56 protein-coding genes, 1 tRNA gene, 1 other RNA gene and 1 other annotated feature (2 of these 59 cut by a window edge) are annotated in these 56768 nt (G+C 53.6%); of the genes, 33 read left to right on the top strand and 25 right to left on the bottom strand.

Annotation, left to right across the window (positions count from 1 at the left end; genetic code table 11):
• Together CTZ24_RS05215 and CTZ24_RS05210 are read left to right on the top strand one after the other, a co-directional pair.
• Positions 1–2557, top strand: the 3' portion of a protein-coding gene (locus CTZ24_RS05215) for an ATP-binding protein (RefSeq protein ID WP_208724987.1). 413 nt of this gene lie to the left of the window's left edge; only the last 2557 of its 2970 coding nucleotides appear in the window; its start codon lies beyond the left edge, outside the window; it ends in the stop codon at positions 2555–2557.
• Positions 2550–4448 carry a response regulator receiver domain gene (locus CTZ24_RS05210; RefSeq protein WP_208724986.1) on the top strand — a complete coding sequence of 633 codons (1899 nt, stop codon included), beginning with the start codon at positions 2550–2552 and terminating at the stop codon, positions 4446–4448. The genes CTZ24_RS05215 and CTZ24_RS05210 overlap by 8 nt, the downstream gene beginning before the upstream one ends.
• 387 nt (positions 4449–4835) lie before the next feature.
• Here the strand turns inward: CTZ24_RS05210 and CTZ24_RS05205 are convergent, their stop codons facing one another.
• The 3 genes from CTZ24_RS05205 to CTZ24_RS05195 form a co-directional block, all read right to left on the bottom strand.
• The gene (locus tag CTZ24_RS05205) at positions 4836–6020 is read right to left on the bottom strand and encodes a tyrosine-type recombinase/integrase (RefSeq protein ID WP_208724985.1); all 1185 of its coding nucleotides are present in this window, start codon (positions 6018–6020) and stop codon (positions 4836–4838) included.
• Between the two features lie 165 nt (positions 6021–6185).
• Positions 6186–6262: transfer RNA gene (locus CTZ24_RS05200), tRNA-Arg, on the bottom strand.
• Positions 6263–6357: 95 nt separating this feature from the next.
• On the bottom strand, positions 6358–6858 hold the full coding sequence (locus tag CTZ24_RS05195; RefSeq protein WP_208724984.1) for a DUF1198 family protein: 501 nt from the start codon (positions 6856–6858) through the stop codon (positions 6358–6360).
• Positions 6859–7023: 165 nt separating this feature from the next.
• Here CTZ24_RS05195 and folD point away from each other — a divergent pair, with 165 nt between their 5' ends.
• Together folD and ybcJ are read left to right on the top strand one after the other, a co-directional pair.
• Positions 7024–7890, top strand: coding sequence for a bifunctional methylenetetrahydrofolate dehydrogenase/methenyltetrahydrofolate cyclohydrolase FolD (gene folD / locus CTZ24_RS05190; RefSeq protein WP_021182321.1), 867 nt, complete (start codon positions 7024–7026; stop codon positions 7888–7890).
• Positions 7890–8102 carry a ribosome-associated protein YbcJ gene (ybcJ, locus tag CTZ24_RS05185; protein ID WP_013508198.1) on the top strand — a complete coding sequence of 71 codons (213 nt, stop codon included), beginning with the start codon at positions 7890–7892 and terminating at the stop codon, positions 8100–8102. Before folD ends, ybcJ begins: the two co-directional genes overlap by 1 nt.
• Before the next feature lie 111 nt (positions 8103–8213).
• Here the strand turns inward: ybcJ and cysS are convergent, their stop codons facing one another.
• The gene (gene cysS / locus CTZ24_RS05180) at positions 8214–9599 is read right to left on the bottom strand and encodes a cysteine--tRNA ligase (protein WP_208724983.1); all 1386 of its coding nucleotides are present in this window, start codon (positions 9597–9599) and stop codon (positions 8214–8216) included.
• A gap of 220 nt (positions 9600–9819) precedes the next feature.
• Here cysS and ppiB point away from each other — a divergent pair, with 220 nt between their 5' ends.
• The 4 genes from ppiB (at position 9820) to purK (ending at position 12732) form a co-directional block, all read left to right on the top strand.
• A complete protein-coding gene (ppiB, locus tag CTZ24_RS05175) occupies positions 9820–10314 on the top strand; it encodes a peptidylprolyl isomerase B (RefSeq protein WP_021182319.1) in 495 nt (164 codons plus the stop codon).
• Entirely contained in the window at positions 10314–11030 is a 717-nt protein-coding gene (lpxH, locus tag CTZ24_RS05170) for a UDP-2,3-diacylglucosamine diphosphatase (protein ID WP_208724982.1), read from the top strand. Before ppiB ends, lpxH begins: the two co-directional genes overlap by 1 nt.
• A gap of 131 nt (positions 11031–11161) precedes the next feature.
• On the top strand, positions 11162–11671 hold the full coding sequence (gene purE, locus CTZ24_RS05165; RefSeq protein WP_013508194.1) for a 5-(carboxyamino)imidazole ribonucleotide mutase: 510 nt from the start codon (positions 11162–11164) through the stop codon (positions 11669–11671).
• Entirely contained in the window at positions 11668–12732 is a 1065-nt protein-coding gene (purK, locus tag CTZ24_RS05160) for a 5-(carboxyamino)imidazole ribonucleotide synthase (RefSeq protein ID WP_021182317.1), read from the top strand. The genes purE and purK overlap by 4 nt, the downstream gene beginning before the upstream one ends.
• 136 nt (positions 12733–12868) lie before the next feature.
• Here the strand turns inward: purK and ybbP are convergent, their stop codons facing one another.
• Positions 12869–15286, bottom strand: a complete 2418-nt coding sequence (gene ybbP / locus CTZ24_RS05155; protein WP_208724981.1) for a putative ABC transporter permease subunit YbbP — start codon at positions 15284–15286, stop codon at positions 12869–12871.
• Positions 15283–15969: a putative ABC transporter ATP-binding protein YbbA gene (gene ybbA, locus CTZ24_RS05150; protein ID WP_036624740.1), complete on the bottom strand. Its 687-nt coding sequence runs from the start codon at positions 15967–15969 to the stop codon at positions 15283–15285. The genes ybbP and ybbA overlap by 4 nt, the downstream gene beginning before the upstream one ends.
• Between ybbA and tesA the strand changes: the two genes are divergently transcribed.
• The 5 genes from tesA (at position 15937) to CTZ24_RS05125 (ending at position 19740) form a co-directional block, all read left to right on the top strand.
• A complete protein-coding gene (tesA, locus tag CTZ24_RS05145) occupies positions 15937–16563 on the top strand; it encodes a multifunctional acyl-CoA thioesterase I/protease I/lysophospholipase L1 (RefSeq protein ID WP_200864645.1) in 627 nt (208 codons plus the stop codon). The genes ybbA and tesA overlap by 33 nt on opposite strands.
• A 31-nt stretch (positions 16564–16594) precedes the next feature.
• Positions 16595–17368, top strand: coding sequence for an SDR family oxidoreductase (locus CTZ24_RS05140; protein ID WP_021182310.1), 774 nt, complete (start codon positions 16595–16597; stop codon positions 17366–17368).
• A 79-nt stretch (positions 17369–17447) separates the two neighbouring features.
• On the top strand, positions 17448–18302 hold the full coding sequence (locus tag CTZ24_RS05135; RefSeq protein WP_021182309.1) for a thioredoxin family protein: 855 nt from the start codon (positions 17448–17450) through the stop codon (positions 18300–18302).
• Between the two features lie 65 nt (positions 18303–18367).
• Positions 18368–19282, top strand: a complete 915-nt coding sequence (locus CTZ24_RS05130) for an SPFH domain-containing protein (protein ID WP_208724980.1) — start codon at positions 18368–18370, stop codon at positions 19280–19282.
• Positions 19282–19740: an NfeD family protein gene (locus tag CTZ24_RS05125; RefSeq protein ID WP_208725496.1), complete on the top strand. Its 459-nt coding sequence runs from the start codon at positions 19282–19284 to the stop codon at positions 19738–19740. The genes CTZ24_RS05130 and CTZ24_RS05125 overlap by 1 nt, the downstream gene beginning before the upstream one ends.
• On the opposite strand, the gene cueR is transcribed toward CTZ24_RS05125, so the two are convergent.
• Positions 19716–20132, bottom strand: coding sequence for a Cu(I)-responsive transcriptional regulator (gene cueR / locus CTZ24_RS05120; RefSeq protein WP_021182307.1), 417 nt, complete (start codon positions 20130–20132; stop codon positions 19716–19718). The two genes, CTZ24_RS05125 and cueR, sit on opposite strands and share 25 nt — an antisense overlap.
• Positions 20133–20228: 96 nt before the next feature.
• On the opposite strand from cueR, the gene copA reads away from it, so the two are divergent.
• The 3 genes from copA (at position 20229) to ybaK (ending at position 24259) form a co-directional block, all read left to right on the top strand.
• Positions 20229–22736: a copper-exporting P-type ATPase CopA gene (copA, locus tag CTZ24_RS05115; protein WP_208724979.1), complete on the top strand. Its 2508-nt coding sequence runs from the start codon at positions 20229–20231 to the stop codon at positions 22734–22736.
• A 68-nt stretch (positions 22737–22804) separates the two neighbouring features.
• Positions 22805–23608, top strand: coding sequence for a TraB/GumN family protein (locus CTZ24_RS05110; protein WP_208724978.1), 804 nt, complete (start codon positions 22805–22807; stop codon positions 23606–23608).
• A 171-nt stretch (positions 23609–23779) separates the two neighbouring features.
• Complete coding sequence (ybaK, locus tag CTZ24_RS05105; RefSeq protein ID WP_013508182.1) at positions 23780–24259, top strand: Cys-tRNA(Pro)/Cys-tRNA(Cys) deacylase YbaK; 480 nt, start codon at positions 23780–23782, stop codon at positions 24257–24259.
• Here ybaK and CTZ24_RS05100 read toward each other — a convergent pair.
• Positions 24256–25125 carry a LysR family transcriptional regulator gene (locus CTZ24_RS05100; RefSeq protein WP_021182303.1) on the bottom strand — a complete coding sequence of 290 codons (870 nt, stop codon included), beginning with the start codon at positions 25123–25125 and terminating at the stop codon, positions 24256–24258. The two genes, ybaK and CTZ24_RS05100, sit on opposite strands and share 4 nt — an antisense overlap.
• 90 nt (positions 25126–25215) lie before the next feature.
• On the opposite strand from CTZ24_RS05100, the gene CTZ24_RS05095 reads away from it, so the two are divergent.
• Positions 25216–25650: a multidrug/biocide efflux PACE transporter gene (locus tag CTZ24_RS05095; RefSeq protein WP_208724977.1), complete on the top strand. Its 435-nt coding sequence runs from the start codon at positions 25216–25218 to the stop codon at positions 25648–25650.
• A gap of 77 nt (positions 25651–25727) precedes the next feature.
• Here the strand turns inward: CTZ24_RS05095 and ushA are convergent, their stop codons facing one another.
• Positions 25728–27482 (bottom strand): bifunctional UDP-sugar hydrolase/5'-nucleotidase UshA, encoded by a 1755-nt coding sequence (gene ushA, locus CTZ24_RS05090; RefSeq protein ID WP_208724976.1) that lies wholly within the window; start codon positions 27480–27482, stop codon positions 25728–25730.
• Positions 27483–27644: 162 nt separating this feature from the next.
• Between ushA and CTZ24_RS05085 the strand changes: the two genes are divergently transcribed.
• Positions 27645–28847, top strand: coding sequence for an MFS transporter (locus CTZ24_RS05085; protein ID WP_208724975.1), 1203 nt, complete (start codon positions 27645–27647; stop codon positions 28845–28847).
• A gap of 220 nt (positions 28848–29067) precedes the next feature.
• Positions 29068–30756 carry a YbaL family putative K(+) efflux transporter gene (ybaL, locus tag CTZ24_RS05080; RefSeq protein ID WP_021182299.1) on the top strand — a complete coding sequence of 563 codons (1689 nt, stop codon included), beginning with the start codon at positions 29068–29070 and terminating at the stop codon, positions 30754–30756.
• 78 nt (positions 30757–30834) lie between these two features.
• On the opposite strand, the gene CTZ24_RS05075 is transcribed toward ybaL, so the two are convergent.
• From CTZ24_RS05075 to CTZ24_RS05060, 4 genes are all read right to left on the bottom strand, one after another.
• Positions 30835–32136, bottom strand: coding sequence for an inosine/guanosine kinase (locus tag CTZ24_RS05075; protein WP_208724974.1), 1302 nt, complete (start codon positions 32134–32136; stop codon positions 30835–30837).
• A 57-nt stretch (positions 32137–32193) separates the two neighbouring features.
• The gene (gene hemH, locus CTZ24_RS05070) at positions 32194–33153 is read right to left on the bottom strand and encodes a ferrochelatase (RefSeq protein WP_021182297.1); all 960 of its coding nucleotides are present in this window, start codon (positions 33151–33153) and stop codon (positions 32194–32196) included.
• 114 nt (positions 33154–33267) lie between these two features.
• Positions 33268–33912: an adenylate kinase gene (gene adk / locus CTZ24_RS05065; protein ID WP_021182296.1), complete on the bottom strand. Its 645-nt coding sequence runs from the start codon at positions 33910–33912 to the stop codon at positions 33268–33270.
• A 97-nt stretch (positions 33913–34009) separates the two neighbouring features.
• Positions 34010–34900: a DUF6024 family protein gene (locus CTZ24_RS05060; protein WP_021182295.1), complete on the bottom strand. Its 891-nt coding sequence runs from the start codon at positions 34898–34900 to the stop codon at positions 34010–34012.
• Between the two features lie 196 nt (positions 34901–35096).
• Here CTZ24_RS05060 and CTZ24_RS05055 point away from each other — a divergent pair, with 196 nt between their 5' ends.
• A complete protein-coding gene (locus tag CTZ24_RS05055) occupies positions 35097–35966 on the top strand; it encodes a LysR substrate-binding domain-containing protein (RefSeq protein WP_021182294.1) in 870 nt (289 codons plus the stop codon).
• Positions 35967–36029: 63 nt separating this feature from the next.
• On the top strand, positions 36030–37898 hold the full coding sequence (locus tag CTZ24_RS05050; protein WP_208724973.1) for an NACHT domain-containing protein: 1869 nt from the start codon (positions 36030–36032) through the stop codon (positions 37896–37898).
• Between the two features lie 79 nt (positions 37899–37977).
• Here CTZ24_RS05050 and htpG read toward each other — a convergent pair whose 3' ends face one another.
• The 6 genes from htpG to CTZ24_RS05020 all read right to left on the bottom strand — a co-directional run bounded on the left by htpG (position 37978) and on the right by CTZ24_RS05020 (position 44170).
• The gene (htpG, locus tag CTZ24_RS05045) at positions 37978–39852 is read right to left on the bottom strand and encodes a molecular chaperone HtpG (protein WP_208724972.1); all 1875 of its coding nucleotides are present in this window, start codon (positions 39850–39852) and stop codon (positions 37978–37980) included.
• Between the two features lie 98 nt (positions 39853–39950).
• On the bottom strand, positions 39951–40556 hold the full coding sequence (gene recR / locus CTZ24_RS05040) for a recombination mediator RecR (protein ID WP_208724971.1): 606 nt from the start codon (positions 40554–40556) through the stop codon (positions 39951–39953).
• The gene (locus CTZ24_RS05035) at positions 40556–40885 is read right to left on the bottom strand and encodes a YbaB/EbfC family nucleoid-associated protein (RefSeq protein ID WP_021182290.1); all 330 of its coding nucleotides are present in this window, start codon (positions 40883–40885) and stop codon (positions 40556–40558) included. Before CTZ24_RS05035 ends, recR begins: the two co-directional genes overlap by 1 nt.
• Positions 40886–40938: 53 nt before the next feature.
• On the bottom strand, positions 40939–42891 hold the full coding sequence (gene dnaX, locus CTZ24_RS05030) for a DNA polymerase III subunit gamma/tau (RefSeq protein WP_208724970.1): 1953 nt from the start codon (positions 42889–42891) through the stop codon (positions 40939–40941).
• Positions 41536–41597: a sequence feature (DnaX frameshifting element), on the bottom strand. Its footprint overlaps the gene before it by 62 nt.
• 193 nt (positions 42892–43084) lie before the next feature.
• Positions 43085–43636 (bottom strand): adenine phosphoribosyltransferase, encoded by a 552-nt coding sequence (gene apt, locus CTZ24_RS05025; protein ID WP_013508166.1) that lies wholly within the window; start codon positions 43634–43636, stop codon positions 43085–43087.
• 150 nt (positions 43637–43786) lie between these two features.
• Positions 43787–44170, bottom strand: coding sequence for a DUF454 family protein (locus tag CTZ24_RS05020; protein ID WP_021182287.1), 384 nt, complete (start codon positions 44168–44170; stop codon positions 43787–43789).
• Positions 44171–44227: 57 nt separating this feature from the next.
• Here CTZ24_RS05020 and priC point away from each other — a divergent pair, with 57 nt between their 5' ends.
• The 3 genes from priC to rsmS are packed head-to-tail and all read left to right on the top strand — an operon-like array spanning position 44228 to position 45201.
• Positions 44228–44740, top strand: coding sequence for a primosomal replication protein PriC (gene priC / locus CTZ24_RS05015; protein ID WP_208724969.1), 513 nt, complete (start codon positions 44228–44230; stop codon positions 44738–44740).
• Between the two features lie 51 nt (positions 44741–44791).
• The gene (locus CTZ24_RS05010; RefSeq protein WP_021182285.1) at positions 44792–45037 is read left to right on the top strand and encodes a GlsB/YeaQ/YmgE family stress response membrane protein; all 246 of its coding nucleotides are present in this window, start codon (positions 44792–44794) and stop codon (positions 45035–45037) included.
• An 8-nt stretch (positions 45038–45045) separates the two neighbouring features.
• Positions 45046–45201 (top strand): pleiotropic regulatory protein RsmS, encoded by a 156-nt coding sequence (gene rsmS / locus CTZ24_RS05005; RefSeq protein ID WP_021182284.1) that lies wholly within the window; start codon positions 45046–45048, stop codon positions 45199–45201.
• A gap of 24 nt (positions 45202–45225) precedes the next feature.
• On the opposite strand, the gene acrR is transcribed toward rsmS, so the two are convergent.
• On the bottom strand, positions 45226–45870 hold the full coding sequence (gene acrR / locus CTZ24_RS05000) for a multidrug efflux transporter transcriptional repressor AcrR (protein ID WP_208724968.1): 645 nt from the start codon (positions 45868–45870) through the stop codon (positions 45226–45228).
• A 142-nt stretch (positions 45871–46012) separates the two neighbouring features.
• Between acrR and CTZ24_RS04995 the strand changes: the two genes are divergently transcribed.
• From CTZ24_RS04995 to ykgO, 4 genes are all read left to right on the top strand, one after another.
• On the top strand, positions 46013–47209 hold the full coding sequence (locus CTZ24_RS04995) for an efflux RND transporter periplasmic adaptor subunit (protein WP_021182282.1): 1197 nt from the start codon (positions 46013–46015) through the stop codon (positions 47207–47209).
• Between the two features lie 17 nt (positions 47210–47226).
• A complete protein-coding gene (locus tag CTZ24_RS04990; RefSeq protein ID WP_208724967.1) occupies positions 47227–50376 on the top strand; it encodes an efflux RND transporter permease subunit in 3150 nt (1049 codons plus the stop codon).
• Between the two features lie 194 nt (positions 50377–50570).
• Complete coding sequence (locus tag CTZ24_RS04985) at positions 50571–50831, top strand: type B 50S ribosomal protein L31 (protein ID WP_208724966.1); 261 nt, start codon at positions 50571–50573, stop codon at positions 50829–50831.
• Positions 50832–50842: 11 nt separating this feature from the next.
• Positions 50843–50986, top strand: coding sequence for a type B 50S ribosomal protein L36 (gene ykgO, locus CTZ24_RS04980; protein WP_013508157.1), 144 nt, complete (start codon positions 50843–50845; stop codon positions 50984–50986).
• Between the two features lie 45 nt (positions 50987–51031).
• Here the strand turns inward: ykgO and CTZ24_RS04975 are convergent, their stop codons facing one another.
• From CTZ24_RS04975 to CTZ24_RS04965, 3 genes are read right to left on the bottom strand one after another with little or no spacing between them, the layout of a single operon-like run.
• Positions 51032–51910 carry a metal ABC transporter substrate-binding protein gene (locus CTZ24_RS04975; RefSeq protein WP_021185822.1) on the bottom strand — a complete coding sequence of 293 codons (879 nt, stop codon included), beginning with the start codon at positions 51908–51910 and terminating at the stop codon, positions 51032–51034.
• Between the two features lie 22 nt (positions 51911–51932).
• Positions 51933–52772 carry a metal ABC transporter permease gene (locus tag CTZ24_RS04970; RefSeq protein WP_021185823.1) on the bottom strand — a complete coding sequence of 280 codons (840 nt, stop codon included), beginning with the start codon at positions 52770–52772 and terminating at the stop codon, positions 51933–51935.
• A complete protein-coding gene (locus CTZ24_RS04965; RefSeq protein WP_021185824.1) occupies positions 52769–53425 on the bottom strand; it encodes a metal ABC transporter ATP-binding protein in 657 nt (218 codons plus the stop codon). The genes CTZ24_RS04970 and CTZ24_RS04965 overlap by 4 nt, the downstream gene beginning before the upstream one ends.
• Positions 53426–53776: 351 nt before the next feature.
• On the opposite strand from CTZ24_RS04965, the gene CTZ24_RS04960 reads away from it, so the two are divergent.
• From CTZ24_RS04960 to hha, 3 genes are all read left to right on the top strand, one after another.
• A complete protein-coding gene (locus CTZ24_RS04960) occupies positions 53777–54130 on the top strand; it encodes a hypothetical protein (protein ID WP_208725495.1) in 354 nt (117 codons plus the stop codon).
• Between the two features lie 146 nt (positions 54131–54276).
• Positions 54277–54654 (top strand): Hha toxicity modulator TomB, encoded by a 378-nt coding sequence (tomB, locus tag CTZ24_RS04955; RefSeq protein ID WP_021185827.1) that lies wholly within the window; start codon positions 54277–54279, stop codon positions 54652–54654.
• Between the two features lie 24 nt (positions 54655–54678).
• Positions 54679–54897 (top strand): hemolysin expression-modulating protein Hha, encoded by a 219-nt coding sequence (gene hha / locus CTZ24_RS04950; protein WP_013508151.1) that lies wholly within the window; start codon positions 54679–54681, stop codon positions 54895–54897.
• A 133-nt stretch (positions 54898–55030) separates the two neighbouring features.
• Here hha and ffs read toward each other — a convergent pair.
• Positions 55031–55127, bottom strand: an RNA gene (ffs, locus tag CTZ24_RS04945) — signal recognition particle sRNA small type.
• 168 nt (positions 55128–55295) lie between these two features.
• On the opposite strand from ffs, the gene CTZ24_RS04940 reads away from it, so the two are divergent.
• Positions 55296–55610: an MGMT family protein gene (locus tag CTZ24_RS04940; protein ID WP_013508150.1), complete on the top strand. Its 315-nt coding sequence runs from the start codon at positions 55296–55298 to the stop codon at positions 55608–55610.
• 53 nt (positions 55611–55663) lie between these two features.
• On the opposite strand, the gene CTZ24_RS04935 is transcribed toward CTZ24_RS04940, so the two are convergent.
• The gene (locus CTZ24_RS04935) at positions 55664–56221 is read right to left on the bottom strand and encodes a YbaY family lipoprotein (RefSeq protein WP_208724965.1); all 558 of its coding nucleotides are present in this window, start codon (positions 56219–56221) and stop codon (positions 55664–55666) included.
• Between the two features lie 205 nt (positions 56222–56426).
• On the opposite strand from CTZ24_RS04935, the gene tesB reads away from it, so the two are divergent.
• On the top strand, positions 56427–56768 hold the 5' portion of the coding sequence (gene tesB, locus CTZ24_RS04930) for an acyl-CoA thioesterase II (protein ID WP_021185829.1). Its footprint extends 522 nt past the window's final position; the window shows 342 of its 864 coding nt (coding positions 1–342); its start codon is at positions 56427–56429; its stop codon lies beyond the right edge, outside the window.

Here is a 56768-nt window from a genome sequence, read left to right as displayed (position 1 = left end):
CATTTTTGAAAATCCCTATTTGGTCTTATCTGATATTGAAATACCTGTAACCCAATTCGCTGAAAGGACTGATCTCTTTCAGTTGCTACCAGATTTATTCGAACGTTTGAAAGATAATATTTCTGGTAACATTTCAGACGAAAAACGCGCCAATCGGCTCAAGCTTGCTTGGGAAACTTATGATCGGGTTATATTGGAGGATGATCCAGAAGCAAAAAAGCCATCCGAACTAATAACTAACACAATCATCAATGCACGATTCGAAAAACGCCATTTTGAACCTTGGTTGGTTTGGAATGAAAAAAGACAGCATGGTACTGCATTAATTGTTTCTGACATCAACTATGATCTCAAAGCGCAATTACCTTCTATCGAATTAGATTCAAATATTAAAAATATTCGAGATTCTTTTTTCAGTACCCTTTCTGCATTTACTGATCCCTATGTTGCAGCTGATGCCAGTGAGTTCAATGCGTTTGACCCTAGATTTTCATATGAAGTGAAGACATGGTCGGAGACGTTCTCATCAACCATCATTGAAAATGACAGAGAAGCTATTAACCGCGAAGTTACAGAAGAAATGGAGCACGTTTTATCTGGAAACATTGATGAATATGGTGTTTTTAGAGGCCAAGTAAAAGCCTTTGGAGAATGGAGAAAGCTTGGAACAGATTATGTAATTTATCCTCCTAAAGATTTAACTATCCCTAAAGGGCCTACCACATTTATTGGGCCATTCAGTCTTCATATAGCAACATTCGAACTAATGAGAGATAGTTCAACCCTTTCTAATGAGAACTTCACTCGCTTTTTGGGACTTGCTAAGCAACATAGTGGTTTCCTGATCTTTCGTAACGGATTGCGCGTTCTGCCTTATGGGCGTGAAACTAACGACTTCTTTGAGATTGAAAGGCAACGTAGCGTTAATGCTGGTCGAGAATATTGGAATGCTAGACGTATGTTTGGACGGATCGCAATTTCAAGAGAGTTGAACCCAAACTTACGTGACAAAGCTGGGCGAGAAGGTTTTATTGATAACCGTGCTACTAAAGTGCTTCGAGAGGTTGTAAAAAACATACTCAAGCGTGCTGCTTACGAATATTTCGGCAGTAATTCCGACCTTCGAAAAGAACTACTCCCTGATATTAGAGCTCAAAATGAAAAGGATAGAGCTGAAAAAGAACGCAAAGAACTTGCGAAACTGAACGCACAAAAATTTCGCTCACGACTAAATACAAACTTGCCGATTTTATTTTCAATGGTTAATGAGACAGAGAAAATAAATGCTAACATCCATATTAACAATGAACTGGATTTGGATAATACCCAGACGTTGATTAGTGAGTTGAGTATGCGTTTAGCCGATTTACGAGTAGTCGGCGCGCCCGCAAAGCTTGGCTCTGCGGAAGATGATTATAGAACATTCAGAACTATGTACACTGAAATGTTGGAGCGTATTCACGTTCTAGAACAGAAGCGAGCAGACGCAATTCAGAGCATCAATCCTGCAAAACCAGAAGATATTGCTCAAAAACAGCTCAGTAGTCATGCCAGCAAGTTACAAGCGCGTTTAAGATCTTGGCGTAAATCTATTGATACTCTACAAGGAGCAGAACGAGACCGAGTATCAACCCTCTTTGATGAACGTAATAAGGCTTTTCATCTCGAAGCTATGCCATTAGTTGATCAGGTCCGGATAGGACTTCTTGGTCTCGATCAAGCTTTAGAACAGATGAAGGCAATATACACGAAGCTTGATATGGAGAACGAGGATACTTTCCAATCATATTTAGATGCACTTGAGTTAATGAGCGAAAATATCAATATTGAACTGATAGCCCGGCAAGGTACGGCAGACAATATTACTTTGCGTGATGATTTAAACCGTCTCAATCAAGTTGCCCAACTTGGTATTACAGTAGAAATCTTAGGCCATGAACTGACCAATAATGAGCGTATGGTTAGGGAAGGTATCAGGAAAATCCGTACAATCGGAGATATTCCTGGTACTAATCTGGTTGTTGAAGGATTTGAGGCACTAAGTCAACAACTTGAGTTTTTATCACCACTGAAGGTGTCAGGAAACAAAACGCGCCGGCAAATTTTCGGTAAAGATATTGAAGACTATATCATCAGTTTTTTTGAGTCAGTTTTACATAACCGAGCAATAAAAATACACGCCTCGAAAGAATTCCGAGCATTCTCAATATTTGATCAACCATCTCGGATATATCCTGTTTTTGTGAACCTAGTGAACAATAGTGTCTATTGGTTAGTGACATCTAGCACTCCAAATGCTGAGGTTTATCTTTCAATTTTAGACGACAAAGTAATTATTTCTGATAATGGACCCGGTATAAATCCGGTTGATCAGGAAAATCTTTTTAAAATGTTTTTCACTCGAAAATCCAGTGGAGGCAGAGGTATTGGGCTATATCTCTGCCGGGTAAATTTAATGGCCAGTGGCCATTCTATTGAGTACGCCACAGATCGTAAATTTAGGCTATTGGCAGGCGCTAATTTCGTGATTAATTTCAAGGGGGCCAATTTTGGCTGAGGCAAATACTTTTAACAATTTGGTTCGCGAAGCATTTATATCTCCGCTGCGCTCTGTATTAATCATTGACGATCAATACCCAACGTGGGAAGAAATATTTAATTCAAAAATTGCTGGCGAAGATAACTCTCGACAAATAGAAGCTCGGTCAAAAAGCAAGAAATGGCAAGAATCTGTGATTGCAAGTGAAGTCATGAAGTTGATAAAAGAATTTCGCAGTCAAAATCCGGGCTTTATTATTGATATTCATGATGGCGTTTCTTCGAGCTCTACAGAAAAAACAGCAGGCAGTGAGACTCCAGGACAACTTGCTGATCACCTTCATCAATCCGATTTATTGATTTTAGATTACAATTTAGAGGGTGCAGAAACAGGTACAGGAGGCGATATAGCCAGAAAAATCCTTTCTTCTGTATTGGATAATCAGCACTTCAATTTAGTAGTAGTCCATACTAGCGAAGAGCTAGATAAAGCCATGTATGAATCCCTTCGTGCTTTAATGAGAAGTCGTACATCACTTTACGATGCAGAATGTATTGCTCAAATAAATATCCTCGATGATATAATTACTGAGAAAGAAAATGCAGATGAATTTGATCGTGGTCTCATCGAAGAAAAACTCGACATGGCTTCATATATTCAAGCACGTCACCCAGATGGAGGTCAAGAAAAGGCTATAAGTGATTTCATGCAAGGAAGAGGGGCTTATGCGAGTCTAGCTGAATGGTCAAATGAGCTAAGTTTAATTGGTTCGCAAAAAAAATGCTTCTTTCACTGGGCAATGCGAACCTTTGAAAAAAAATATCTAGCTGACTTTACGGAAAACCCACCAAAAGATTTATCGTGGAATGTTTCTGATGCTTGTAAATGGTTGCGAACTTCGCGCGGGTTTGCGTGTTTTGTAAAAAAAGGCCCTGAAAACCTTTTAGCCGAACTTGAACATGCTCTTGTCGATTGGAAGCCTACACCATCTCGCCTTTTATCAGCGAAGTATCGAGATGAAATAAGTAGAATAGGTGCAGAAGTAGAGGATGCATCTTTAAAAAACAAATATGCACTTGCAAAATTCTACGAAACCATACTTAAACCAGGAAAGGAAGGGCTTCCCCATGAACAATTACAACTCCTTCGTCATTACAATTTAAAAGACCATGTTTCACGTCAATCTGAAATGTTGTCATTCTTAGTAGAAGAAAATGTTGCTGATTTCGGAAAAAAGATTTTCTCTGTAGATGAAGAAACAGGATTCACTTTCAAAGATCATTACCGTGTCAACTTAGATAACGATGCCGACAATAAAAAAGCCATTAGCCAATATAATCGTTACGTTTGCTGCCTTCCATCAAGAATGGATGTTTTGGGAAAAGTAAATACAGAGCAATTAGATAGCGGACATGTATTTAAATTGGATGATACTTGGTGGGTCTGTGCAACACCAGCTTGCGACTTACAACCAGGTCAAAGCACAATCGCATTCAAGAAAGGTAATGATGTTAGTTTACGACCTTTCACTGCAATACGATTACAAAAAGTTACAAACCCAAATGAACTAACAGCACATCATATTAATAGTGGTTCTTACTGCTATGTTGAATATGATGGAAACATATTAGGACTTGGTATCAAGTCGCCAAAAGAAGATTCCTCAACTCCAGCGATTCAGAAAGTTGAGTGGCGTACATTCGTAGCACAACAAGGAGCGGTAATTCAGGATGGAAAACTTTCTCTGCTAGAGTTACAACTTGAGCTTGATGGATTAAAGATAAAGAGTGAAAAAAAAGAAGTAGAAGTAATTGCAAAATTGCGATATGAATATGCGCTAAATTATATTCAACGCGTTGGTGTTAGTGTCAGTCGAATCGGCCTTGGGTACGTATCGCCATCATTGTAAATAATTTACAATTATAAGTCGGCAGCACTTAAAAAGCATGTATTACTGGCGGTGATAATTTCCTAATCACCCCAGAAATACATGCTAAAACTATTATTTCAAAATTAACTATTTATGATACATAAGCATACATACAATTTTTTCTAAGTTTAGAATATTCACTACTAGCATGCAATTGACGGTAAACTTAGTTTAACGAGTCCGCACTAAAGAGGATCATCAGCCCTTCTCCGGACATCTGCCAGTTATCTCTCGGCTTAGGTGTCCCCCGCGACAGAATAGGAGAGTTCTCCAGCGGAATCAGCAACCACTCTTTCCCCTCAGCCTTCACATGCATAAAATCATCAGAAAAATAAGTATTTTACCCCAGCCATAACCCGATTCATTTTAGTTGCCCCCATCCCTCAACCCATCCAAATAATCCGCATACCACTGCAACATCTCCCTCCTTCCATCCATGTACTGCGCATGGTTGTACGTCCCGCGAATTGAATTCCTGTCCACATGCGCGAGCTGCACTTCAATCCACGCCGAGTTATACCCCTGCTCATGCAAAACCGTGCTCATGGTATGCCTAAACCCATGCCCAGTAGCCTTCCCATCGTACCCAACCCGTTTGATCACCTGATTAATCGTGGCTTCACTCATCGGCTTTCCGGCGTTGCTCCTGCCCGGAAACACATACTTCCCACGCCCGGTGAGCTGCTGTATCTCCTCCAGCAACTCAACAGCCTGCCGAGACAGCGGCACCGAATGCTTACGGCGCTTCTTCATACGTACTTCGGGGATCTCCCAGAGTCCTTTACTTAAATCAAACTCACGCCACTCCGCAGCGCGTAATTCAATCGTTCGCGTCCCTGTCAGCATCAGCAAGCGTGTAGCGTACTGAGTCATCTTACTGCCGCTATAACCACACAACGCGCGCATAAACGCGCCTAACTCGTTATTCAGCAGATAAGGGAAATGCTTTTGCTTCGGGGGTTTCAGCACCGCCGCCAGATCAGTCACGGGGTTAATCTGCGCCCTGCCCGTTACGATGGCGTGGGTGAAAATCTGCCGACACGCCTGGCGGGTTTTCTTCAGCTTATCCAGCACGCCGCGTTGTTCCATTTTGCGCAGCACCGCCAGCATCAACATGGGTGTGATTTCAGTGACCGGCATTTTGCCGATATGGGGAAAAATATCTTTGCGCAGGTATTCCAGAATGTCGTCAGCATAGCCTTGCGACCAGTTAGCCCGCTTTGTTTCATGCCAATCGCGCGCCATCGCTTCAAAGTTGTTGTTCACCGCGAGGATTTTGGCCTGCTTCGCCTCCTGCTTGGCTGCGCCGGGATCACCACCGGCAGCCAGTATCCTTTTCGCGTCTTCACGCTTGCCCCTCGCCTGCGCAAGCGTCACAGCAGGATACAGGCCAAACACCACGCGCTTTTCTTTTCCTGCAAAGCGGTATTTCAGCCGCCAGCTTTTACCACCAGTGGGGAAGATTTCGAGGTACAGACCGCCGCCGTCAGCCAGTTTATAGGCTTTGTCTTTCGGCTTGGCAGTCTCGATTTGACGGACGTTGAGCTTCATTTGGGGGCATCTCACTCCATTGAACAGGCCAGTGCCCCCAATGATGCCCCCATAAAAGTAAAGTTTTTAGCGGAACTGAATAGAAATCAAAAGACCCGGAATGCAGCATTGGCAAGGAGTTAGAGGGAATTCGCAGACTAAAAAGGATATCGGAAGAAGAGGAGATGGCACGCCCTACAGGATTCGAACCTGTGACCTACGGCTTAGAAGGCCGGTGCTCTATCCAGCTGAGCTAAGGGCGCATATGCGGTTGCGTCGAATTATACGTTGGCACGCAGTCGCGTCAACGTTTTTGCACCTGCCAAGTGCAGAGTGCTGATGTTCTAACCAATCCCTGTCAATGACGCTTACGATAATCGCTCAGCGACACCAGATTACTCTCCTCATCCGCCTTGCCTTCCAGCTCCACGCCCGGTAAAAACGCCCCGTTAAACCGCTCACGCATCAGGTTCATCTCTTCACGGTCCGGCTCCAGTTCGCGCAGAAAACCCATCGCCAGCAACAGCTGTTGTTGGGTGATCACCGGTGAAAAATGCGCGCGGCTGAGAATCTGATGCCAGCGCCGCATGTTCTCTTCCTCACCATCAACAATGCACACCTGCCAAATCAGCAGCACTGCCGCCGCGTTCTGCAAATGGTTTTCATTGTCGCCGGTGATGTAGTCAGTGAACTCCTTTGCCGCCTCTTTCCCCATCAACGATAGCATCGATTCCACATGGACCGGTGGCAGTTGCAGTCGTTTGCTCAGGGACTGAGCCGCATGGCGAGAACCGGCCGTCAGCAGGCGGAAGCCCACCACAAAAACCACCACTAAAGTCGCAAGGATTAGCCAGATCATAAACATTCCACTAAATTCATTGCCGGGCATCATACGGGTTAACGCGGGCAATCTGAAGTGACAAAAGCGCGCCTCAGGATCAATCTGTGCCTGACAGCGCGACGCGCTTCTGACAGAATAGGCGCCTTTCCCCGATTCAACATTACACAGTGGATTTCCTCTCTGATGGCAGCAAAAATTATTGACGGTAAAACGATTGCGCAGCAGGTGCGCCTTGAGGTTGCGGAAAAAGTACAGCAGCGTCTGGCGGCTGGAAAACGTGCGCCTGGCCTGGCAGTCGTTCTGGTGGGGGAAAACCCCGCTTCGCAGATCTATGTCGCCAGCAAACGCCGCGCCTGTGAAGAAGTGGGATTCGTTTCCCGTTCTTACGATCTGCCAGCAACCACCAGCGAAGCCGAGCTGCTGGATTTGATCGATGCGCTGAACAACGATCACGAAATCGATGGCATTCTGGTGCAGCTACCGCTCCCGGCAGGCATCGATAACGTCAAGGTACTGGAACGCATCGTGCCGGACAAAGACGTCGACGGTTTCCATCCTTACAACGTGGGCCGTCTGTGCCAACGCGCGCCGAAGCTGCGTCCCTGCACCCCGCGCGGTATTGTCACCCTGCTGGAGCGCTACAACATCGATACCTACGGCCTGAATGCTGTGGTGGTTGGCGCATCCAACATCGTTGGCCGTCCGATGAGCATGGAGCTGCTGCTGGCCGGTTGCACCACCACCGTGACCCACCGTTTCACCAAAGATCTGCGTCACCATATCGAACATGCCGATCTGTTGATCGTGGCAGTAGGTAAACCGAACTTTATTCCGGGCGACTGGATCAAGCCGGGCGCGATTGTGATTGATGTCGGTATCAACCGTCTGGAAAGCGGCAAAGTGGTTGGCGATGTGGATTTCGAAGCAGCCTCAGAACGCGCTTCCTACATCACCCCTGTGCCGGGCGGCGTTGGCCCGATGACGGTCGCCACCCTGATTCAGAACACCCTGCAAGCGTGCGAAGAGTACCACGATGAGGAGAACGCATAATGGCGACGTTTTCTCTGGGTAAACACCCACATGTTGATCTTTGCGATTTGCTGAAACTCGAAGGCTGGGTGGAGAGCGGCGCACAGGCCAAAGCGGTGATCGACGAAGGCGAAGTGCGCGTTGATGGCGCGATCGAAACCCGTAAGCGCTGCAAAATCCTTGCCGGTCAGACGGTAGAATTTGCCGGCCAACGCATTACCGTGGTGGCTTAAAAAACGTAGCGGCGCGATTTATCGCGCCTGTTGCTTCTAAAAAGCGCGATAAATCGCGCCGCTACTAAGCTGAAATAAAAAGGGCGAACATCAAAGTTCGCCCTTTTTTCGTTACTTACGACGCCAGGTTGTGCCCTGCGGGCCATCTTCCAGCACGATGCCCAGCGCATTCAATTTATCGCGCGCCACATCAGCTTGCGCCCAGTCTTTCGCTTTACGCGCATCGTTACGCATCTTAATCAACGCTTCGATTTCAGCCACTTCATCGTCGTTGGCTTGCGCACCGCTTTGCAGGAACTGCTCCGGGTCCTGTTGCAGAATACCCAGCACATCCGCCAGCTGACGCAGTTTTGCCGCCAGCGCATTCGCCGCGGTTTTGTCTTCCGCTTTCAGGCGGTTCACTTCGCGCGCCATATCGAACAGCACCGAATAGGCTTCCGGCGTGTTGAAGTCATCTTCCATCGCGCTACGAAAACGCGCGTCGAACTCTTCGCCACCGGCAGCCACTGCGCTGACATCGGTATGACGCAATGCGGTGTAGAGACGCTCCAGCGCCGCGCGTGCCTGGTTAAGGTTATCTTCGCCATAGTTGAGCTGGCTGCGATAGTGGCCGGACATCAGGAAGTAACGCACGGTTTCGGCATCGTAATGTTGCAGCACATCGCGCACGGTAAAGAAGTTGCCGAGGGATTTTGACATCTTCTCGCGATCAACCATCACCATGCCGGAGTGCATCCAGTAGTTAACATACGGGCCATCGTGCGCACAGGTGGATTGCGCCACCTCGTTTTCGTGATGCGGGAACATCAGGTCCGAACCGCCACCGTGGATATCAAAATGGGTGCCGAGTTGTTTGCAGTTCATCGCCGAACATTCGATATGCCAACCCGGACGCCCGTTGCCCCACGGTGAGTTCCACGCGGGTTCGTCGGCTTTGGACATCTTCCACAGCACGAAATCCATCGGGTTGCGCTTCACTTCGGCTACTTCAACGCGCGCACCGGCCTGGAGTTGTTCCAGATCCTGACGCGACAGCACGCCGTAATCTTTATCGCTCAGTACATCAAACATCACATCGCCATTGTCGGCTACGTAGGCATGCCCACGTTCGATCAGGCGGCCAACCAGCTCGATGATCTCGTCGATATGACGCGTCGCACGCGGCTCCAGATCGGGCGGCAGGATGCCCAGCGCAGCAAAATCTTTATGCATTTCACCAATCATACGATTGGTCAGGGTTTCGATGCTTTCGCCATTCTCGTTGGCACGTTTGATGATTTTGTCGTCGATATCGGTGATGTTACGCACATACTTCAGCTTATAACCGACATAGCGCAGGTAACGCGCTACCACGTCAAACGCCACAAAAGTACGTCCGTGGCCAATATGACAGAGGTCGTACACCGTGATGCCGCACACGTACATGCCGATTTCGCCAGCATGAATGGGTTTGAATTCCTCTTTCTGTCGCGTCAGGGTGTTATAAATCTTTAGCATTGAACGGTTCCGTATTTAACGTGTGCGGGAAAGGCCTTTCCAGGCTAGCTGCGTATTGTGCCGTATTTTTTACTTCAGCGCGACGCCAGCATAGCAACTGTCGCTGCCTTGCTGACGCGTCATCACAATTTGTGATATAAGATGCGTCTACAAAAATGCCCGCTGCTCTGAGGCAGGCGCGGCAATCGACACCGACGACAACCTTTACAGGACGAGAATGATGGTCACCTTCCAGACGAACCACGGCGATATCGTGATTAAAACCTTCGATGACAAAGCGCCGGCAACCGTAAAGAACTTCCTGGATTACTGTCGTGAAGGTTTCTACGACAACACCATTTTCCACCGTGTGATCAACGGCTTTATGATTCAGGGCGGCGGCTTTGAGCCGGGCATGAAGCAGAAAGCAACTAAAGAAGATATCCGCAACGAAGCCAACAACGGCCTGAAAAACACCCGTGGCACCCTGGCGATGGCGCGTACTCAGGCTCCGCACTCGGCGACGGCTCAGTTCTTCATTAACGTGGCAGACAACGACTTCCTGAACTTCCGCGACGAAAGCCTGCAAGGCTGGGGTTACTGCGTGTTCGCAGAAGTGGTTGAAGGCATGGACGTGGTCGACAAAATCAAAGCGGTAGCCACCGGCCGCAGCGGCATGCACCAGGACGTGCCGAAAGATGACGTAGTCATCCAGAAAGTGACCGTTAGCGAGTAATGTCGCGCACGCTGTTTATCGCAGATCTTCATCTGTGTGAAGAAGAACCGGCAATCACTGCCGGTTTTCTGCATTTTTTGCAGCGGGAAGCGCATCAATGCGATGCGCTTTACATCCTTGGCGATCTGTTCGAAGCCTGGATTGGCGATGACGATCCCAACCCTTTGCATCAGCAAATCGCCGATGCGCTCAAGGCCCTGCCGGTGCCGACATTCTTTATCCACGGTAATCGCGATTTTCTGCTCGGTCAGCGTTTTGCGCGTGCCAGCGGCATGACATTGTTGCCAGAGGAACAGGTGTTAACCCTGTACGGTAAACGTCTGCTGATTATGCATGGCGACACCCTGTGCACCGACGATGAAGGCTATCAACGCTTTCGCGCTAAAGTGCACCAGCGCTGGCTGCAAAAGCTGTTTCTGGCCTTACCGCTCAGCTTGCGGATGCGTATCGCTGCCAAAATGCGCGCCAACAGCAAACAAGCCAATCAACACAAATCCCTGAGCATCATGGATGTGAACCAGCAGGCGGTGATGGATGCCATGGCCCGCCAACAGGTGCGGCTACTGATCCACGGCCACACCCATCGCCCGGCGATCCATGATTTTGTTTTACAGGGTGAAAATGCCCAGCGCGTAGTGTTGGGTGCCTGGCATCAACAGGGTTCGATGATTCAGGTCGACGCCGATGGCGTCAGGCTTAGCGAATTTCCGTTCTGATTAACGGGCAATCTTGCCCGTTTTCCGGCCACGCAACCGTTTTCCTTACTGCCATCTCATGCTATTCTCTGTGCCCTTCTTCACCTGCCCGCCCGGCCAGGTTCGTTTGTATATTCACAGGAGTTGACCGCATGTCATCCAACGCCGCCCCGGCTCGTATCGCCATCGTCATGGGTTCCAAAAGTGACTGGGCTACCATGCAGTTCGCCGAGGAAATTCTTAACAGCCTGGATGTCCCCTTCCATGTGGAAGTGGTTTCTGCTCACCGTACGCCGGACAAACTGTTCAGCTTCGCCGAAAACGCCGCGCAAAATGGTTTCCAGGTGATTATCGCCGGTGCTGGCGGTGCAGCCCATCTGCCGGGCATGCTGGCCGCCAAAACCCTGGTGCCGGTGCTGGGTGTCCCGGTACAAAGCGCCGCCTTAAGCGGTGTCGACAGCCTCTACTCGATTGTGCAGATGCCGCGTGGTATTCCGGTAGGTACACTGGCAATCGGTAAAGCCGGTGCCGCCAATGCTGCTCTGCTGGCCGCGCAGATTCTGGCAATTCACGACAGCGCGCTGGCAACTCGCCTCGCCAACTGGCGTCAGACCCAGACTGACGAAGTGCTGAACAACCCGGATCCGCGGGGGGATGCATGAAGCCGGTTTGCGTACTGGGAAATGGTCAGTTAGGCCGTATGCTGCGCCAGGCGGGTGAACCGCTGGGCATTGCCGTTTATCCGGTCGGGCTGGATGCAGAACCTTCTGCGCTGCCGATCGCACAAAGCGTGATCACGGCGGAAATTGAACGCTGGCCTGAAACCGCGCTGACGCGTGAACTGGCAAGCCATCCGGCCTTTGTGAACCGCGATATTTTCCCGCGTCTGGCCGATCGCCTGACGCAAAAACAGTTGCTCGATCAACTGAACCTCGCCACCGCACCGTGGCAACTGCTGGCGGATAAAAGCGAATGGCCGCAGGTGTTCAGCTCGCTTGGCGAACTGGCTATCGTCAAACGCCGCACCGGCGGCTACGACGGACGCGGTCAGTGGCGTCTGCGCGCCAATGAAACCGACACCCTGCCGGATGAATGCTACGGTGAATGCATCGTTGAACAGGGCATCAACTTCAGCGGTGAAGTGTCGCTGGTTGGCGCGCGTGGTCAGGATGGCAGCACCGTTTTCTATCCGCTGACCCATAACCTGCATCAGGAAGGGATCCTGCGCACCAGCGTCGCGTTCCCACAAGCCGATGCGGCGCAGCAGCAACAGGCCGAAGCGATGCTCAGCGCGATCATGCATGAGCTGAATTACGTCGGTGTGATGGCGATGGAGTGCTTCGTTACGCCGCAGGGCTTGCTGATCAACGAACTGGCACCGCGTGTCCACAACAGCGGACACTGGACGCAGAATGGTGCTTCCATCAGCCAGTTCGAGCTGCATCTGCGCGCAGTGCTGGGTTTACCGCTGCCGCAGCCGGTGGTGTATGCACCTTCGGTAATGGTCAACCTGATTGGTACGGATGTGAATCTGGCGTGGCTGCATCAGCCGTTGGTACATCTGCATTGGTACGAGAAAGAAGTGCGTCCGGGACGTAAAGTCGGCCACCTCAATCTGACCGACAGCGACCAGGGTCGTCTGGCCGCGGCATTAAATGCGCTGGTGCCATTGCTGCCGGCGGAGTATGCCAGCGGTATCGCCTGGGCCGTAGAGAAGCTGTAATTATAAGGTCGCCAGCAATGGCGACCTTACCCTTCCGTGGCGGCGCAATTTATTGCGCGAATTTTGACTGTTGCGTCAAGGTCAAAGGCGCGCGATAAATCGCGCCGCTACACCAGGAGGCATGTCGACCAGGCGATCACGCCGCCTCAAACCGCCTGAACAACGCCTTCCCTTTCAGCAAACGCACCCCCAGCCAGCCGCCGCACAACGACAGCAAAATCGCCCCGGTGATCGGCAGCGCCAGCCACAGGCTCCAGTCCGGTTCCCAGGGAAAATCGAAGATTTTGCGCTGCAACCCCCACAATGCCGCCTCCGCGCCCAGTGCTGCCGCAACCCCGGATACCACGCCGAGCAAGGCAAACTCACACCACAGGGTGCCGCGCAGCAGTCGTTTGCTGGCACCCAGCGTGCGATAAACCACCAGCTCCTGACGTCGTTGACGCATCCCGACCTGAATCTGCGCCAGCAGCAGCAGCACGCCACAGATCGTCACCAACACCACCATAATCTCCAGCGCCTGACTCACCTGCGCCAGCACCTGGCCGATTTGGCGCATCATGCTGCCGATATCCAGCAAACTCAGGGTGGGGAATGCCCGGTTGAGCTGCGCCAGCAAGGCAGGGTTATTCGCCATACGGAAACTGGTGAGCCAGGTTTGCGGCTGGTCATCCAGCGCCCCCGGCGGAAAGATAAAGAAGAAGTTGGGCCGCAAACTCTCCCAATCCACTTTACGCAGGCTGGTAATTTTGGCGCTGAACTGCTGGGTATCGCCGCTGAAAGTTAAGGTGTCACCCAGCTTCACCCCCAGACGATCCGCCAGCTCAGTCTCCACCGACACTTCCCCGACACGCGGCGGCCAACTCCCCGCTACCAGCGGATTGTGGTCCGGACGCTCCGCCTGCCATGTCAGATTCAGCTCACGATTCAAGGCGTTATCCATATTCGGATCGGCATCCTTACCGTTGAGCTGCGTCAGTCGGGCGCGGATAATCGGGTAGAAAGTCTCCGCTTTGATCTGATGCGATTGCAGGAAATCACGTACCTGTGGCACATGTTCATGCGTCATATTCAGCAGAAAATAGTTGGGACTATCCGGTGGCAACTGTTGCTGCCAGCGATCAAGCAGATCGCCGCGCATTACCAGCAGTAACGCCAGCAACATAAAGGAGAGTGAAAACGCCGCCAGTTGGCTGAGGGTCATTGCCTGCTGTCGCAACAGCCGGTTGATGGCCAGTCGCAGCGCCAGGTTACGCACCACCAGACGTCGCAACAGCAGCAAAGTGCCCCAGCCCAGTAACGCCAGCAACAACGCCAGCAACACCACACCCGCCAGCAACGCCCACAACATCTTGCTGCCGCCCATCAACAACGCCAGCAGGCCAATCACCACCAACGCCATCACTGGCAGATAGACGCGCAACGGCCAGACATTCGCCACCGCATCCCGACGCAGCACACGTAATGGCTGGGTTGCCAGCAATAACCGGTAAGGACGTATCCCCACCAGCAGCGAGATCACGAACATCGCCCCCAACGACCACAACCACGGCCAGAAACTGGCCGCCGGAAGTGCCGCAGGCAGCACCGGTTTCAACATCGCCAGCAGGATGATTTCAATGCCCTGTCCCAGCACGCTACCCGCCACCGCCGCCATCAGCAATACCGCCAGCCACTGACCGATGATCAAACGTTGCAGCACCTTACGCGTCGCACCGAGGGTCTTCAGCACCGCCACCAGATCATAGCGGCTGCGGCAATAGTGGCTCATCGCCACCGCCACCGCCGCAATCGCCAGCAGCAAAGTCAGCAAGGCGGAGAGCAACAAAAATTGCTGCGCGCGCTGCATCGATCGCCCCAGTGCATCTTCTGAGTTTTCCACGCTAATCCAGCGTTGATCCGCCTTGAGCTGCGGCTGGATCCAGTTATCGTAGCGCGCCAGCGGAGCAGGATCACCTGAGAACTTGTAGCGCCAGCTCAGCCGGCTGCCGGGCTGGATCGCGCCGGTTTTCTCCACATCCGCCAGGTTCATCAGCAAACGCGGTGCGGTCTGAAAAGGGTTAAAACCCGCGTCAGGTTCCTGAATAACTTCGCCTGCGATACGCAGCGTGGTATCGCCCACGTCAATCTGATCGCCGGTTTTCAGGTTCAACAGCGCCAACAATCGGGGGGCTGCCAGCACCGTCCCTGCACGAGGACGCAAGCCGGGCGGATCGGTTTGCAGGGTGCCAAACATCGGATACGCGTCATCCACTGCCTTCACATCCGCCAGCTGTGGCGTTTCCTGCGCAAAGGTCATGGTCATAAAACTCAGTTGAGGGCTGACTGAAAGTCCCTCGTGCCGCGCCTGAGCCAGCCAGGCTTCCGGCACCGGCGCGCTACTGCGCAAAGTACGATCCCCGGCCATAAAATCACGACTTTGCTGGCTTAACCCTTTTTCCATCCGATCGCTGATCGACCCCAGTGCCAGCACGCAGGCCACCGCCAGGGTCAACGCCAGCCAAACGATCAACAAGGAGGGCGAACGCCACTCACGCCAGAACCAACGCCAGATCATGACTCCTCCCACAATTTGCCATCACGCAACCGCAGACGACGATCGCAACGCGCCGCCAGCTGCTCATCATGGGTAACCAGGATCAGGGTGGTGGCAAAATCACGGTTGAGGGAGAACAGCAGATCGGCGATGCGATCGCCGGTCTGACGATCGAGGTTGCCAGTCGGTTCATCAGCAAACAACAAGCCAGGACGACCATTAAAGGCGCGGGCGAGCGCCACCCGCTGCTGCTCGCCACCGGAAAGCTGGGCGGGAAGATGATGCAACCGCGCTTTCAAACCGAGCTGCGTCAGCAACTCGACCGCCTGATCGCGGCTTTCGCGGTCGCTGACGCCACGCAATAGCGCGGGGAGCTGGACGTTTTCCAGCGCATTCAACGTCGGCACCAGCATAAAAGATTGAAAGACAAAACCGACTTCCCGCGCGCGCAACGCCGCACGCTGCTCCTCGTCCATGCTATGTAACGGCTCGCCGAGCAGATGCACTTCACCGCTGCTGCCATCGTCCAGCCCGGCAAGGATGCCCAGCAGAGTAGATTTACCCGAACCGGACTCGCCAATCAGCGCAATGGTCTGGGCGGGTTTGACAACCAGCTCAACTCCGGTAAGGATGGTCAGCTGATGCTCTCCCTGACCGACGGACTTAGTAAGATGATGAACTTCAACAATGTTTTCCGCTGGCATTATTCCTTCCTGTTGTTATTACTTCTGCTGGTGTCACGTCTTGCTGCGGCCGATACTCTGCTGGTGCTGGGCGACAGCCTGAGTGCCGGTTATCGCATGTCCGCGAACGTCGCATGGCCGAGTTTGCTCGACAAAGAGTGGCAGCAGCAGCCCAGAATTATCAACGCCAGCATCAGTGGCGATACCGCCGGTCAGGGGCTGGCGCGTTTACCGGCGCTATTAAAACAGCATCAACCGCGCTGGGTGTTAATCGAATTGGGCGGTAACGATGGCTTGCGTGGCTTCCCACCGCAAAATATCGCCCAGGATCTGAGCAAAATTATCGACGATGTAAAGGCGGCAAAAGCGCAGCCGCTGCTGATGCAAATTCGCATACCGGCAAATTATGGGCGTCGTTATACGCAGGCGTTTAGCGCGATTTATCCGCAGCTGGCACAGCAGTACAACATTCCTCTGGTGCCCTTCTTTATGGAGCAGGTGTACCTGAAACCGGAGTGGATGCAGCAGGATGGTATTCACCCGAATCCGGATGCACAGCCCTTTATCGCAGGGGTGATGGCGAAGGAACTGGCTCCGCTAGTAAAGCATGATTAACGCAGGCGCGTGATTTTTAACAGGTAAAGTTATGCAAAAAACCATTCTTATCACCGGCTGCTCCAGCGGTATCGGCCTGGTGGCCGCCAATGACCTGCTGATGCGCGGTTATCGCGTGATTGCCGCCTGCCGTCGGGCGGAAGACGTTGCGCGCATGCATGCGCTTGGTTTTATCGGCATTACGCTCGATCTGGACGATCCGGCCAGTGTCGATGCCGCAGCGGATCAGGTCATTGCGCTGACAGAAAATCGTCTTCACGGGCTGTTCAACAACGCCGGTTTTGGCATTTATGGACCGCTCGCCAGCCTGTCACGCCAGCAACTGGAGCAACAATTCTCCACTAACTTCTTTGGGACGCATCAACTGACCATGCGCCTGTTGCCCGCCCTGCAAGCCAGCGGCAGTGGACGTATCATTAATACCAGCTCGGTGCTGGGGGTGATCTCCACCCCCGGACGCGGCGCTTACGCTGCCAGTAAATATGCGCTCGAAGCCTGGAGCGATGCGCTGCGCATGGAATTACGCACCACAGGCGTGCGCGTCAGCCTGATTGAGCCAGGGCCGATCCATACCCGTTTTACGGAAAACGTCCATCAGGGGGAAAGCGACAAACCGGTGCGTAATCCCGGCATCGCCGCGCATTTTTCCCTGCCGCCTGAGGCGATCCTGCCAAAGCTGCGTCACGCTCTGGAAAGCGCGCATCCGCGCCTGCGTTATCCGGTGACGCTGGTGAGTTGGACCATGAGCCTGTTAAAAAGAGTACTGCCAGGCTGGATGCTGGATCGCATTTTGCGCAGCAAATAGGCTGCAAGCCTGATTAGAACTTGAAGCCGGGCAGCTTGCCCCCATATTCTCAACACACTTTCAGCAAAGAGACGTATTCATGTCACACGCTTTGATTATCGACATCAACGAATCCAATCTGCATCAGACGCTGGAACAATCCATGCAGCTGCCGGTGCTGTTTTATTTCTGGTCCGATCGCAGCCAGCACTGCCAGCAACTGACGCCGGTGCTGGAGCACCTGGCCCAGGAGTACGCTGGTCAGTTTATTCTGGCAAAACTGGATTGCGATAAAGAGCAGATGGTGGCTTCTCAATTTGGTCTGCGCTCCATCCCGACGGTGTACCTGTTCCAGAATGGTCAACCGGTCGATGGCTTCCAGGGGCCGCAGCCAGAGGAGGCGATTCGCGCCCTACTGCAAAAAGTGCTGCCGCGTGAAGAAGAACTGAAAGCCCAGCAGGCGATAGCCCTGATGGAAGAAGGCAAACCGCTGGAGGCTCTGCCGCTGTTGAAAGATGCCTGGCAGCTGAGTAATCAGGCCAGCGAAATTGGCTTCCTGCTGGCGGAAGTTCTGATCACCCTGAATCGCAGCGATGAAGCGGAAGCGGTGTTAAATGCGGTGCCGTTGCAGGATCAGGACACCCGTTATCAAAGCCTGGTAGCGCAAATCGAGCTGCTGAAAAAAGCCGCCGACACGCCGGAAATTCAACTGTTGCAGGAGCAACTGGCGAATGAGCCCGCGAACGCCGAGCTGGCTGCTAAACTGTCGTTACAGCTGCATCAGGTTGGTCGTAATGAAGAAGCCCTTGAATTGCTATTTGGTTTCCTGAAAAGCGACCTCAACGCCGGTGACGGCCAGGTGCGTAAAATGTTGCAGGAAATTCTGGCCGCACTCGGCACCGGTGATGCCCTGGCTGCACGTTATCGTCGCCAGCTTTATTCGCTGCTGTACTAATCAGTACGGGGTAGTAATCGGGCCGAAGCGACTCGGCCCGAAACAGTGACAACCTGGAGGTTATTATGTTGACCGTGATGCCAGTCATCATCGTACTCGCGTTGGTGACCGTTTGGGCCGGAGTAAAAATTGTGCCACAGGGTTATCAGTGGACGGTTGAGCGCTTTGGGCGCTATACCCGCACGCTGCAACCTGGCCTGACGTTAGTTGTTCCCTTCATGGATCGCATTGGCCGCAAGGTCAACATGATGGAGCGCGTCCTTGATATCCCCTCTCAGGAAGTCATCTCAAAAGATAATGCCAACGTCACCATCGACGCCGTCTGCTTCCTTCAGGTGATCGACGCAGCGCGCACAGCGTATGAAGTCAGCAACCTTGAGCTGGCAATTCTCAATCTCACCATGACCAACATTCGTACCGTATTAGGCGGCATGGAGTTGGATGAAATGCTGTCGCAGCGCGATAACATCAATACCCGTCTGCTGCATATTGTCGATGAAGCGACCAATCCCTGGGGTGTAAAAATCACCCGTATCGAAATTCGAGATGTGCGTCCGCCGCAGGAGTTGATTGCGGCCATGAACGCGCAGATGAAAGCCGAACGGACCAAACGCGCCGATATTCTGACGGCGGAAGGGGTGCGGCAGGCTGCGATTCTGCGCGCCGAGGGGGAAAAACAGTCGCAGATCCTGAAAGCTGAAGGGGAGCGAACCGCCGCGTTCCTGCATGCCGAAGCGCGAGAGCGTGAGGCGCAGGCAGAGGCTAATGCAACGCGCATGGTATCTGAAGCCATCGCCGCCGGGGATATTCAGGCCGTGAACTACTTCGTGGCGCAAAAATATACCGATGCGTTGCAGAAAATTGGCCAGGCCAATAACAGCAAAGTGGTGATGATGCCACTGGATGCCACCAGCCTGCTTGGCTCGATAGCCGGAGTTAGCGAGCTGCTGAAAGAGAGTGGCCGGGAGCGCAAACCGTGATCCTGATGGAGCTGATTGCCCACCCGCACTGGTTCTGGCTGACGCTGGGCGGCCTGCTGCTGGCGGCTGAAATGCTTGGCACCAGTGGCTATCTGCTGTGGAGCGGGCTGGCAGCAGTACTGGTTGGCCTGATCGAGTGGTTTTTTCCCTTTTCGTGGACCAGCCAGGGCCTGTTGTTTGCGGTGTTAACCCTGCTGTGTGTCTATTTCTGGTATCGCTGGATGCGTTATCGCGAAGCCTCGCAACAACCCAATAGCCTGAATCAACGTGGTACGCAACTTATCGGCCAACACTTTACGCTGGAAAACGCCCTGAAAGACGGCACCGGCCATGTGCGCATTGGCGACAGCAGTTGGCGCGTGCAGGCAGAGAGCGATCTGCCCGCCGGTACCCAGGTCATCGTCACTGGCGTAGTTGGCATTACGCTGATGATTCAGCCTCGCTTTCCGGCTGTCTGATGGCAGCAGCCCGCCAGGTGGTTGATGATGGGGCACTCCGCGCCATCATCGCCAGGACAGGCTTCCGCCAACGCCAGTAAGCGCGCCCGCATGGCGTGTAATTCTTCAATATGCGCCGCGATCTCATCCGCTTTCTGCAAAGTGCGCGCTTTTACGTCGGCGCTGTGGCGGGCAGGATCGTTAAACAACGTCACCAGCTCGCGACATTCGTCGAGAGTGAACCCCACCTGACGCGCCTGACGCAACAGATTGAGTTCATCAATATGGTGTGGATTGTAACTACGATAACCATTTTCACTGCGCAGCGGTGGCGTGACGACACCCTTCTCTTCATAGAAACGAATCGCTTTGCTGGTCAGCCCGGTTTTTTTGGCAACATCGCTAATGTTCATGTGATCCCCTTGACCTTCCCCTGAATGGAAGGTTTAGGCTTTATAACTAATGCAAAGTCTGCATGCAGTCAAACCTGAACGCATAAGGAGTTAAATATGTCACACACACAGTTGCTGGCGCTGGACGGCCTCTCCTGCGGCCACTGCGTCAAACGCGTCAAAGAAGCGCTGGAACAGCGCAGCGATGTTGAACAGGCTGAAGTTACCCAACAGGAAGCGCGTGTCACCGGTGCTGCCAGCGCCAGCGATCTGATCGCGACCGTAGAACAGGCGGGTTACCACGCAGCACTGAAAGACAGCCCAAAGTCTGAACCGTTGACAGCATCAGAGCCGCAGCCGGAGGCGCTGACAACGGAGGAACGATCGCAACCGGCAGATGACACCCTGCCCGTCCACCACCTGCTGATTGGCGGCATGAGCTGCGCCAGCTGTGTGAGTCGTGTCGAGCAGGCATTGCAAAAGGTACCTGGCGTCAGCCAGGCACGCGTTAACCTGGGTGAGCGCAGCGCGTTGGTATTGGGTGATGCGCAACCCGCGGCGTTAATTGGCGCTGTCGATCAGGCGGGCTATTCGGCAGAAATCATCGAAGATGAGCAAACTCGCCGGGAACGCCAGCAGGTCAGCGCCCGCCAGGCGATGCGCCGCTTTGGCTGGCAATCCGCGCTGGCATTGTTGCTCGGCATACCCATGATGATCTGGGGCATGCTGGGCGACAATATGATGCTCAGCGACAGCAATATCGCCTTATGGCGCTCACTGGGCGTGATCACCCTGTTGGTGATGGTGATTGCCGGTGGCCATTTCTACCGCAGCGCCTGGCGTAGCCTGCGCCACGGTACCGCCACTATGGATACGTTGGTGGCGCTCGGAACCGGTGCCGCCTGGCTCTACTCAATGAGCGTCGCGCTCTGGCCACAATTTTTCCCGCATCAGGCCCGGCATCTCTATTTTGAAGCCAGCGTGATGATTATTGGTCTGATCAACCTCGGTCATGCGCTGGAACAACGCGCAAGGCAGCGAGCCTCACAGGCGCTGGAACGTTTGCTGGACTTAACCCCAGCGCAGGCTCGCGTCATTACCGACCAGGGTGAAACCCTGATACCGCTCAGCGATGTGCAGCCTGGTATGGTGATTAAACTGGTCACCGGCGACCGTATCCCGGTTGATGGCGAAGTGGAAAGCGGCGAAGGCTGGTGCGACGAAGCGATGCTGACCGGCGAAGCGGTGCCGCAAACTAAACAGGCCGGAGATAAAGTCTTTGCTGGTACGCTGCTCCAGGATGGCACGTTGCGCTTTGTCGCGCGCGCCACCGGCAGCCATACCACGCTGGCACGCATCATCAATCTGGTCCGTCAGGCGCAAAGCAGTAAGCCCGATATCGGACGTCTCGCCGACCGCATCTCCGCCGTGTTTGTGCCGGTGGTGGTGGCGATTGCGCTGTTAAGTGGCCTGGTGTGGTATCTGGCCGGACCGCAACCGCAGTTGGCTTATACGTTGGTGATTGTCACTACGGTGCTGATTATCGCCTGTCCTTGCGCTCTTGGTCTGGCAACGCCAATGTCGGTGATTGCTGGCGTCGGACGTGCCGCAGAACTTGGCGTGCTGGTGCGTGATGCGGATGCACTCCAGCGCGCCAGTGAAGTTGACACCCTGGTATTTGATAAAACCGGCACCCTGACCCAGGGCACGCCGCAGGTGAGCGATGTGTTGTTGTATAGCGACTGGGATCGTCAGCAGGTACTGCACGCTGCCGCCCATCTGGAACAGGGTTCCAGCCATCCACTGGCAACCGCAATTATCGCGGCAGTGCCGGATCTGCCTGCCGTTGATGTTGAGCAATTTCGTACAATACGCGGTAAGGGCGTGAGCGCTACAGTGGCAGGCAGAACATTGCTGCTCGGCAACCTGGCGTTGATGGAAGCCCAACAAGTGGATTGCACACCCGCCCGTGAAGATATTGAACGTCTGGCGGCGCTGGGTGCCACGCCAGTGCTGCTGGCCGATGACAGGCAACTGCTGGGGTTGATCGCGCTACGTGACAACCTGCGTCCGGAGAGCCGCGCGGCGCTGCAACGCCTGCATCAGTTGGGGTTTCAGCTGGTGATGCTGACCGGTGACCATGAAAAAACCGCACGCGCAATCGCTGCTGAAGCCGGTATCGACGACGTGATCGCCGGGGTGCTGCCAGAAGGCAAAGCACAAGCCATCGAGCAGTTGCAACAACAGGGGCGCAAAGTGGTGATGGTCGGTGATGGCATCAATGATGCTCCGGCGCTGGCCCAGGCAGATGTTGGTATTGCTATGGGTGGCGGTAGCGATGTGGCGGTTGAAACCGCCGCCATGACGCTGATGCGTAATGACCTGCACTGCGTGGTGGATGCGCTGGCGATTTCCCGCGCCACGCTGCGTAATATGCGGCAGAACCTGCTGGGTGCATTTATTTACAACAGCTTTGGCATTCCAATTGCCGCAGGTGTGCTTTATCCGTTTACCGGCATGCTGCTTAGCCCGATTGTGGCGGGAGCGGCGATGGCGCTCTCCTCCATCACGGTGGTGAGTAATGCTAATCGTCTGTTGCGGTTTAAGCCACCGGTACACGAATAGCAAGCCCTGCCCTGTTTTTCGCGCGATGAAATCGCTAGCATGGATTTTTGACTTAAAAAGGACAGGGAATGAGACGCAGCCTGTGGCAATGCGTAACACAGCTGGCATCGCGACTTTTTCCGGCCAGCTACGCTTGGCCCGCGATGGATATTCAGTTGGGCAATCGCCAGTTACACCTGGTCGGCAGCATTCATATGGGTACACGCGATATGCAGCCGTTGCCGGCACGTTTGTTGCGCCAACTGGCGAAAGCCGACGCGCTGATCGTTGAAGCGGACATCACCCAAGGCGGTTCCCCCTTTGCCGAAGGAGAAAATCTGCCGCCGCTGGCAGAACGCCTCGACAGCGAGACACTGACCAGGCTAACCGCGCTCTGCGATGAGCTGATGCTGTCGGTAATGATGTTTGACAACTTGCCGATGTGGCAGATTGCCCTGATGTTGCAAGCGCAGCAGGCACAGCGCCTCGGGTTGCGACCACAATATGGCATCGATTATCAACTGTTGCAGGCTGCCAAAGCGACCCATAAACCGGTGATTGAGCTGGAAGGACCGGATACACAAATCGCGCTGCTGAAGTCGCTGCCGGAGAATGGCCTGCCCTTGTTGCTGGATACACTGGAACACTGGCACACCAACGCGCGTTTGCTGCAAACCATGATCAGCTGGTGGCTGGATGCACCGCCGAAGCAGCAGCCGGTCGCGTTACCCACCACCTTCAGCAATGAATTGAATGACACCTTGATGCGCAACCGCAATCAGCACTGGCGCGAATTGTTGCTGGCATTACCGCCGGGACGTTATGTGGTGGCCGTGGGGGCGTTGCATCTTTACGGGGATGATAATTTACCGGGCCTGTTAAAGGCGCGCTAAAAAAAGAAGGCCGATATTACTATCGGCCCGTCAAAGAGGAATTTGTTTATGATTTTGGTTATCACACAGCCATTGCTGGCTGGCGCGGGCCAATTCTCGCGCAAAGTTCAGAATTTCGCCAGTACTATTCGCCGTTTCTGAAATAAGATTTTCCTTAGCAAGGATCGAAAAATGACGCCCGCTGTAAAACTGCTGGAAAAACAAAAAGTCACCTTTACTCTGCATCCGTATGATCATGACAGCCATGAAACCAACTTTGGCGACGAAGCGGTGCGAAAACTGAATCTCGATGCTCGACAGGTATTCAAAACGCTGCTGGTGGCGCTGAATGGCGATGCGAAACACCTGGCAGTAGCCGTTACGCCGGTGTCCAGTCAGCTCGATTTGAAGAAAGTCGCCAAAGCGCTGGGGGCGAAAAAAGCCGATATGGCTGACCCGCTGCTGGCACAGCGCGTCACCGGGTATCTGGTGGGCGGCATCAGCCCGCTGGGGCAGAAAAAACGCCTGCCCACGGTGATTGATCAACAAGCGGCGGAATTTGCCACCATCTTTATCTCCGGCGGTAAACGCGGGCTGGATATCGAACTGGCGGCACAGGATCTGGCGCGTTTGCTGGATGCCCCCCTGGCCGATGTGGCGCGCCGCGATTAATCAGGCTGCTGGGCGCAAAGTTGATCGATCATCCAGCGCCCGGCGGGTCCCGGTGGATTACGCGTCGACCAGACCGCTTCCACCGCAATATGCTGCGGCCAGCCTGACACCGGCAACTCCTTCAACACCTGATGACCAAACTGCTGCACCAGCCAGCGCGGCAACACGCTCCAGCCAAATCCCTGCTCCGCCATCTCCAGTAATAACAGATAAGACGGTGCCGACCACACCCGGCCCGCTGGCATCGGGTCACGCGTCTCCACCCAGGTATTGAGCCGCAACTGACGCAACGCCCCGAGTTGCGCTTCGGTAACCTGTTTCTGCTGGGCCAACGCCTGGTCCTGATGCAGATAAATCGCCATCTGCGCCTCCACCTGTAAGCGTGCCACCGCGATATCTGGCGGTAATGAGGGCTGAGCGCGCACCACCCCAAGATGCACGCGTCCGGCCTGTAGCAGGTCCAGCACGTCGGCATCTTCGGCGATCATGCATTCAAATTCGATATCCGGATAGCGCGCTTCAAAACGCTTCAGCAGCGTTTCATGATATTCCGCCTGCCAGAAATCGGAGATCGCCAGACTGAGGCGCGGCTCGACACCCTGCGACAGCCGCACCGCCAGCTCATCCAGCCGCTGGCTGGCCGCCAGGATCTGCTGCACCTGCGCCAGTGCTCGCTGTCCCTGCTCGGTTAATACCGGCTGACGTCCCTGCCGATCAAACAACATAAAGCCTAAATCGTCTTCGAGATTCGCCACCGCGCTACTGATGGTGGACTGACTTTTGCCCAACGCCCGTGCCGCCGCAGAGAATGACCCGCTGGCGACGGTCTGCACAAAAGCCTCAAGGGATTCCGGGGAGTATTTCATAGTTATCCATCGCTTTTATCGATAGGTGTTCATTTTATCTTAATTTCGACAAGTGAGAAAATGCGTCCTGTAATGAATCAGGAGGTTTTTATGCGTACCCGTTCTTTGAAAGAACGTTTTTTCCACGCTGCTGGCTTTGAAATTCTGGCGATTTTGACTGTTTCCCCGTTAGCCGCCTGGGTAATGGATAAGCCGCTGTTTGAAATGGGGCTGTTGGCGATCATGCTGTCGACCGTCGCCATGCTGTGGAACATGATTTATAACGCCGGATTTGATCGCCTGTACCCACGGGATCGGGTGCAGCGAGGCGCTGGCCTGCGCGTACTGCACGCGCTGGGTTTTGAGGGCGGTTTTATTGTGATTGGTTTACCGATTGCTGCCTGGATGCTCAGTATCACGTTGTTGCAGGCGTTGATGGTGGAAGTGGCGTTTTTCCTGTTCTTCCTGCCCTACACCGTCGCGTATAACTGGCTGTGGGATATTCTGCGTCAGCGCTGGCTCACGCGCAAAGCGTGCCAGGCGTGAGAAACCCGCGCGATAATTCGCGCCGCTACAAATGCGAGCCCGGTAAGGTAGCGGCACGTTTATCGCGCAATGATGCTTTAGTTTTCCACCGCATGCGGCAGTATCCATGCCAGCACCGTCTTCGGATAGCTGCGCTTCCTGGGTTTCTCCGGCGCGCTATCCCGTTGCTGTTTCTGCTCCGCGGTCAGGTGCACAATCCCCTCTCCCGGAGCGTAGTCACTCACTTTCAACGGTGAATGCTGGCTCACCCAGCCGCGCAACACATCCGCATCGCGCAACCCGGTGTTGGTATAACCTGCGAGGTTATCAATGCGCGGATAACCATCGCCGCCGGTAGCGTTGAAGCTGTTGGTCGCCATGCGATAGGTTGTATCCTTCTGTAATGGCTCACCGTTGATCTTCACCTCACTGACATCGCTACCATCCGCCACCAGGCTGATATTGGCAAACTGCGCAAAGCCACCGGCATCGGTTTTAATATTGGCAACGGTTGCCAGATACGTCAGCAATTGATTACCGGTCAGGGTGACGGACACCACCTGATTGCTGAAGGGCTGCACCTGCAACACATCGCGCCAGCTGATCGCCCCTTGCGGCAGTGAAGTACGAATCCCACCACCGCTCATCACCGCAAAATCTGCTTTGGTGGCGGCCATCTGCGCACGCAGAATTAACTGGCCGAGGTTAGTTTGCTCAAAACGCACCTTGTCCCGCTCGCCAACAAAGACACCGTCGCTGCTGCCGACCGGCACATCCAGTTTGGCTTCTGCGCGTTTCTGGAAGGGGGTCAGCAGTTTCATCATCGCCGGATTCGGTGGGATCTCCTGCTGCCAGGTCAGCCAGGACTCGCTGCCATCCGCATTCTTGATCTTATGCTTCAGATTGACCGGGATCAGTTGGTAGCTATCCAGCGCCAGCTCACCGTTGCGGAAGGTAAAATCACCGCGCCCGACGAATTTACCCCACTCTTTCGCTTGTACGATCCACACACCATTCTGGCGGTCCGGCTGGCAGGGCTGGCCTGGCTGATAATTTTTCACGCTGACGTTCTCTTTCTCCATGCACACCGCATCGTGTGAATGGCCGCCGACGATCAGGTTCACGGTGCCAGGCGGCAAGCTGCGCGCCAGCTCGACATCGCCCGGCGCATTGCTGCCATGCTGGCCGTCGTCGTAATGGCCCATGTGGGTGAGAAGAATAATCACGTCCGGCTTGACGCTGGCACGTAACTCAGCCACCGCTTTTTCGGTTTCAGTGACCGGATCTCGAATCTCGATAGTTGCCATATTGGCCGGATTGGCGATACGCAGGGTGTCGGGCGTGCTCAGGCCGATTACGGCAACTTTCAGCCCCATCCGGGTAAAGACCGCCCAAGGCTTGAACAGCCGTTGGCCGCTGGATTTTGCGTAAATATTGGCGGAAAGAAAGGGAAATTTGGCCCATTTCTGCTGCTTTTGCAGCACGCTGAGCGGTTTATCAAATTCATGGTTACCCAGCGCCATCGCATCATAGCCCACCAGGTTCATGCCGCGAATATCGGGTTCCGCATCAAGCAAATCCGACTCCGGCACACCGGTGTTAACGTCACCGCCGGAAAGGATCAGCACACCGCTTCCTTTTGATTGCGCATCATAACGTTGCGTATCCATCAGGGTTTTCTGCGCGGCCAGACCATACTCGCCCTGCGCGTTGGGCCAGAAATGACCATGCTGATCGTTGGTATGCAGGATAGTAAGACGGTAGCTGCGGTCGGGCTGCCATGCCTGTGCCAGTACCGGCAGCAACAGGATAATCAATGCCAGCCAATGGCTTTTGCGCGGAATTAACAACAAGCCGATCTCCTTATTCTGCGTTTTTCCACTAACCAGTGGACTTTATGTGCTTTATCGCCCTTCTGTGTCGCACAGATCGCACTTTAACTCAAGATGAAAGGCTTATAGAGTCTTGAGAGAAGTAACAATCTGATAACGAAAATTGACCCTCTCAGGATTTCTATGGCAAGTGATCATACTCTCTCATCCCCGGCACGCGCACCGGGGCGCACGGCGTTCGGCATTTTAGGGGCGATCAGCCTCGCGCATCTGCTGAACGATATGTTGCAGTCGCTGTTGCTGGCGATTTACCCGCTGTTGCAAAAAGATTTTAGCCTCAACTTTGTGCAAATCGGTTTAATCACCCTCACCTTCCAGGTGACCGCCTCGCTGCTGCAACCCGTGGTCGGCTACTACACCGACAAATATCCCAAACCCTGGTCGTTACCGGTTGGCATGGGTTTTACCCTGTGTGGCCTGGTGCTGCTGACCTTCGCCAGTGACTATCTCCAGGTACTGCTGGCAGCGGCACTGGTGGGTAGCGGTTCATCAATTTTTCATCCCGAATCTTCCCGTGTCGCCCGTATGGCATCCGGTGGACGTCATGGCCTGGCGCAATCGCTGTTCCAGGTGGGCGGGAATTTCGGCAGTGCACTCGGCCCGCTGCTGGCCGCAATGATTGTTGCACCCTATGGCAAAGGCCATCTCGGCTGGTTCGTGCTGGCCGCGTTGCTGGGGATCATCGTGTTGTTGCAGGTCAGCCGCTGGTATAGCCACCAGCAGCGCGCCAGTAAAACCAAAGCTGCCACGGTGTTGTCCAATCCACTGCCGCGAAAAAAAGTCGTGCTGGCGATCAGCATTTTGCTGCTGCTGATTTTCTCCAAGTACTTCTATCTCACCAGCCTGAGCAGCTACTACACCTTCTATTTAATGCAGAAATTCGGCCTCTCGGTGCAGGCGTCGCAATTTCATCTGTTTGTATTTCTTGGCGCAGTGGCGGCAGGGACCATTATTGGTGGGCCGATTGGCGACAAAATTGGTCGTAAGTATGTGATCTGGTGCTCGATTCTCGGTGTCGCCCCCTTTACGCTGCTGTTGCCGCACGCGTCATTAATGTGGACAAGTGTACTGAGCGTAATTATTGGTCTGATTCTCGCCTCAGCGTTTTCTGCCATTCTGGTGTACGCGCAGGAGTTGCTACCGGGACGTATCGGTATGGTTTCCGGGCTATTTTTCGGTTTTGCCTTCGGTATGGGTGGGTTGGGTGCCGCCGTGCTGGGCGTGGTGGCAGACCACACCAGCATCGAATGGGTATATCAAATCTGTGCCTGGTTGCCACTTATCGGCCTTTTGACCGCTTTCCTGCCAGATAACCGTCACGCCTGAGCCTGTTTCGGGGGGGTAATTATTTTTCCTTGCCCCCTTTATTCAGCATGAATCCTGCCGATATTGTGAGATAACTGAAGAAAATGACACTTCGGTTGCATTTTTCTCTTATTTTTTCATTTTTTTCTGTTTATCCCGCTCAAATGTTTAAACGCGGTTAGCGATTGTGCAGTAAACTAGGTTGTTACAAGCGGATACATTTGCACACAAGGAGACAGGCATGCATCACACCACACCGTTGATCACCACCATCGTCGGGGCACTGGTCCTGGCCTTTCTCCTTGGTATGTTGGCACATCGCCTGCGAATTTCGCCGCTGGTCGGTTACTTGCTGGCCGGTGTGCTGGCCGGTCCCTTTACCCCTGGTTTTGTCGCCGATACCAATCTGGCCCCTGAATTAGCTGAACTAGGGGTGATCCTGCTGATGTTTGGTGTGGGGCTGCACTTTTCGCTGAAAGATTTGATGTCGGTAAAGTCGGTCGCCATTCCCGGTGCAGTGGCGCAAATCGCCGTGGCAACCTTGCTGGGAATGGGGCTGTCGTGGGCGCTGGGCTGGTCAATGATGACCGGGCTGGTGTTTGGCTTGTGTCTCTCCACCGCCAGTACCGTGGTGTTACTGCGCGCGCTGGAGGAGCGTCAACTGATTGACAGCCAGCGCGGGCAAATTGCCATCGGCTGGCTGATTGTCGAAGACCTGGTCATGGTGCTGACGCTGGTGCTGCTGCCTGCCATCGCTGGCATGCTGGAACAGGGTAACGCCAGCCCAACCCTGTTGGCGTGGGACCTGCTGCTGACCATCGGTAAAGTGGTCACCTTTATGGTGCTGATGATGGTGGTGGGCCGCCGCGTGATCCCCTGGATTCTGGCGAAAAGTGCTGCCACCGGTTCACGCGAGCTGTTCACCCTGGCGGTGCTGGCACTGGCACTGGGCATTGCGTTTGGTGCAGTAGAATTCTTTGATGTCTCCTTTGCCCTCGGCGCTTTCTTCGCAGGCATGGTGCTGAACGAATCTGAATTAAGCCACCGAGCAGCACACGACACGCTGCCGCTACGTGATGCGTTTGCCGTGCTGTTCTTCGTTTCTGTTGGCATGTTGTTCGACCCGATGATTCTGGTCAACCAGCCGTTGGCGGTACTGGGGGCGCTGGTGATTATCGTGGTGGGCAAATCGGTCGCTGCCTGGCTGCTGGTCACGTTGCTGGGCCACTCACGCCGCACAGCCCTGACGATCTCCGTTAGCCTGGCGCAGATTGGCGAGTTTGCCTTCATTCTGGCCGGTCTTGGCATTTCGCTGGGGTTACTGAGCCAGGAGGGGCGTAATCTGGTGCTGGCCGCAGCCATCCTGTCGATTATGCTGAACCCGATTCTCTTTACTGTGTTGGAACGTTATCTCGACAAAACCGAGACGATGGAAGAGCAGACGCTGATCGATCCTATCGAGGAGGAGAAGCAAATTCCGGTGGATATCTGTGACCATGCGGTGATTGTCGGCTATGGCCGCGTCGGTAGCCTGCTGGGACAGAAGCTGCTGGAAGCGGATGTGCCGTTAGTGGTGGTGGAAAACTCGCGACCACGCGTTGAAGCGCTGCGCGAGCAAGGCATCAAAGCGGTGCTGGGCAATGCCGCCAGCAGCGACATCATGGAGCTGGCGCGCCTCGACTGCGCCCGCTGGCTACTGCTGACCATTCCCAATGGTTATGAAGCCGGTGAGGTTGTCACGGCGGCGCGCGCGAAGCGCGACAACATCGAGATAATCGCCCGCGCCCATTATGACGACGAAGTGGAATACATCCTCGAACGTGGTGCCAATCGCGTGGTGATGGGGGAACGAGAGATCGCTAACAGCATGTTGCATATGCTGGAAGAAGAGATTGCGCAAAGGCCGATTGTGCGTGAATGTCCGATTTGATTTAACGCCGTAGCGGCGCGATTTTTTCATACAACGCGCACGATTTGCGCGATAAATCGCGCCGCTACGGGGTAATTTTTATCTGTCCCAGTACGACTCTTCGAGGCTATCCTCACGCTCCGGTAAACCTCGCGTCAGACGCGGGGAATGCTGATTCAGCACCTGGTAGCTGACGCGGTTGGCATATTTACACACCTGCGCCAGTGATGAATACGTCAGATACTCGCGCGCATGTTTGCTGGAGTTCGGCACTTTCTGGCGGTGGAAATTATTGGCGGTGATATCGTGCAGTAGCGCTGCTAAAGCCGCATCCCCCGCGCCATTGGTGTTCATAATCTTCTCCGGACCGCCCATATAAGGCGCGATATGCGAGAAGATGCGCAATGGCTGCTGGCAATCCCGCTGGCGCATGCCACGGCTGAACTCATATTGGTTAAATTCAGCAATCGCGCCTGGCAGCAACGGATGATTGGTTTTGCGCTTAAATTCTTCTTCGGTAAAGCCCGCCATATATAACCCGGTTGGCCCGGCGGTGCAGAGCACCAAATCGACCCAATCCAACGCCATATTGGCCGCCAGCAGTGGATCGGCCTCTCCGGTCAGGGCCAGGGCTTCCTCTTCATTCATCGCGACGATGGAGACATGTTCGCGCAGAAAATCGCGCCAGAACTGTGGGTTGTCCTGAATGACGTATTTGGTGCCCAGCGTTAACACCACCGGTACGTTATGTTTTTTGGCAAACGCAATCGCGCGCAACGTCGCTTCCGGCATCGGTTCTCCGGGCTGACAACGCACCAGATAGGAGGTCAACACCAGCGCTGACGCGCCCGCGATCACCTCTTCGGGAATGCTGTCGGCCTTTAACTGGTTCATCAGACCGGGGCTGATGGCAAAGGTACGCTCGCCCTGCTCACCAATCAGGGTGAAACAACGACCAATCGCGCCATCGACACCTTGCAAATAGTTGAGATCCATCCGGCTGGAGGTGTTGCACAGGTAACGATAAGCGTAGCTACCGATCTGGATGCTGTTGCACATCACGCCCAGCAACACCGAACGGTCATCGGCCAGCACCGAGTAGTTATGCAAAGTGTTGCCAATGGTGCCACCGGCAAACTGGTGGCTAATTAACTCGTCACGCATCAGCTCGTGGTACAACGCTTCCGCCGTGGCATCATCAATCACCAGCGAATGACCCGCACTCAGGCCATAACGTTGCAGGAAGCCATCATCAACTTTGGCTTCAATATCTACCAGCGTCTGATCAATACCGACGACCCAGCTGCCCTCCTCCTGCTCTTGTTGCGTAGCCTGCAACAGCGGATCGCGCGCGCTAACGGGGAAATAGTGTTTGGATTTGCGTTTGCCGGGAAATTTCATGGGGGATGCCGTCTGGAAAATCAGGCAGAGAATGATAACACATTCTCTGCCACTCCCTTAACGGCGCGCGTTGACCAACTGCACCATCATGGCAATGTGCTCGTCATCGGCGTTCAACGCAGGGATATACTCAAACTTCTCACCACCCGCATGCAGGAAGAATTCACGGTTCTGCTCGCTAATCTCCTCCAGCGTTTCAAGGCAGTCTGCGGCAAAGCCGGGACTCATCACCTGCACATGCTTGATACCTTTGGCGGGCAGACCTTGCATGGTTTCGTCGGTGTAAGGCGTCAGCCAGGGCTCACGGCCAAAGCGCGACTGGAAGGTCATCATGATCTTGTTTGGCGCGATGCCGAGCGCGGCGGCCAGCGCATCGGTAGTATCTTTGCAGCGTTGCGGATAGTCATCGCCTTCGTCGGCGAAGCGCTGTGGGATGCCGTGATAGGACAGCACCAACAGGTCCGGCTCGCCATGCTGGGCGAAGGAACGCTCGACGGAGGCTTTCAGCGCCGCGATATATGCCGGATGTTCAGCGTAATCACGAATAAAAGCCACTTCTGGCAGGGAACGCAGCGGTTTGAAGCTGGCAGCCAGGCCATCCCATACGGCCGCAACTGTTGAGCAGGAGAATTGCGGGTAGAGCGGCAACACGATCAATTTAGTGACGCCCTGTGCCAGCAGACGCTCAACCGCACCTTCAAGGCTCGGCTGGCCGTAGCTCATGCCCAGCTCCACTGGCATATCGATTTGCTGCGCCAGCGCATCACGCTGCCGCTTGCTGAACACCATCAGCGGCGAACCTTCATCCATCCAGACCGATGCATAAAGCTTCGAAACGCGCGGCGAACGGAACGGCAGGATAATAAAGTTGAGAATCGGCCACCACAACCAGCGCGGCGTATCCACCACGCGCGGGTCACCGAGGAATTGTTTCAGATAACGTTTAACCGCTGGTGTAGTGGGTGCGTCTGGCGTGCCTAAATTAACCAGTAAAACCCCGGGCTTTTCTTGCCTCATTGTATTTCCTTGCTGTCGAAACGAATGGGTCAAAATCGTGGGAAATTGTAGCGGAAAAAGCGGGAGGGAAAAGCAATTGCTGCAAAAGGGCCGATAAACCGGCCCTTAACTGGCTTAGCCGAGAATCGCGGCCAGCTGTGCACTCACTTCAGCAACCTGACGGGTGCCGTCGATTTTGTGGTATTGGGTGTTACCGGCTTCCGCTTCTTTGCTGTAGTAAGCAATCAGCGGCGCAGTCAGCTGATGGTATTCCACCAGACGCTTACGCACCGTTTCTTCCTGGTCATCTTTACGTGTTGTCAGCTCTTCGCCGGTCACGTCGTCTTTACCTTCCACTTTCGGCGGATTGTACTTAACGTGATAAACGCGACCAGACGCCGCATGCACGCGACGACCTACAATACGATCCACAATCAGTTCATCTGGTACGGCAAACTCCAGCACGAAATCGACGCTGATACCGGCTTCTTTCATGGCATCAGCCTGCGGAATGGTGCGCGGGAAGCCGTCAAGCAGAAAACCGTTTTTGCAGTCTTCCTGAGTAATACGCTCTTTAACCAGCGCAATTACCAGCTCGTCAGTCACCAGTTTACCGGCATCCATAATGGCTTTCGCCTGCTGGCCCAGCTCAGTGCCCGCTTTCACTGCCGCACGCAGCATGTCACCTGTGGAGATTTGCGGAATACCGTATTTCTCCATGATGAATTGAGCCTGAGTGCCTTTACCTGCGCCCGGTGCCCCGAGCAGAATAATACGCATTGCGTAATTCCCCTTGCGAATCGCATTGATCAATCTGAGAAGGCGAAGACCATACCACTATGCCCCGCCCACCACAAGGAAAGGGGCGCGGTAACGGCTAATGTCCTACTTTACTGCCTTTTGCCACCGATACCAGCCCGACGCGGGATTTTTCCGCATTTTCAGAATTGCGACCGCTATTTAACAGCTCGCGCAGGCGCTTCGTCAGTTTCATTGTCATATTCTGACTTTTGTTGGCGCTGCCACGCACATTGGCACGAAGAAGGACGCGCCCACGCTCGGGCCACTGATGCAAATCAGGCTGCGGCGAGTTTGGCAGCTTACCCGGCATAATCGGCAGCACCGCGAATGACAGACCCGGCTGTTGCAAAGATTGCAGCGAAAATGGCGCTTCCAGCGTGATGGTATCAACGCTGGCGATATTATAAGGTCGCCATTGCGCAGCCGCCATCTGTGCCAACGCCTGCTCCGGCGCATCACCCAGCGCCAGCCCCTGTTCAAACAGGCGCAACTCACTGCGCACCAGGGTGCTGAAATCATGGGTACGTAAGGCGATCAATACTAAATCCGTTCCCAGCGCCGCGTGACGATCGAGCCGTGTGACAAACAGTCGCGCCTCGCTTATCAGCCGTCGGTGCAACAGTGTGGCGAAAGACTCAGATGCATCGGTGACGCCCTGGCTCTGGCATTCAGCCAGCGCGCGTACCCGCCCCTGAAACAGGTCAATATGTTCAACCAGAGCAATATTCCCCGCCATCACCGGCACTGCTGCCAGGATACTTAATTCACTGACAGGATAATGCGACGCATAGCGGGTTTGGTTACGCGCCTGCTCCTGGCGTAAAAACAGTTGGGAAAGCAGCACCCGCGCAATATGCAATGAAGGTGCAAAGAAGAGATCATACTGTTCAAGCCGATAATGGCGGGAAAGCTGGCCGCGAAGCTGATCGCGCGCCGCCGCCCTGGCAGAAGCATTCTGTGAAGCCATCGCGTGATTTTTCTCTGTTTATTGTGCTGTGTGATGGCGGATGAGGCTCGGATCCGTGGCAGAAATTACCGGCGAAACACAGAGACGCCTGCCAGTCAACCCGCCAGAATCAGGGGGAAAGGTTAGGGGAATGCGGCTGGACTTTAAAATGATATAAACTGACAATCCCTGTTAGGTTTTTACACAGGGGATGAGTATGACCGGGCTACCTTCGTTACGTGCACTGCATTATTTCCACCAGGCGGCACTGCACAGCAGTTTTAGCGTAGCCGCAGAACGTCTGCATGTGACCCATAGCGCCATCAGCCATCAGGTCCGACAGCTGGAAAGCTGGATGGGTAAGCCTCTGTTTGTCCGTACAAATGGACGTGTCAAATTAACCTCACATGGTGAGCGATTACTGGTCAGTTGTCAGAAGGCCTTCAGCGAACTTTCCACGACCTGTGAAAGTATCCGCACCGGCATGCGTCACCATCTTAGCGTCTCCTGCGCGCCGAGTTTTCTTTCCCAATGGCTGATCCCGCGCATCGGCACTTTTTATCTGCGCTATCCTGATATTGAGATCCAGTTCCAGCAACTGGTAGAGATTGACCAGTTACGCAGTGAACATACCGATGTTCTGATTCACAGTTACGAACAAACACCTGATGAAGACATTGATGCCACCCTGATTAGCGATGATTACATCGGCCCGCTCTGTGCCCCCCAATTTGCCGCACGCTTCCAGAGTGAGCAGGATCTCGCCGCCTTACCCCTTCTGCATGCTGATACCCGACTTCACGCCTGGGCGGAGTGGGCCAAAACCAGCGGTACGCGAGGGAATTTCTGGGTGGGAAAACATTTTGATAATTTGACGTTGGGCATTCAGGCAGCCAGAAATGGCCTGGGCGTGATCATGGCACCGCGTTTGCTGGTGCGGCAAGAGTTACACGACGGCACACTGATCGCGCCACTTGGTTTTGTGCGGGTGGATCGCGCCACCTGGATGATGACCAAGGCGTCACGTCAGCATGATGCGGAGATTACCTTGTTTCGTGATTGGTTGAGGGATGAAGCGCACCACTGATCACTATTGCCAATAAGATACTTATTACATAAACGTAAAACGTGAATGGTATGAGGATACGTTATGGATGCACTTATTGCCCAACTACTGAATAGTGGTATTGGTGAAGCGACAAAAGTCATGGTTGAAAAGTTGCTGAAGGTTGACTGGATCCCAACCCGAAAAGCAGGCAAAAAACTTCTCAGCCAAATGCAATCACCCCACATTCAGCAGGCCTATCTGGAAAAGCATGCTTATGCTGCTCTGCGTATGCGCACTCTGCATAATCCCGATTATGACGTTTTGCTTGAAGATATTTATTATCCGCTCACCATTGAAAACAGGCCGGAAAAGACCGAACTGATTGTCAGTGATGGCGCACAGATAATCTCCCAGAACATCGTCAATATCATTGGGATTGCCGGACAAGGCAAAAGTACCATTCTGCGTAAACTGTTTCTTGAAGAGATCAGAAAGCATCGTCGATTGCCTTTCTTCCTGGAATTACGCCGTATTGAGGACGGCAACGTCTTCGAATATCTTCACGCGCAATTAAACATATTAGGATTCGATCTTAATCAGGATGCTTTAGAGCAACTCTTGTCGTCAGGAAAAATCATCATTTTACTGGACGGCTTTGATGAAATTAAAGATAACCTGCGTTCTGCTTTTATCCGTTCTATTTTTGAAATTAATAAAAAATATCGCTGCCCTGTCATTGTCACCAGTCGCCCCGATACTGAGATATGCAGTGAAGCTGGCATCACCAATGTTTTTGTCAAATCACTTACGGATAAGGACAGATTTGGCATACTTAAAAAACTCGCCACGCCCGATGATTTCAACGAATTATCCCAGCTTCTGAGAACGAATTCTGGGTTAGCGAATACGCTGGTGAGTCCTATCCTGCTGACCCTGCTACATGCCTGCTATCATGACTGGGATGAACTACCGCGAACTGCCGTGGATTTTTATCGCCTGTTGTTTTCCACCTTGTATCACAAGCATGACCGTATCAAGGCCTGGTCCAGGCAACGCCGCTGTAAATTACAAACAGACGAAATTCAATGGTGTTTTTCAGCGATGTGTTTGTTTGCCATGGAAGATGAAGTCTATGAGTTCAACGAGGAAAACCTCCACGCTTACGCTGCCCGGGCGCTGGATACCGCCGCTCTTGATGAGCAAGAGCGCGATAACTTTTTGCATGACATCATTAGCATCACCTGCCTGATACAACCCGATGGTTTTAATCGCTATGTCTTTTTGCACAAATCATTGCAAGAATACCATGCCGCTTATGCTGTCACAAAATTGCCTGAAGATTATAAAGATAAATATTATGACTATTTTTCCGATAAACTGGGCACGGGCATTGAGTATGACAACGTCCTCTTTTTCTTATTTCATATTGATGAAGATTGGTTTCGCCGAAAGATTATGACCGAGCGGTTCGAAAAGACGGGTTTTATTTCACTCGCAAACAAGAACGACGAAGAACTTGCTGAATACCTATTCCAGTCGCTTAAGTACGATGATGCGCTCTATGAAATCACAAAATTCGCCAATGGGTTTAGCAACGAGATTGTTGCCAGTACTATACCAGACATACAGACATCACTTCACACGCTTACCGTTATGTCCGGAAAACCCAGAGATATCGGACTACATACCGACACTGTCATCAATAACATACTGGAAGAAAGCATCCATCCCGATAATCTCCATCAATACCGAACAACACTGCATGAGAAAACACCTGCTGACGATCCCAATAAGGATCAGTACAACATTGCTCTGTCTGAACTGTTCTATCAATCAGAATATTGGGATGAATTAGTCTTTTCCATCAGCAGTGAAATCTATCGATATTATCACGGCGTGTATTTACCAACGAAAGAAAGACTTCATGAGAAGAAACAAGCGTTATCACGCGGTATGAAGATCAAACTTTAAGTTTGGGCAAACGAGGGAGCGCTAAACTTGCGTTGATGTGGGCAAAAAAAGGGCGACCTGCTGGTCGCCCTTGTGCTGTTTAGGCAGTTAACAACTGATTCATACGACGAATAAACTGGTTCGGATCGTCCAGCGTACCGCGCTCAGCCAGCAGCGCCTGGTCGAGCAGCAGTTCCACCCATTCGCCAAAGCGGCTTTCATCCTGGGTATCCGCCACACGTTTCACCAGCGTATGATCCGGGTTCAGTTCAAAGATGTATTTCACATCCGGCACTTCCTGGCCCGCCGCCGCGAACAATTTCGCCATCTGGGTGCTCATCTCGTTGGCATCGGTGGTGACAATTGCCGGCGTATCTGTCAGACGATGGGTTAAACGCACCTCTTTGACACGCTCGCCCAACAGGGTTTTCACGCGATCAACGAACGGCTCCAGCGCTTTTTCCGCTTCTTTCTGTTCTTCGGTTTCTTCGTCGGCCAGTTTGCTCAGCGACTCATCCGCTTTGCTCACCGACTGGAAGGTTTTACCGTCAAACTCGGTGAGGTAGCTCATCATCCATTCGTCGATACGATCGGACAGCAGCAGCACCTCGATGCCTTTTTTGCGGAACAGCTCCAGATGCGGGCTGCTTTTAGCGGCGGCATAGCTGTCAGCGGTGATGTAGTAAATCTTGTCCTGACCTTCCACCATGCGGCTCAGGTAGTCGTCCAGAGAAATCGTCTGCTCGGCCCCTTCGCTTTGCGTGGTGGCAAAACGCAACAGCTTTGCAATCTGCTGCTGGTTGGCATGATCTTCGGCCGGGCCTTCTTTCAGTACCAGGCCGAACTCTTTCCAGAACTGCTGATATTTTTCCGCGTCATCTTTCGCCAGTTTTTCCAGCATTTGCAGGCTACGCTTGGTCAGCGCACCGCGCAGGCTTTGGGTCACGCGGCTGTCTTGCAGAATTTCACGCGAAACGTTAAGCGGCAGGTCGTTAGAATCAATCAGGCCACGCACGAAACGCAGGTAGTTCGGCATAAACTGTTCGGCGTCGTCCATGATAAACACGCGCTGGACGTAAAGTTTCAGGCCGTGTTTGTGGTCGCGGTTCCACATGTCAAACGGGGCGCGTGCCGGGATATACAGCAGGCTGGTGTACTCCTGCTTACCTTCCACGCGGTTGTGGCTCCAGGCCGCAGGCTCGCTGAAGTCATGGGCGATGTGTTTATAGAATTCGTGGTACTCTTCGTCGCTGATCTCAGCTTTGTTGCGCGTCCACAGCGCCTGGGCTTTGTTGATTTTTTCCCAGCTGGTGGTGTCGCTCTCTTCATCTTTGCTTTCGATCTCGACCGGCAGCGCGATGTGATCGGAATATTTGCCGATGATGCTGCGCACACGCCAGGCATCAAGGAATTCATCCTCGCCTTCACGCATATGCAGGGTGATCTCGGTGCCGCGATCGGCTTTCTCGATCTCAGCCAGGGTATATTCGCCCTCACCGGCCGATTCCCAGAACACACCTTCTTCGGCGCTGGCACCGGCGGCGCGGGTACGCACGGTGACTTTATCAGCCACGATAAATGCCGAGTAGAAACCGACACCGAACTGACCAATCAGCTGGCTATCTTTTGCCTGGTCAGAACCCATCGACTCCAGAAACGCTTTGGTGCCTGATTTTGCGATGGTGCCGAGGTTCTCAATCACCTCATCACGACGCATGCCGATGCCGTTATCACTCAGCGTCAGCGTACGATTTTCCTTGTTGACCGAGATCCGCACGCGCAGGTCGCCGTCGCCTTCGTACAGATCCGGTGACGACAGCGCGCGGAAGCGCAGTTTGTCAGCCGCATCGGAGGCGTTGGAGATCAGTTCACGCAGGAAAATCTCTTTATTTGAATAGAGGGAATGGATCATCAGGTGCAGAAGTTGTTTTACCTCTGACTGGAAGCCACGCGTCTCTTGTCCTTTCATGGTCATTGCTACCTCAACTGAATCGGGTTGATCGAACGTTGAGGAAGAGATGGGGATGGTGCGGAGAATTTCAAGCCGGTATCAAGATTGATACCGGCAAGTGATTAGAATTTAATCTTGTGACGTCCAGCCAGCGAGTGCGACAGCGTGGTGCCATCGACCATCTCCAGCTCACCGCCCACCGGCACGCCGTGTGCAATGCGGCTGGCATCCACGCCGTACTGGCTGCACAGCTCGGCGATATAGTTGGCCGTGGCTTCTCCTTCCACCGTAGGATTGGTCGCGAGGATCACTTCCTGCAACGTTTCCTGCTCCAGGCGCTGCTCCAGACGATCCAGCCCGATATCCTGCGGGCCGATACCATCCAGCGGCGACAGGTGGCCCATCAGCACAAAGTAGCGACCTGCGAACTGGCCGGTCTGCTCAATGGCGTGGATATCCGCCGGACTTTCCACCACGCAAATCTGGCCGTTTTGTTGACGACGCGGATTGGCGCAGATGGTGCAGATCTCCTGCTCGGTGAACGTGCGGCAATCGGCACAGTGGCCGATTTCCGACATCGCGCGCGTTAACGCCTGCGCCAGGCGCATGCCACCGCTGCGATCGCGCTGCAACAGATGAAAGGCCATACGCTGCGCTGACTTCGGGCCAACCCCCGGCAGACAACGCAGCGACTCCATCAAGGATTCAAGCAGTGGACTGGTTTGCATCAGAACGGCATCTTGAAGCCTGGCGGCAGCTGCATACCGGCAGACACAGAAGCCATTTTCTCTTTCTGCGTTTCATCGATACGGCGTGCGGCGTCATTGAACGCGGCAGCGATCAGATCTTCCAGCATATCTTTGTCATCTTCCAGCAGGCTCGGATCCACTTCCACGCGACGGCAGTTATGCGCGCCGTTGATGGTCACTTTGACCAGGCCAGCACCTGATTCGCCAGTGACTTCCAGCGCGGCGATCTCTTCCTGAACTTTGGCCATTTTGTCCTGCATCTGCTGGGCCTGTTTCATCAGGTTGCCCAATCCGCCTTTTCCAAACATAGTCTTCTCTCTCTGCTGGGGCTGCGTCGCGCGCTCATCGCACGGCAGCATGTTCATACGGGTCGAATACTCTCTTCATCCAAATCCGCGTCAAAGAAACGACGCAAGGTCTGAATGTGGGTATCGCTAATGATCGACTGACGCGCCTGCGACAGTTTCTCTTCATAAATGGCCTGACGCCATTCCAGTGGCGTCAATACCGCGGAATTATCGTCTTCAATAATGGTCAGTTCAACCGTCTCACCTGCCGCATGGCTGAGTGCCTCGGCCAATGCCTGGCGCGCACCACCTGAATTCAGATGACGCTGGCTGCTGCGCAGATGCAGACACACCTGATTATCGCCCTGCTCTTTCCAGGCGTTCAGCGCCAGTTGCTGCACCAGCTTTGGCAACGTCAGAGCGGCGATTTCCGCCGCCCAGGCATCGCGCTGCTGCGCTTCTTCCGCCAGACGTTGCGCCAGCTCAGGGGTTTTCTCATGCTCCAGCGCTGAACGCAAGGCTTTTGGCGTCGCGACCGGCTCAGCGATAACCTCGGTCGGCGTTTGCGCTTTCCAGCGATAGGCTTCCGGTTTTGCCGCCGCTTTTACCGCCGGTTCACTTGCTCGTTGCTGCACCCGTTCCGTGACATTCGCCAGGCGTTCCAGTGCCGCATTAGCCGGCCGCGCGGAACGCGCTGCCGGCTCACTCTTTTTTGCTTTGCTGGCTCCCTGACGCAATAACTGCGTACGGGCCTGTAACAACTGGCTGGTGGCATCCGACAGATTTTCCGGCGCAGGGGCCATATCAGGATAATCGGCAGGAATCGGCGGCGCTTCAGTCTGCGGCGGTGCCATTTGTGGTTGCGCCGCCACTAACGGTGCAGCAACCGGAGCCGCCTGCGGCGTCAGCACCGGGCGTGCAACCGGTTCGGCAATCAACGCCTGCGGGTGAAACGCCAGCGCACGTAATAACGTCATTTCCACACCCAGACGGCGATCCGGTGCCAGCGGCAGATCTTTACGCCCCATCAGCAACGTCTGGTAATAAAGTTGCACGTCGGCTGGCGGCAATACCCGCGCCAGTTCGCGCAGACGTTGCACCTGGTTGACTTCATCCTCGCTGAGCGAGCCTGGCAACAGTTGTACCATGGCGATACGGTGCAGCAGGCGCAGCATTTCCACCAGCAAGGCTTCCCACTCGACGCCGCGTGACGCCGCCTGGTTCAGCAGCGCCATCACCTGTTCACCGTTGCCTTCGCTTAACGCTTCAATCAACGCTAACGGCTGCTCATCGTCCAGCGTGCCGAGCATCTGTGCCACGCTATCACGCGTCACGCTACCCTGCCCCATCGCAATCGCCTGATCGGTCAGGCTGAGTGCATCACGCATACTGCCTTCGGCAGCGCGCGCCAGCAGTTGCAACGCGCGCGGTTCGGCGGCGATCTGCTCCTGCTGTAAAATATGCTCCAGTTGCTGGCGAATCTGTTCGACATCCAACGCTTTGAGATGGAACTGTAAGCAACGGGATAAAATGGTGACCGGCAGCTTTTGCGGATCGGTGGTCGCCAGCAGAAATTTAACGTGTGATGGCGGCTCTTCCAGCGTTTTCAGCAACGCGTTAAAGCTGTGACGTGACAGCATGTGTACTTCATCAATCAGATAGACTTTGAAGCGGCCACGCGCTGGCGCGTATTGCACGTTATCGAGTAAATCACGGGTGTCTTCAACTTTGGTGCGCGACGCCGCATCGATCTCAATCAGATCGACAAAACGTCCCTGCTCGATTTCACGGCAGTTATCGCACACGCCACAAGGCGTCGAGGTGATGCCGGTTTCGCAGTTGAGGCCCTTTGCCAGCAGACGCGCAATCGAGGTTTTACCTACACCACGGGTGCCGGAAAAGAGATAGGCATGATGGATTCGTCCCAGTGACAACCCGTTGGCCAGCGCAGTCAGCACATGTTCCTGACCGACTACGTCAGCGAAAGCCTGGGGACGCCATTTTCGCGCAAGTACCTGATAGCTCATGTGGATTCGATCACTGGATTTGGTTGAGTTGGCACAGCGGCACGACTAAGGAGCCGAGGCCCACTGTCAGTCAAAAGGGGAAAAACGCTGCTTTGCAAACCCTGTTTATTTTGGCAGTAGTTTAACAGCCAACACCCAAGATGCCTATAACTTTGCGGAGATGCGCCCCGTCGGATAACGGAGCGCGCTGGCCTTAGTGGCCGGGGAAATTAACCAGGCTGAAGCAATCGAGGCCCATCGCTTTCAGACGCGCTTCGCCACTCAGATCAAACAGGTTAATAATGAAAGCAGCATCTTTCACCTCACCGCCTGCACGACGAATCAGTTTCACGGTAGCTTCGATGGTGCCACCGGTCGCCAGCAGATCATCTACCACCAGCACCACGTCACCCGGCTGGATAGCATCCTGATGCAATTCCAGTGTGTCGGTACCGTACTCCAGTTCATAGCTTTCGCTAAAGGTGGCTCGCGGCAGTTTGCCCGGCTTACGCACCGGCACAAAACCCACGCCTAAACCCAGCGCGACCGGCGCGCCAAACAGGAAACCACGCGCTTCCGTCCCCACCACTTTGGTGATGCCTTTGTCACGATAACGCTCAACGAGGATGGCAATCGACGCCGCATAGGCTTGCGGGTCTTCCATCAGACTGGTGACGTCACGGAACAGAATGCCCGGTTTGGGGTAGTCAGGAATGCTTTTGATGCTGTTTTTAATGAGTTCAAGCTGCTGAGCAGTTGCGGTCATAGTGTTACGCCTGGTGAAATCTCTATTTCGCGCAGCTCCCATAGCGCCATTACCCGGAGGACCGGGTTAAGCGAAGTCAGTTCACAAAGGGAAGCCACGCACGAAGAGGCCCAAATCTAAGCAAATGGTCGCCTAAATGCAACCCTGTCGCTACGTTTCACGTTCGTCTGTACTTTCTGCCACCACCGGAATCCGCCACATAAACAGCAGCAAGATGCACAACATCACGCCAAGCATAATGCGCACCCACCACAGATGAACCAACCAGATGGACACAGCAAAGGTAAGGATAATCAGCAGCATGGCACGACCTTTTGCCCCAGGTGGCATCGCACGATGGCGCTGCCAGTGGCGCAGATAACGACCAAAAGGTGAACGCCATAACAACCAGTGATGGAAACGCGGTGAGGAACGGGCAAAACACCAGGCCGCCAGCAACACAAATGGCGTGGTAGGTAATAAAGGTAATACAATCCCCAGCGTGCCCAGCACAATTGCCAGCCAGCCAAGGCTCAGTAATAAAATGCGTTGCATAACGGATGCCTGATAAAATCGATACCGCGCTACGTTAACACAGTCGGGAAAAGAGTGATGCCCTTGCCACGCCCACAACAACGTCTTCAATCCACGCTGGTACTGCTGCGCCAGCAAATCGCTCAGCAACCAGATGGGAGCTGCCGGCAGCCGCGTTTTGATGCGCAGTTGTTCCACTGCAAAGGAACACGCCTCGCCGACTATCTGCAAGAGCTGGAACACAATATCGCCCAGCTCACCGCCGCTGATCAGGACGCCACGCGTCGGCAGTGGCTGGCCGATAAAGTCGTGGATCAGATTGCTGCTTTACAACGTGAGTGCCAGAGCCAGCAACTGCGCGTGGCGCGTGAACGGCCACGTACTGATGTCAAACAACAGAAACGTGAAGAGTATCGAGGTTATGAGACGCGGTTGCTGGCGATGATCGCCGAACGTGAGCAGCATCTGCAACATGCCGAAACCTTGAGCGTCCAGCAGCAATTGATTCGTGAGCTGGAGCAGCTTCAGGCGCGTCTGGGACGCTGTCGCCAAGCCATCCACAAGCTGGAGCTGCAATTTACCGCACGGTAAGCGCCGTGATCTTTCCTCTATACTCATTTCTCCTGAGATGAGGAGTTGCATATGGCTTTTATCGCCTGGATTTTGACCGGTCTTGCCGCCGGATGGCTAAAACGGGTGCTATTTCCCGGACGACCTGGTGGCTTTATCGTTACGCTGATACTGGCGGTGATAGGTGCGCTGATCGGCGGTTATATCGCCAGTTATTTTAACGCGGGCGACATGGTAACCCTTAGCGTGGCGACCCTGGGCATGGCACTGGCTGGCGCCGTGGTGATGCTGCTGGTGGTGATGAAATTACGTATTTAGGAGAGACAATGTCACTGGAAACGGCACCAGACGAAATCAAACTGGCAGTGGATTTGATTCAACTGCTTGAGGAGAACCAGGTTCCCACCACCACGGTGCTGGCCGCGTTGGCAATTGTCCGACGCGATTATGAACAGAAACAAGCCGCAGAAAAATCCCCGTAACGGCGCGATTTATGAAGCGCGCCGTTACGAATGAACACCGTTGGATAATGTTGGGCTGAAGCGCAACATATCCAACAGGGCTTCAACCAGGCCCGGCGCTTCTGCCGCCAGATCAAAACTTTCCGGGGTAAACAGCCAACTTTCCATCATGCCATTAACGTAGGCGCGCATAATCAACGCTGCCTGACGGGTGTTGAGGCTGCGAGGCAACTGACCCGCATCAATGCATGCACGCAGCACCTCTTCTATTCTGTCGTAACATTCCAGCAGTAAGCTTTGCTGCATATTCTGCAAGGTTGCCATTTCACCCACAAATTCGCATTTATGGAAAATGATCTCCATTAGTGCGCGTCTTTTGGGATCCTTTGCAGTAGCGTCAAGGATATAGATCAACATCGAACGCATAACAGAGAGTGGATCGTCGGGGTATTTTGTTTGATACTCAAGTTCCACATCGTCAAGCCCAGCGTCACATTGCAACCAGATTTCATGTAACAGATCGGCTTTATTCTTGAAATGCCAGTAGATGGCTCCCCGCGTGACGCCGGCAGCCGCAGCGATATCCGCCAGTGATGTGGCGGCAACACCGTGTTCTGAGAAGTGAGCTAACGCGGCATCAAGAATTTGATTACGCGTTTCAAGTGCTTGTGCTTTGGTTTTTCGTGCCATAGCGGACTTTTTTTACAAACTGGCAAGTTTACATACATTTGTGAATGTATGTACCATAGCACGACCCGTGTTTTAACGCAGCAATGGGTTTAACGGTTTGTGATCCATTGATCATTTGATATCGGACACTCGAGGTTTATTTATGAATAAAAACAGAGGATTAGCCCCTCTGGCGGCCGTCCTGATGCTTTCAGGCAGCTTTGTATTGACAGGATGTGATGATAATAAATCCCAGCAAGCCGCCCAGCAGCAGCCCCCTGAAGTGGGTGTTGTGACGTTAAAAAACGAGCCACTGAAAATCACCACTGAACTCCCTGGCCGTACTTCGGCTTTCCGTGTTGCGGAAGTTCGCCCTCAGGTCTCAGGTATCATTCTGAAGCGTAACTTTGTTGAAGGCAGTGACGTGAAAGCAGGGGTTTCCCTGTATCAGATCGATCCCGCTACCTATCAGGCGGCTTATGACAATGCAAAAGGTGCCCTGGCGGAAGCGCAAGCCAATGCGCGCATCGCAGATTTGACGGTTAAACGCTATAAGCCGCTGCTGGGTACCAAGTACATCAGCCAGCAGGATTATGACACCGCCGTCGCTACCGCCGCGCAGAATGCCGCAGCCGTACAGGCCGCACAGGCGAACGTGGAAAGTGCCCGCATTAATCTGGCATACACCAAGGTGACCTCCCCGATTAGCGGACGTATTGGTAAATCTTCCGTGACGGAAGGTGCGCTGGTTTCGAGTGCGCAGACTACCGCGCTGGCTACCGTGCAGCAGCTCGATCCGATGTATGTTGACGTGACCCAATCCAGCGATGATTTCCTGCGTTTGCGCGCCGAGCTGGAAGCCGGTCAGCTGAAACAGACCGACGGCAAAGCCAATGTTGTTCTGTTGATGCAAAACGGCAGCACCTACTCACAGGCCGGTACGCTGGAGTTCTCCGACGTGACCGTCGACGAAACCACCGGCTCGATTACCCTGCGAGCGATCTTCCCGAACCCGGATGGCCGCCTGTTGCCTGGCATGTTTGTCCGTGCGCGTCTGGATGAAGGTACCAATCCGAGTGCGTTGCTGGTGCCTCAGCAGGCAGTAACCCGTACTCCAACCGGTCAGGCCACAGCCATGGTGGTCGGAGCCGATAACAAAGTTGAATTGCGCAACCTGACAGCCAACCAGGCGATTGGTGATAAATGGTTGGTGACCGAAGGATTGAAAGCAGGCGATCGCGTGATCACCGTCGGTCTGCAACGTGCCAAACCCGGTGCGCAGGTAACACCACAAGAAGTATCAGACGACACGAAAGCCGCTGCCGCCTCTCAGGCACAGTCTGAAAAATCGTCTTCATAAACAGGAGCCGTTAATACATGGCTAAGTTTTTTATCGATCGCCCCATTTTTGCGTGGGTAATCGCCATCATCATTATGTTGGCGGGTGCGCTATCGATCATCAGTCTGCCTATCGAGCAATATCCTAATGTTGCGCCGCCGGCAGTTGAGATCCAGGCCTCCTACCCGGGTGCTGATGCGAAAACGCTGCAAGACTCGGTGACCCAGGTCATCGAACAAAATATGAATGGTATCGATGGACTGATGTATATGTCCTCGAGCAGTGACTCGTCCGGTACGCTGACCCTGACCCTGACTTTCCAGTCCGGTACGGATGCGGATATCGCCCAGGTTCAGGTGCAGAACAAACTGCAACTGGCGATGCCGTTGCTGCCCCAGGAAGTTCAGTCGCAGGGGATTCAGGTTAAAAAATCCTCCAGCAGCTTCCTGATGGTGGCCGGTTTTGTCAGTGATGATCCGAACATGACGCAGAACGATATCTCGGACTACGTTGCGTCGAACATCAAAGATCCGATCAGCCGTACTCCTGGGGTGGGTGATACCCAGGTATTTGGTGCGCAGTATGCGATGCGTATCTGGCTTGATCCGCACAAACTCAACAACTTCCAGCTGACACCGGTTGATGTGATCAGCGCACTGACAACCCAGAACACCCAGGTGGCCGCCGGTCAGTTAGGTGGTACACCTCCGGTGCCCGGACAGCAGTTGAACGCCTCGATCATTGCTCAGACCCGTCTGACATCGACCGACGAGTTCGGCAACATTCTGCTGAAGGTCAACACCGATGGTTCGCAGGTGCGTCTGCGTGACGTGGCGAAGATTGAGCTGGGCGGGGAAAACTACGACATCATCGCCCGTTACAACGGTAAACCCGCTTCCGGTATCGGTATCAAGCTGGCGACCGGCGCTAACGCCCTGGATACCGCTGATGCGGTAAAAGCCGAACTGGCGAAGCTACAACCGTTCTTCCCGACCGGCCTGAAAGTGGTTTATCCGTATGACACCACGCCGTTCGTTAAAATCTCCATCTTCGAAGTGGTGAAAACCCTGATGGAAGCGATCGTGCTGGTGTTCCTGGTGATGTATCTGTTCCTACAGAACTTCCGCGCCACGCTGATCCCGACCATTGCAGTACCGGTCGTATTGCTCGGAACCTTTGCGATTATCGCCGCCTGCGGCTACTCGATAAACACGCTCACCATGTTCGGGATGGTGCTCGCCATCGGCCTGTTGGTGGATGACGCCATCGTGGTGGTAGAAAACGTTGAGCGTGTGATGGCCGAGGAGGGGCTGCCGCCCAAGGAAGCCACGAAACGATCGATGGAGCAGATTCAGGGTGCGCTGGTGGGTATTGCGCTGGTGCTCTCCGCGGTATTTATTCCGATGGCCTTCTTTGGTGGCTCTACCGGGGTTATTTATCGTCAGTTCTCCATCACCATCGTGTCAGCGATGGCCCTGTCGGTGCTGGTGGCGTTGATTCTGACGCCTGCGCTGTGCGCAACCATGCTGAAACCCGTAGAGAAAGGCAGCCACGGCAAAACCACCGGTTTCTTCGGCTGGTTTAACCGCCTGTTCGATAAGAGCACCCATCACTACGTTGATAGCGTTGGTCATATCGTACGCAGCACCGGTCGTTACCTGGTACTTTATCTGATCATCGTTGTCGGCATGGCGTATCTGTTCCTGCGTCTTCCTACCTCGTTCCTGCCGGAAGAGGATCAGGGTCTGCTGCTGGCTCAGGCGCAATTGCCCGCCGGTGCGACTCAGGAACGTACGCAGAAAGTGCTCGACCAGGTGACGGATTACTTCCTGACTAAAGAGAAAGACAGCGTGAACTCGGTGTTTACCGTTAACGGCTTCGGCTTTGCCGGTCGTGGACAGAACACCGGTATCGCCTTCGTCAGCCTCAAGCCGTGGGACGAGCGTGGCAGTGCCGACATGAAAGTGCCTGCCCTTGCCGCTCGTGCGATGCGTGCGCTGGGTTCCATCAAAGATGCGATGGTCATTCCGTTCAACCTGCCGGCGATTATCGAACTGGGTAACGCCACCGGTTTCGACTTCCAGCTCATTGATCAGGGTAACCTGGGACATGAGAAGCTGACCGAAGCACGTAATCAGCTGTTCGGTATGATCGCTCAGCACCCGGATACGCTGGTGGGCGTGCGTCCTAACGGCCTGGAAGATACTCCGCAGTACAAACTGATTATCGATCAGGAAAAAGCGTCGGCGCTGGGTGTCTCGCTGTCTGACATCAACACCACGCTGGGTGCGGCATGGGGTGGTTCCTACGTTAACGATTTCATCGACCGCGGTCGCGTGAAGAAGGTGTACGTTATGGGGCAGCCAGATTCACGTATGCTGCCGGATGACGTCAGCAAATGGTATGTGCGTAACAGCGCCGGTGAGATGGTGCCATTCTCTGCCTTCTCAAGTGCGAAGTGGCAGTATGGTTCACCACGTCTGGAACGTTATAACGGCCTGCCGTCGATGGAAATTCTCGGCCAGGCTGCACCGGGTAAAAGCTCCGGTGATGCCATGAACCTGATGGAAGAACTGGCGGCGAAACTGCCAGCCGGTATCGGCTATGACTGGACGGGCATGTCCTACCAGGAACGTCTGTCCGGTAACCAGGCTCCGGCACTGTACGCCATCTCGTTGATTGTGGTGTTCCTGTGTCTGGCTGCGCTGTATGAAAGCTGGTCGATTCCGTTCTCGGTAATGTTGGTGGTTCCGCTCGGCGTGGTGGGTGCGTTGCTGTTCACTACCCTGCGTGGTCTGAGCAACGACGTCTACTTCGTGGTGGGTCTGCTGACTACCATCGGCCTGTCGGCGAAGAACGCCATCCTGATCGTGGAGTTCGCCAAGGACTTGATGGAGAAAGAAGGCAAAGGCCTGGTGGAATCAACGCTTGAGGCATCCCGTATGCGTCTGCGCCCGATTCTGATGACCTCGCTGGCCTTTATCCTCGGCGTGCTGCCGCTGGCGATCAGTACCGGTGCCGGTTCTGGCGCACAGAACGCGGTAGGTACAGGCGTGATGGGCGGCATGGTCACCGCAACCGCGCTGGCAATCTTCTTCGTGCCGGTGTTCTTCGTGGTGGTACGTCGCCGTTTCAGCAAGAATAAAGCTGAACTGGAACAAGGCCATCCGGTGAACCATAGCCACTAAGATTTTCCCTTCCTTAAAAGGCCGCTGATGCGGCCTTTTTTTTGCTCTCAGCACAACCGCGCGATAAATCGCGCCGCTACGGGGCAGGTGCGGCATCGTGGGTGGCGCGATAAATCGTGACGCGACGAGTTGCATTGTGGGACGCTCAGGTTCATACTATTGTTATATTATAACATTACATAAGGCGCAGAATTATGAAACCTGATATCCATCCCCACTACCGCCCGGTGGTGTTCCACGACACTACGGCGAATGAATATTTCAAAGTCGGCTCCACCATCAAAACTGAACGTACTATCGAATTTGAAGGCGAAGTGCTGCCCTATGTCACACTCGATGTCTCTTCAAAATCGCATGTGTACTACACCGGCAAGCAGAAAGATTTTGCCAAAGAAGGCAGCGCGGCACGCTTCAACCAGCGTTATGGTCGTTTCCTCGGTCGCGGTAAGGCATAACGGAGCACCACATGCAGGTATTGAGTTCATTGCGTTCAGCGAAGACCCGTCACAAAGATTGCAAAGTCGTGCGTCGTAAAGGTCGTATCTATGTGATCTGCAAAACCAATCCGCGCTTTAAAGCGGTACAGGGAAGAAAGAAGAAAAAACGTTAGGATGGTGTCGTGATAATTGGCCGGGTTAATACCCGGCCTTTTTTATTACTGCATACTTTTCAGCATGGCATTCACGTTGTGCTTGAATGCTGCTTCATAGCTGGCGGCCGGACCATTGGCTTCCGACAGCGCTTCCGGATAGAGTTCACCACCTGGTTTGGCGCCGGTTGCGCTGGCAATCTGCTTCACCAGACGCGGATCGGTCTGATTCTCCATAAAGTAAGTATTGATGTGCTCAGCCTTGAGCTGTTTGATGATCGAGGCTACATCGCTGGCACTGGCTTCCGCTTCCGTTGAGAAACCGACCGGGGCGAGGAATTCCACGCCATAGCGCTGGCCAAAATAACCAAACGCATCATGGCTGGTCAGCACTTTGCGTTTATTCTGCGGTACAGCGGCAAAGGATGTTTTTGCCCAGCTGTCGAGTTTCTGTAATTGCTGGATATAGTTTTCGCCCTGTTTACGAATGGCGGCAGCATCTTCCGGATCGGCCTTGATTAACGCGTTCATGACGTTGGTGGCATAAATCACGCCATTCGCCATGCTGTTCCACGCGTGTGGATCGGTAATGGTTTTACCATCATCCACCATTTCACGGGTATTGATGCCGGTTGAGGCCACCACCAGCGTGCCTTTGTAACCTGATGCGCTCACCAGTCGATCCATCCAGCCTTCCAGCCCCAGACCGCTGACAAACACCACATCCGCCTGCGCCAGTGCCTGGCTATCCTGCGGAGTTGGTTCAAAAGTGTGAGGATCGCCATTTGGCCCCACCAGCGATTTCACTTTAACGTGATCGCCACCAACTTGTTTCACGATATCCGCCAGCACGGTAAAACTCGCTACCGCATCCACCGTTTTTGCCAGCGCCAGCGGGCTGATCAACATGGCACCCAACGCCAGGCTAATCGGTAACTTCTTCATACACATCCCCTTATTGGTTTCGTTATCGGCGGCGCAGTAAACCGCCACATGGTCCTGTCAAAACAGAAAGCAAAAAAAGTCCGGCGGCACTCAGTACCACCGCCGGCCCCGCAGGCAGTGAGTAATGCCACGACAACATCAGCCCGATCAGCGCGGCGATCACTGCCAGCAACATGGCAACGCCGAGCATGCAGGCGAGATGGCGACTCCAGAAACGGGCGCTGGCGGCGGGCAACATCATCAATCCCACCGACATCAAGGTGCCCAGCACCTGAAAACCGGCCACCAGATTGAGGACCACCAGAGTGAGAAAAATGCCGTGCACCAGAGGGGCACTCCATTTGCCCTGTGCGCGCAGAAAATCGGGATCGAAGGCGTCTATCACCAGCGGACGATAAATGATCGCCAGCATCAGTAACGTGAAGGCAGCAATACCGCCGACCAGCACAATTGCTGCGTTATCCACCGCCAGTAGCGAGCCAAACAGCACATGCAGCAGATCAACGCTGGAACCGCGTAGTGACACCAGAGTGACCCCCAGTGCCAACGAACCCAGATAAAAACCGGCAAAGCTGGCATCTTCTTTAAGCGGGGTATATCGGCTGACAGCACCGGAGAGAAGCGCAACGGCCAGACCGGCAATCAAGCCACCAATCCCCATTGCCACCAGCGACAAACCAGAGATGAGATAGCCAATCGCCGCACCGGGCAGTACCGCGTGAGAAAGTGCATCGCCAATCAGGCTCATGCGTCGTAATGAGAGAAACACACCCAGTGGTGTGGCACTCAGCGCCAGCGCCACACAGGCCACCAGAGCACGGCGCATAAAACCGAATTCGATGAAAGGTTGCAGTAAAGTCACGATGCCACCTTCTGCAACAGAGAGACGCGGGCGGATTCAACTGCATCCAGCGACAACACATCCTGAAAATAACGTTCAACCAAAGGACGATCATGCAATACCACCAACAAGGTGGTGCCTGCCTGTTGCTGCTGTTGCAGGATTGACATCAACAAAGTCACGGTCTGGCTGTCGATACCATTAAAGGGTTCATCCAGCAGCCACAACTTGCTGCGTTGCAGCATCAGGCGGGCGAATAACACGCGCTGTAACTGACCTCCTGACAAGGTGGCAGGCTGTGCATCCGCGAAATCACGCATCTGCACCGCATCAAGTGCCGCATCAATCTCTTTGCGTAGCGCGCGGTTAATCGCGCCAAACCAACCACAACGCGGCCAGCACCCCATCGCGACCAACTCATAGGCCGTGACAGGGAAGCGCGTTTCCAACTCGGTACGCTGTGGCAACCAACCCAGTTCTTTACGGGAAACCTTCAGCTCACAACGCCCTGAAATCGGCGTCAGTAAACCGGCGATGGTTTTCAACAGCGTCGATTTTCCGCTGCCATTGGCGCCAATCAACGCCGTCATACTACCTGCTACCAACTCACCGTTGATCGTTGGTGTAACCCTTTGCCCTTGATAGCCAGCCTGCAAGTGGTGAAAACGCATCATTTTTGCATGCCCCACACAATGGCCAATCCCAACAGGGCAACCAACAGCAGCGCGACCAGCAAGCGCCCGCCTAGCGACAACAGTAATCCACTATGATTCATACGGTACAACCAAAATGTTATAACATAACAATACACTATCAGACTCTTCTGTCGGTTAGTCAGGGGGAAAGTGTTTCAAAAGTTAACCAGCGCTATCCTGCATCCTCCCTCACCTTTTGAATTCGCCTCCTTCTCATGACCTCCCGTAATGCAATCCATCACAACAATAGCTATTTATGCTTAAGGTGAGCTTGCAATGTTTGTCAGAAACCCCAATGATAGAAACAACAGCCTTTATACCGGGTTAACGATGCAGGCCATTATTCATTGTGATATTGCGGTCGGTGAGGATAACTGCACAAAGTTGCAGGCATTAATTCAAGGGAATATTCTCAAAATAGCCTCAGCGCTGGCGGGTGATTTACAATGGTATTCACAAAATGCGCGATTAGTTCCCGAGAGTTTTCGCATTATTTCCATCAAGATTATCGCTAATAATCGATTTAAAATGCTTTACGATTTCCAGTGGAATTTATTTAGTCCCTGTCAGGATTTAAATGAAACCTTTACACGTCAGGAAGATGTTCTGTTTCATATCCAGCCGGGCGCACTGGTGTTCGAAGTGATAGACAATACACGCCCTTCACCCGCCGATGAATTGTAATATTTGGTAATGGAGGTGAGCAAAACTAATGAATCTGGATTATATTTGAGGAGTCGCTGAATTCATTTTATTCGTGATCGCTTCCTGGCCACTTTTCCAAATCTCGCCGCGCTGCGGTAACCGTGCTAGCTATGGAGGGGAAAAAGATGGACGAATACTCACCGAAACGGCATGATATTGCCCAGCTTAAATTTCTGTGTGAGAACCTGTTTGACGAAAGTATGGCAACATTAACTGACAGTCATCATGGCTGGGTTAATGATCCTACTTCTGAAAGCAATTTACAGCTCAACGATTTGATTGAGCATATCGCGTCTTTCACGATGAATTACAAAATTAAGCATGTTGAAGATGAAGCACTGATAACGCAAATCGATGAATATCTTGACGATACCTTTATGTTGTTTAGCAGTTACGGAATCAATACTCAGGATCTTCAACGTTGGCAACGTTCAGCACGACGCTTATTTAACCTGTTTGCCGAAGAGTGCGCTTTTCTACAGCAACCCAGCCATTCCTTTTAGCATCAGAGTGAGAACGATTTATTTATGAGCAATCAAGCCTTAACCAAAACCGATTATTTGATGCGACTGCGCCGCTGTCGCTCAATCGATACCCTTGAGCGGGTGATTGAAAAAAACAAGTATGAATTGTCCGATGACGAGTTAGCGGTATTTTACTCGGCTGCCGATCACCGCCTTGCAGAGCTGACGATGAATAAGCTCTACGATAAAGTGCCCGGGTCTGTCTGGAAGTTCGTCCGCTAAGTTTTTCCCTTCTCTTGCCCAGCCTGTTGCAGCAACCGATTTTCAGGGATTGACCTTTCACTGGCAAAGGAGTGCCAGCAGCACGCTATTGATTGAATTTAAGGGGATTTTTTCGAGGCAGAAATGGTGGAGGCCCTGCCAGCTACATCCCGGCACACGCGTCGCCTGCTGCGGCTGCTTCCTTCCGGACCTGACCGAGTTCACAAGTTAGCATTGCGGGAGAACCAACAGGGCCCCCATTGACTAGCCCTCATTACGAGAGCGCTGGCATTATCAGGTAAGCCCCCGGCAATTGCAAGCAAACGCCGGATGACCGTTGTTTTCTTGAACAGACAGGCGATTATGCGTGCCCTGGTTCATGTTAAAGTCTGCCCTTTGCGGTTATTCAGGACGACCCAATGAGTGAACACGATAGCTTTCCGCAGCGCGTGTGGCAGATTGTTGCCGCCATTCCCCCCGGTAAAGTGATGACCTATGGTGATGTCGCCCGTCTGGCTGGATCCCCGCGTGCGGCACGTCAGGTGGGTGGCGTGCTGAAACGTCTCCCGCCCGGCAGCCAGTTACCCTGGCATCGTGTCCTGAATCGTCACGGACGTATTTCGCTACAGGGTGATGATTTGTTTCGTCAGCGCGATGCGCTGGAAGCTGAAGGGATCGAAGTGAGTGATGCGGGAGAAATTGAACTGGCGCGATATCGTTGGGATCAGGATTGATACCCGGTACACATTCGTCCCGGTGCGATAAATCGCGCCGGGACGATATCCGTTTACATACTGGTCGCCGCAGGCACTGAAGACGATGGTGTCACCTGCGTTGGAGAGGTAGACGGCACGGTCGTTGCCGCACCAGGCTGCGTTGGCATCGCCATATTGGTGGTAGGCACCAGCAACAATTCGACCTTGGTTCCGCCCTGATTAATCACCGGTTTTACCGTATCAGTGATAAACGCCAGTCTGCCATCAATGGCTATTGCTGCACTCAACAGAATGCGTGCGTTCGGCTGGATGTCTGCCGGGTTAAAGGGCAGCACAAACTGGAACGGTGCCTGTTTGCCCTCGGTACGCACCACATGCTGCGCCAGCACGCGGGATGGTGCATCGGACTGTGAGGCATCTGACAGAGTCACCGTCAGCACCGCATCCGGCGGTAACGCAATACGCTGGCGAATATAAATGGAGCCACTTACATTCGGCTGCGCAATGGCCGTTTGCTGACCGGCAACCGTTGCACCCAACGTTGGCGTTGCCACCGGTTTGCTGTGATCCGCGCACCCTGCGACCGCCACAGCCAATGTCATACCGCTAATGATTTGCCAGAGTTTCATTGATGTCGTCTCCTTATGAACACTATGATTGTCGGCGGCAAAAATAATGTGCAGCTATTCAACCGCCGAATGCCCTTAATTCTGGCACAAAAATCCGCAATGCGCTTAAGACGGGTCTTAGATTGCTGAAACCACGGCAAAAAGATTGACGACAACTGGTCGGATCTTTCACACTTGCCCGACCGGTATCACTGAGGAATCCGTTATGAGCCAGGCACTGCACAACCTGCTTAATTTGTTGAATCTGGAAAAACTGGAAGAGGGATTATTTCGCGGTCAAAGCGAAGACCTCGGCCTGCGTCAGGTGTTTGGTGGTCAGGTGGTTGGCCAGGCGCTTTATGCAGCGAAACAGACAGTGCCGGAAGCACGTATCATTCACTCATTCCATAGTTACTTCCTGCGTCCGGGCGATAGCCAGAAAGCCATTATCTATGATGTCGAAACTCTACGGGATGGCAAAAGCTTTAGCGCGCGCCGCGTCAGCGCTGTACAAAATGGACAACCGATCTTCTACATGACGGCCTCGTTCCAGGCACCGGAAAGCGGA

Origin of the sequence: Pantoea phytobeneficialis (assembly GCF_009728735.1) — a bacterium.
GTDB classification, from domain to species: domain Bacteria; phylum Pseudomonadota; class Gammaproteobacteria; order Enterobacterales; family Enterobacteriaceae; genus Pantoea; species Pantoea phytobeneficialis.
Note: the sequence above shows the minus strand (reverse complement) of the source record. Positions and strands in the feature narration are given on the sequence as shown.

Coding starts and splice junctions, on each gene's coding strand:
- CTZ24_RS05205 (WP_208724985.1), bottom strand. CDS start 6,020: ATGAAGCTCAACGTCCGTCAAATCGAGACTGCCAAGCCGAAAGACAAA.
- CTZ24_RS05195 (WP_208724984.1), bottom strand. CDS start 6,858: ATGATCTGGCTAATCCTTGCGACTTTAGTGGTGGTTTTTGTGGTGGGC.
- folD (WP_021182321.1), top strand. CDS start 7,024: ATGGCAGCAAAAATTATTGACGGTAAAACGATTGCGCAGCAGGTGCGC.
- ybcJ (WP_013508198.1), top strand. CDS start 7,890: ATGGCGACGTTTTCTCTGGGTAAACACCCACATGTTGATCTTTGCGAT.
- cysS (WP_208724983.1), bottom strand. CDS start 9,599: ATGCTAAAGATTTATAACACCCTGACGCGACAGAAAGAGGAATTCAAA.
- ppiB (WP_021182319.1), top strand. CDS start 9,820: ATGGTCACCTTCCAGACGAACCACGGCGATATCGTGATTAAAACCTTC.
- lpxH (WP_208724982.1), top strand. CDS start 10,314: ATGTCGCGCACGCTGTTTATCGCAGATCTTCATCTGTGTGAAGAAGAA.
- purE (WP_013508194.1), top strand. CDS start 11,162: ATGTCATCCAACGCCGCCCCGGCTCGTATCGCCATCGTCATGGGTTCC.
- purK (WP_021182317.1), top strand. CDS start 11,668: ATGAAGCCGGTTTGCGTACTGGGAAATGGTCAGTTAGGCCGTATGCTG.
- ybbP (WP_208724981.1), bottom strand. CDS start 15,286: ATGATCTGGCGTTGGTTCTGGCGTGAGTGGCGTTCGCCCTCCTTGTTG.
- tesA (WP_200864645.1), top strand. CDS start 15,937: ATGATGAACTTCAACAATGTTTTCCGCTGGCATTATTCCTTCCTGTTG.
- ybbA (WP_036624740.1), bottom strand. CDS start 15,969: ATGCCAGCGGAAAACATTGTTGAAGTTCATCATCTTACTAAGTCCGTC.
- CTZ24_RS05140 (WP_021182310.1), top strand. CDS start 16,595: ATGCAAAAAACCATTCTTATCACCGGCTGCTCCAGCGGTATCGGCCTG.
- CTZ24_RS05135 (WP_021182309.1), top strand. CDS start 17,448: ATGTCACACGCTTTGATTATCGACATCAACGAATCCAATCTGCATCAG.
- CTZ24_RS05130 (WP_208724980.1), top strand. CDS start 18,368: ATGTTGACCGTGATGCCAGTCATCATCGTACTCGCGTTGGTGACCGTT.
- cueR (WP_021182307.1), bottom strand. CDS start 20,132: ATGAACATTAGCGATGTTGCCAAAAAAACCGGGCTGACCAGCAAAGCG.
- copA (WP_208724979.1), top strand. CDS start 20,229: ATGTCACACACACAGTTGCTGGCGCTGGACGGCCTCTCCTGCGGCCAC.
- CTZ24_RS05110 (WP_208724978.1), top strand. CDS start 22,805: ATGAGACGCAGCCTGTGGCAATGCGTAACACAGCTGGCATCGCGACTT.
- ybaK (WP_013508182.1), top strand. CDS start 23,780: ATGACGCCCGCTGTAAAACTGCTGGAAAAACAAAAAGTCACCTTTACT.
- CTZ24_RS05100 (WP_021182303.1), bottom strand. CDS start 25,125: ATGAAATACTCCCCGGAATCCCTTGAGGCTTTTGTGCAGACCGTCGCC.
- CTZ24_RS05095 (WP_208724977.1), top strand. CDS start 25,216: ATGCGTACCCGTTCTTTGAAAGAACGTTTTTTCCACGCTGCTGGCTTT.
- CTZ24_RS05085 (WP_208724975.1), top strand. CDS start 27,645: ATGGCAAGTGATCATACTCTCTCATCCCCGGCACGCGCACCGGGGCGC.
- ybaL (WP_021182299.1), top strand. CDS start 29,068: ATGCATCACACCACACCGTTGATCACCACCATCGTCGGGGCACTGGTC.
- CTZ24_RS05075 (WP_208724974.1), bottom strand. CDS start 32,136: ATGAAATTTCCCGGCAAACGCAAATCCAAACACTATTTCCCCGTTAGC.
- hemH (WP_021182297.1), bottom strand. CDS start 33,153: ATGAGGCAAGAAAAGCCCGGGGTTTTACTGGTTAATTTAGGCACGCCA.
- adk (WP_021182296.1), bottom strand. CDS start 33,912: ATGCGTATTATTCTGCTCGGGGCACCGGGCGCAGGTAAAGGCACTCAG.
- CTZ24_RS05060 (WP_021182295.1), bottom strand. CDS start 34,900: ATGGCTTCACAGAATGCTTCTGCCAGGGCGGCGGCGCGCGATCAGCTT.
- CTZ24_RS05055 (WP_021182294.1), top strand. CDS start 35,097: ATGACCGGGCTACCTTCGTTACGTGCACTGCATTATTTCCACCAGGCG.
- CTZ24_RS05050 (WP_208724973.1), top strand. CDS start 36,030: ATGGATGCACTTATTGCCCAACTACTGAATAGTGGTATTGGTGAAGCG.
- htpG (WP_208724972.1), bottom strand. CDS start 39,852: ATGACCATGAAAGGACAAGAGACGCGTGGCTTCCAGTCAGAGGTAAAA.
- recR (WP_208724971.1), bottom strand. CDS start 40,556: ATGCAAACCAGTCCACTGCTTGAATCCTTGATGGAGTCGCTGCGTTGT.
- CTZ24_RS05035 (WP_021182290.1), bottom strand. CDS start 40,885: ATGTTTGGAAAAGGCGGATTGGGCAACCTGATGAAACAGGCCCAGCAG.
- dnaX (WP_208724970.1), bottom strand. CDS start 42,891: ATGAGCTATCAGGTACTTGCGCGAAAATGGCGTCCCCAGGCTTTCGCT.
- apt (WP_013508166.1), bottom strand. CDS start 43,636: ATGACCGCAACTGCTCAGCAGCTTGAACTCATTAAAAACAGCATCAAA.
- CTZ24_RS05020 (WP_021182287.1), bottom strand. CDS start 44,170: ATGCAACGCATTTTATTACTGAGCCTTGGCTGGCTGGCAATTGTGCTG.
- priC (WP_208724969.1), top strand. CDS start 44,228: ATGCCCTTGCCACGCCCACAACAACGTCTTCAATCCACGCTGGTACTG.
- CTZ24_RS05010 (WP_021182285.1), top strand. CDS start 44,792: ATGGCTTTTATCGCCTGGATTTTGACCGGTCTTGCCGCCGGATGGCTA.
- rsmS (WP_021182284.1), top strand. CDS start 45,046: ATGTCACTGGAAACGGCACCAGACGAAATCAAACTGGCAGTGGATTTG.
- acrR (WP_208724968.1), bottom strand. CDS start 45,870: ATGGCACGAAAAACCAAAGCACAAGCACTTGAAACGCGTAATCAAATT.
- CTZ24_RS04995 (WP_021182282.1), top strand. CDS start 46,013: ATGAATAAAAACAGAGGATTAGCCCCTCTGGCGGCCGTCCTGATGCTT.
- CTZ24_RS04990 (WP_208724967.1), top strand. CDS start 47,227: ATGGCTAAGTTTTTTATCGATCGCCCCATTTTTGCGTGGGTAATCGCC.
- CTZ24_RS04985 (WP_208724966.1), top strand. CDS start 50,571: ATGAAACCTGATATCCATCCCCACTACCGCCCGGTGGTGTTCCACGAC.
- ykgO (WP_013508157.1), top strand. CDS start 50,843: ATGCAGGTATTGAGTTCATTGCGTTCAGCGAAGACCCGTCACAAAGAT.
- CTZ24_RS04975 (WP_021185822.1), bottom strand. CDS start 51,910: ATGAAGAAGTTACCGATTAGCCTGGCGTTGGGTGCCATGTTGATCAGC.
- CTZ24_RS04965 (WP_021185824.1), bottom strand. CDS start 53,425: ATGATGCGTTTTCACCACTTGCAGGCTGGCTATCAAGGGCAAAGGGTT.
- CTZ24_RS04960 (WP_208725495.1), top strand. CDS start 53,777: ATGCAGGCCATTATTCATTGTGATATTGCGGTCGGTGAGGATAACTGC.
- tomB (WP_021185827.1), top strand. CDS start 54,277: ATGGACGAATACTCACCGAAACGGCATGATATTGCCCAGCTTAAATTT.
- hha (WP_013508151.1), top strand. CDS start 54,679: ATGAGCAATCAAGCCTTAACCAAAACCGATTATTTGATGCGACTGCGC.
- CTZ24_RS04940 (WP_013508150.1), top strand. CDS start 55,296: ATGAGTGAACACGATAGCTTTCCGCAGCGCGTGTGGCAGATTGTTGCC.
- CTZ24_RS04935 (WP_208724965.1), bottom strand. CDS start 56,221: ATGAAACTCTGGCAAATCATTAGCGGTATGACATTGGCTGTGGCGGTC.